At 56.6% G+C, this 56,417-nt stretch carries 55 protein-coding genes and 2 riboswitches; of the genes, 7 read left to right on the top strand and 48 right to left on the bottom strand.

Annotation, left to right across the window (positions count from 1 at the left end; genetic code table 11):
- The 16 genes from DWV16_RS19550 to groES all read right to left on the bottom strand — a co-directional run.
- Positions 1-288: PTS sugar transporter subunit IIC (locus tag DWV16_RS19550; protein WP_243007282.1), on the bottom strand; the 288-nt coding region annotated here is incomplete at its 3' end.
- 105 nt (positions 289-393) lie between these two features.
- A complete protein-coding gene (locus tag DWV16_RS06905; protein WP_118478411.1) occupies positions 394-1,353 on the bottom strand; it encodes a calcium/sodium antiporter in 960 nt (319 codons plus the stop codon).
- Positions 1,354-1,418: 65 nt separating this feature from the next.
- Positions 1,419-2,132, bottom strand: coding sequence for a pyruvate formate-lyase-activating protein (gene pflA, locus DWV16_RS06900; RefSeq protein ID WP_118478409.1), 714 nt, complete (start codon positions 2,130-2,132; stop codon positions 1,419-1,421).
- Positions 2,129-4,354 carry a formate C-acetyltransferase gene (gene pflB, locus DWV16_RS06895; RefSeq protein ID WP_118478407.1) on the bottom strand — a complete coding sequence of 742 codons (2,226 nt, stop codon included), beginning with the start codon at positions 4,352-4,354 and terminating at the stop codon, positions 2,129-2,131. Before pflB ends, pflA begins: the two co-directional genes overlap by 4 nt.
- Before the next feature lie 81 nt (positions 4,355-4,435).
- A riboswitch (ZMP/ZTP riboswitch) is annotated at positions 4,436-4,520 on the bottom strand.
- A 28-nt stretch (positions 4,521-4,548) separates the two neighbouring features.
- The gene (gene purD, locus DWV16_RS06890; protein ID WP_118478405.1) at positions 4,549-5,820 is read right to left on the bottom strand and encodes a phosphoribosylamine--glycine ligase; all 1,272 of its coding nucleotides are present in this window, start codon (positions 5,818-5,820) and stop codon (positions 4,549-4,551) included.
- 49 nt (positions 5,821-5,869) lie between these two features.
- Positions 5,870-7,045 (bottom strand): phosphoribosylaminoimidazolecarboxamide formyltransferase, encoded by a 1,176-nt coding sequence (locus DWV16_RS06885; protein WP_118478403.1) that lies wholly within the window; start codon positions 7,043-7,045, stop codon positions 5,870-5,872.
- Between the two features lie 12 nt (positions 7,046-7,057).
- On the bottom strand, positions 7,058-7,759 hold the full coding sequence (locus DWV16_RS06880; RefSeq protein ID WP_066460514.1) for an IMP cyclohydrolase: 702 nt from the start codon (positions 7,757-7,759) through the stop codon (positions 7,058-7,060).
- Between the two features lie 20 nt (positions 7,760-7,779).
- On the bottom strand, positions 7,780-8,376 hold the full coding sequence (gene purN, locus DWV16_RS06875; RefSeq protein ID WP_066460512.1) for a phosphoribosylglycinamide formyltransferase: 597 nt from the start codon (positions 8,374-8,376) through the stop codon (positions 7,780-7,782).
- A complete protein-coding gene (gene purM, locus DWV16_RS06870) occupies positions 8,373-9,413 on the bottom strand; it encodes a phosphoribosylformylglycinamidine cyclo-ligase (protein ID WP_118478401.1) in 1,041 nt (346 codons plus the stop codon). Before purM ends, purN begins: the two co-directional genes overlap by 4 nt.
- A gap of 16 nt (positions 9,414-9,429) precedes the next feature.
- On the bottom strand, positions 9,430-10,863 hold the full coding sequence (purF, locus tag DWV16_RS06865) for an amidophosphoribosyltransferase (protein ID WP_066459875.1): 1,434 nt from the start codon (positions 10,861-10,863) through the stop codon (positions 9,430-9,432).
- 34 nt (positions 10,864-10,897) lie between these two features.
- A complete protein-coding gene (gene purC / locus DWV16_RS06860) occupies positions 10,898-11,608 on the bottom strand; it encodes a phosphoribosylaminoimidazolesuccinocarboxamide synthase (protein ID WP_066459877.1) in 711 nt (236 codons plus the stop codon).
- Between the two features lie 58 nt (positions 11,609-11,666).
- Positions 11,667-12,164 carry a 5-(carboxyamino)imidazole ribonucleotide mutase gene (purE, locus tag DWV16_RS06855; protein WP_066459879.1) on the bottom strand — a complete coding sequence of 166 codons (498 nt, stop codon included), beginning with the start codon at positions 12,162-12,164 and terminating at the stop codon, positions 11,667-11,669.
- A 476-nt stretch (positions 12,165-12,640) separates the two neighbouring features.
- Positions 12,641-13,573: a cysteine synthase A gene (cysK, locus tag DWV16_RS06850; protein WP_066459882.1), complete on the bottom strand. Its 933-nt coding sequence runs from the start codon at positions 13,571-13,573 to the stop codon at positions 12,641-12,643.
- A 166-nt stretch (positions 13,574-13,739) separates the two neighbouring features.
- The gene (locus tag DWV16_RS06845) at positions 13,740-14,165 is read right to left on the bottom strand and encodes an Rrf2 family transcriptional regulator (protein WP_066459884.1); all 426 of its coding nucleotides are present in this window, start codon (positions 14,163-14,165) and stop codon (positions 13,740-13,742) included.
- A 147-nt stretch (positions 14,166-14,312) separates the two neighbouring features.
- Positions 14,313-15,935 (bottom strand): chaperonin GroEL, encoded by a 1,623-nt coding sequence (gene groL / locus DWV16_RS06840; RefSeq protein ID WP_066459886.1) that lies wholly within the window; start codon positions 15,933-15,935, stop codon positions 14,313-14,315.
- Positions 15,936-15,983: 48 nt separating this feature from the next.
- Positions 15,984-16,268 (bottom strand): co-chaperone GroES, encoded by a 285-nt coding sequence (groES, locus tag DWV16_RS06835; protein ID WP_066459889.1) that lies wholly within the window; start codon positions 16,266-16,268, stop codon positions 15,984-15,986.
- A gap of 248 nt (positions 16,269-16,516) precedes the next feature.
- On the opposite strand from groES, the gene DWV16_RS06830 reads away from it, so the two are divergent.
- Positions 16,517-16,987 carry a GNAT family N-acetyltransferase gene (locus DWV16_RS06830; protein ID WP_243007281.1) on the top strand — a complete coding sequence of 157 codons (471 nt, stop codon included), beginning with the start codon at positions 16,517-16,519 and terminating at the stop codon, positions 16,985-16,987.
- An 85-nt stretch (positions 16,988-17,072) separates the two neighbouring features.
- Here DWV16_RS06830 and DWV16_RS06825 read toward each other — a convergent pair whose 3' ends face one another.
- The 4 genes from DWV16_RS06825 to DWV16_RS06810 all read right to left on the bottom strand — a co-directional run bounded on the left by DWV16_RS06825 (position 17,073) and on the right by DWV16_RS06810 (position 22,537).
- Complete coding sequence (locus DWV16_RS06825) at positions 17,073-17,663, bottom strand: folate family ECF transporter S component (RefSeq protein ID WP_066459893.1); 591 nt, start codon at positions 17,661-17,663, stop codon at positions 17,073-17,075.
- 63 nt (positions 17,664-17,726) lie between these two features.
- A riboswitch (THF riboswitch) is annotated at positions 17,727-17,824 on the bottom strand.
- Between the two features lie 73 nt (positions 17,825-17,897).
- Entirely contained in the window at positions 17,898-19,559 is a 1,662-nt protein-coding gene (ptsP, locus tag DWV16_RS06820; protein ID WP_118478399.1) for a phosphoenolpyruvate--protein phosphotransferase, read from the bottom strand.
- Positions 19,560-19,712: 153 nt separating this feature from the next.
- Positions 19,713-21,734: a hypothetical protein gene (locus tag DWV16_RS06815; protein WP_187116746.1), complete on the bottom strand. Its 2,022-nt coding sequence runs from the start codon at positions 21,732-21,734 to the stop codon at positions 19,713-19,715.
- Between the two features lie 326 nt (positions 21,735-22,060).
- Positions 22,061-22,537 carry a TspO/MBR family protein gene (locus DWV16_RS06810; RefSeq protein WP_118478397.1) on the bottom strand — a complete coding sequence of 159 codons (477 nt, stop codon included), beginning with the start codon at positions 22,535-22,537 and terminating at the stop codon, positions 22,061-22,063.
- A gap of 327 nt (positions 22,538-22,864) precedes the next feature.
- Here DWV16_RS06810 and DWV16_RS06805 point away from each other — a divergent pair, with 327 nt between their 5' ends.
- The 3 genes from DWV16_RS06805 to nth are packed head-to-tail and all read left to right on the top strand — an operon-like array spanning position 22,865 to position 24,745.
- Entirely contained in the window at positions 22,865-23,503 is a 639-nt protein-coding gene (locus tag DWV16_RS06805) for a chromate transporter (protein WP_242863695.1), read from the top strand.
- Complete coding sequence (locus tag DWV16_RS06800; protein WP_118478395.1) at positions 23,500-24,087, top strand: chromate transporter; 588 nt, start codon at positions 23,500-23,502, stop codon at positions 24,085-24,087. Before DWV16_RS06805 ends, DWV16_RS06800 begins: the two co-directional genes overlap by 4 nt.
- Positions 24,088-24,100: 13 nt before the next feature.
- Positions 24,101-24,745: an endonuclease III gene (gene nth / locus DWV16_RS06795; protein WP_066459902.1), complete on the top strand. Its 645-nt coding sequence runs from the start codon at positions 24,101-24,103 to the stop codon at positions 24,743-24,745.
- A 39-nt stretch (positions 24,746-24,784) separates the two neighbouring features.
- Here the strand turns inward: nth and hslO are convergent, their stop codons facing one another.
- The 26 genes from hslO to DWV16_RS06665 form a co-directional block, all read right to left on the bottom strand.
- Positions 24,785-25,657, bottom strand: coding sequence for an Hsp33 family molecular chaperone HslO (gene hslO, locus DWV16_RS06790; protein ID WP_066459904.1), 873 nt, complete (start codon positions 25,655-25,657; stop codon positions 24,785-24,787).
- Positions 25,658-25,660: 3 nt separating this feature from the next.
- Complete coding sequence (locus tag DWV16_RS06785; RefSeq protein ID WP_243007280.1) at positions 25,661-26,413, bottom strand: class I SAM-dependent methyltransferase; 753 nt, start codon at positions 26,411-26,413, stop codon at positions 25,661-25,663.
- Positions 26,413-26,700: a YerC/YecD family TrpR-related protein gene (locus DWV16_RS06780; RefSeq protein ID WP_066459908.1), complete on the bottom strand. Its 288-nt coding sequence runs from the start codon at positions 26,698-26,700 to the stop codon at positions 26,413-26,415. The genes DWV16_RS06785 and DWV16_RS06780 overlap by 1 nt, the downstream gene beginning before the upstream one ends.
- Before the next feature lie 207 nt (positions 26,701-26,907).
- Complete coding sequence (locus DWV16_RS06775; protein ID WP_066459910.1) at positions 26,908-27,672, bottom strand: AAA family ATPase; 765 nt, start codon at positions 27,670-27,672, stop codon at positions 26,908-26,910.
- Positions 27,673-27,737: 65 nt separating this feature from the next.
- Complete coding sequence (gene lysA / locus DWV16_RS06770) at positions 27,738-29,039, bottom strand: diaminopimelate decarboxylase (RefSeq protein ID WP_118478391.1); 1,302 nt, start codon at positions 29,037-29,039, stop codon at positions 27,738-27,740.
- 81 nt (positions 29,040-29,120) lie between these two features.
- Positions 29,121-29,726: a ribosome biogenesis GTP-binding protein YihA/YsxC gene (gene yihA / locus DWV16_RS06765; RefSeq protein ID WP_118478389.1), complete on the bottom strand. Its 606-nt coding sequence runs from the start codon at positions 29,724-29,726 to the stop codon at positions 29,121-29,123.
- 37 nt (positions 29,727-29,763) lie between these two features.
- On the bottom strand, positions 29,764-32,220 hold the full coding sequence (gene lon / locus DWV16_RS06760) for an endopeptidase La (protein ID WP_066459916.1): 2,457 nt from the start codon (positions 32,218-32,220) through the stop codon (positions 29,764-29,766).
- A 254-nt stretch (positions 32,221-32,474) separates the two neighbouring features.
- A complete protein-coding gene (clpX, locus tag DWV16_RS06755) occupies positions 32,475-33,788 on the bottom strand; it encodes an ATP-dependent Clp protease ATP-binding subunit ClpX (RefSeq protein ID WP_066459918.1) in 1,314 nt (437 codons plus the stop codon).
- A gap of 78 nt (positions 33,789-33,866) precedes the next feature.
- Positions 33,867-34,448, bottom strand: a complete 582-nt coding sequence (gene clpP / locus DWV16_RS06750; RefSeq protein ID WP_066460517.1) for an ATP-dependent Clp endopeptidase proteolytic subunit ClpP — start codon at positions 34,446-34,448, stop codon at positions 33,867-33,869.
- A gap of 133 nt (positions 34,449-34,581) precedes the next feature.
- The gene (gene tig, locus DWV16_RS06745) at positions 34,582-35,970 is read right to left on the bottom strand and encodes a trigger factor (RefSeq protein WP_118478387.1); all 1,389 of its coding nucleotides are present in this window, start codon (positions 35,968-35,970) and stop codon (positions 34,582-34,584) included.
- A gap of 156 nt (positions 35,971-36,126) precedes the next feature.
- Entirely contained in the window at positions 36,127-36,819 is a 693-nt protein-coding gene (locus tag DWV16_RS06740; protein WP_079988317.1) for a metallophosphoesterase, read from the bottom strand.
- Positions 36,820-36,855: 36 nt separating this feature from the next.
- A complete protein-coding gene (locus tag DWV16_RS06735) occupies positions 36,856-37,800 on the bottom strand; it encodes a dipeptidase (protein ID WP_158572808.1) in 945 nt (314 codons plus the stop codon).
- Entirely contained in the window at positions 37,787-38,188 is a 402-nt protein-coding gene (locus DWV16_RS06730) for a YraN family protein (protein WP_118478383.1), read from the bottom strand. Before DWV16_RS06730 ends, DWV16_RS06735 begins: the two co-directional genes overlap by 14 nt.
- Before the next feature lie 5 nt (positions 38,189-38,193).
- On the bottom strand, positions 38,194-38,793 hold the full coding sequence (locus DWV16_RS06725; protein WP_118478381.1) for a ribonuclease HII: 600 nt from the start codon (positions 38,791-38,793) through the stop codon (positions 38,194-38,196).
- Positions 38,794-38,819: 26 nt separating this feature from the next.
- Positions 38,820-39,692 (bottom strand): ribosome biogenesis GTPase YlqF, encoded by an 873-nt coding sequence (gene ylqF / locus DWV16_RS06720; RefSeq protein ID WP_066460518.1) that lies wholly within the window; start codon positions 39,690-39,692, stop codon positions 38,820-38,822.
- A 47-nt stretch (positions 39,693-39,739) separates the two neighbouring features.
- Entirely contained in the window at positions 39,740-40,369 is a 630-nt protein-coding gene (lepB, locus tag DWV16_RS06715) for a signal peptidase I (protein WP_243007279.1), read from the bottom strand.
- 143 nt (positions 40,370-40,512) lie between these two features.
- On the bottom strand, positions 40,513-40,857 hold the full coding sequence (gene rplS / locus DWV16_RS06710; protein WP_066459934.1) for a 50S ribosomal protein L19: 345 nt from the start codon (positions 40,855-40,857) through the stop codon (positions 40,513-40,515).
- A gap of 206 nt (positions 40,858-41,063) precedes the next feature.
- Positions 41,064-41,411, bottom strand: coding sequence for a cupin domain-containing protein (locus DWV16_RS06705; protein ID WP_066459936.1), 348 nt, complete (start codon positions 41,409-41,411; stop codon positions 41,064-41,066).
- Between the two features lie 30 nt (positions 41,412-41,441).
- On the bottom strand, positions 41,442-42,119 hold the full coding sequence (locus tag DWV16_RS06700) for a TIGR03936 family radical SAM-associated protein (RefSeq protein ID WP_158572807.1): 678 nt from the start codon (positions 42,117-42,119) through the stop codon (positions 41,442-41,444).
- Complete coding sequence (locus DWV16_RS06695; RefSeq protein ID WP_118478377.1) at positions 42,112-43,956, bottom strand: TIGR03960 family B12-binding radical SAM protein; 1,845 nt, start codon at positions 43,954-43,956, stop codon at positions 42,112-42,114. The genes DWV16_RS06700 and DWV16_RS06695 overlap by 8 nt, the downstream gene beginning before the upstream one ends.
- Before the next feature lie 72 nt (positions 43,957-44,028).
- Positions 44,029-44,595 carry a site-2 protease family protein gene (locus DWV16_RS06690; RefSeq protein WP_158572806.1) on the bottom strand — a complete coding sequence of 189 codons (567 nt, stop codon included), beginning with the start codon at positions 44,593-44,595 and terminating at the stop codon, positions 44,029-44,031.
- Positions 44,585-45,460 carry a M23 family metallopeptidase gene (locus DWV16_RS06685; protein WP_066459943.1) on the bottom strand — a complete coding sequence of 292 codons (876 nt, stop codon included), beginning with the start codon at positions 45,458-45,460 and terminating at the stop codon, positions 44,585-44,587. The genes DWV16_RS06690 and DWV16_RS06685 overlap by 11 nt, the downstream gene beginning before the upstream one ends.
- Positions 45,461-45,646: 186 nt before the next feature.
- On the bottom strand, positions 45,647-47,035 hold the full coding sequence (gene gltA / locus DWV16_RS06680; protein WP_118478373.1) for an NADPH-dependent glutamate synthase: 1,389 nt from the start codon (positions 47,033-47,035) through the stop codon (positions 45,647-45,649).
- The gene (locus DWV16_RS06675; RefSeq protein ID WP_118478371.1) at positions 47,028-47,876 is read right to left on the bottom strand and encodes a sulfide/dihydroorotate dehydrogenase-like FAD/NAD-binding protein; all 849 of its coding nucleotides are present in this window, start codon (positions 47,874-47,876) and stop codon (positions 47,028-47,030) included. The genes gltA and DWV16_RS06675 overlap by 8 nt, the downstream gene beginning before the upstream one ends.
- 211 nt (positions 47,877-48,087) lie before the next feature.
- Positions 48,088-52,209 (bottom strand): N-acetylmuramoyl-L-alanine amidase, encoded by a 4,122-nt coding sequence (locus tag DWV16_RS06670; protein WP_118478369.1) that lies wholly within the window; start codon positions 52,207-52,209, stop codon positions 48,088-48,090.
- Positions 52,210-52,290: 81 nt separating this feature from the next.
- Positions 52,291-53,613: a glycoside hydrolase family 10 protein gene (locus DWV16_RS06665; RefSeq protein ID WP_066459951.1), complete on the bottom strand. Its 1,323-nt coding sequence runs from the start codon at positions 53,611-53,613 to the stop codon at positions 52,291-52,293.
- Between the two features lie 146 nt (positions 53,614-53,759).
- On the opposite strand from DWV16_RS06665, the gene DWV16_RS06660 reads away from it, so the two are divergent.
- Positions 53,760-54,128, top strand: coding sequence for a zinc ribbon domain-containing protein (locus tag DWV16_RS06660; protein WP_066459954.1), 369 nt, complete (start codon positions 53,760-53,762; stop codon positions 54,126-54,128).
- Between the two features lie 59 nt (positions 54,129-54,187).
- Here the strand turns inward: DWV16_RS06660 and DWV16_RS06655 are convergent, their stop codons facing one another.
- Positions 54,188-54,724, bottom strand: a complete 537-nt coding sequence (locus DWV16_RS06655) for a DUF1836 domain-containing protein (protein ID WP_066459956.1) — start codon at positions 54,722-54,724, stop codon at positions 54,188-54,190.
- A gap of 141 nt (positions 54,725-54,865) precedes the next feature.
- Here DWV16_RS06655 and DWV16_RS06650 point away from each other — a divergent pair, with 141 nt between their 5' ends.
- A complete protein-coding gene (locus DWV16_RS06650) occupies positions 54,866-55,519 on the top strand; it encodes a hemolysin III family protein (RefSeq protein WP_066459957.1) in 654 nt (217 codons plus the stop codon).
- A gap of 63 nt (positions 55,520-55,582) precedes the next feature.
- A complete protein-coding gene (locus DWV16_RS06645; RefSeq protein WP_066459958.1) occupies positions 55,583-55,960 on the top strand; it encodes a helix-hairpin-helix domain-containing protein in 378 nt (125 codons plus the stop codon).
- A gap of 60 nt (positions 55,961-56,020) precedes the next feature.
- On the opposite strand, the gene DWV16_RS19305 is transcribed toward DWV16_RS06645, so the two are convergent.
- Positions 56,021-56,197, bottom strand: a complete 177-nt coding sequence (locus DWV16_RS19305) for a hypothetical protein (protein WP_195376549.1) — start codon at positions 56,195-56,197, stop codon at positions 56,021-56,023.
- Between the last annotated feature and the right edge of the window lie 220 nt (positions 56,198-56,417).

Below are 56,417 nucleotides of genomic sequence, written 5' to 3'. Positions count from 1 at the left end.
CCCCCCGGGCCCCCCCGCCGCATAGCCGATCGCACCACAGGCCACGCACGAAAAAGTCACGAGCGGCTTTGATTTGAGTCCCCAAGCCACCGCGGTGCCGATCGCCGCGCCAACCACCGGCGAGGACGCGCCAAGCACTTCGGAAAGCTGCGCCAAAAATGAAAGGCCCGGAATCTTCGCGATCTGAGAGATCACAAGCCCGATGATGAGCGAGGAAAACAGGCCGAGCGCCATCGCGCTCATCGCATCGATAAAATAACGTTTGAAAAATTTCCGCAAAAGATCCATGATGAACATCCCCTCAAACATGTCAATACATCTGTCAATACAGCACTGCATTGCATTATACCGCATCCGTTCAGAAATGTCCATAGAATTTCGGGAAAATCTTTATCACATAGTCAGCGCGATATGGCAGATATATCCGCCGTAAACCGCCAACAGCAAAATCCCCTGCCAACGCGCAAAGCGGCGATGCAAAACCGCCGGTACCACCGCAATCACCATCAGCACCAGTGTCACCGGCACATCGAGTGATGCCGTCTGCGCGCTGACCCGCAGGCGGCCCTCCGAAACAAAGGCACAGGAGGCAAGAATCATCGTGATGTCGATGATATTCGCTCCCACAATGTTGCCAACCGAAAGGGAGGATTCCCGCCGTACAATTGCCGAAATGGTGGTGATGAGCTCGGGCAGCGAAGTTCCGATCGCCACAAAGGTGAGCCCTACGAGCGCTTCCGGCACCCCCATCATGCGTGCAAGCCGTTCCCCATTATCGACCAACAGGTCCGCGCCGAGCAGGATACCTGACAGCCCCAGGATGAACTTCATCAGATGCGCAAAGATTTCCCCAGCGCCCGGCCGTTTCCGCGGCTGGCGCGGGTCTGGGAACATGCTCGCCATCTTCATGGAATTGAGGTTCAAAAAGAGGAAAATGAACAGGAGCGTCAGCAGCACAAGGCTTTCGAGCACCCCGATCGCCCCGTCGATCACAAACGCGCCCAGAAACGCTGTCGAAACGATCATCACCGCGCCCTTGGCCCAGAAGCTCACATCGTCGAGTTTCGCGGGCAGTACCAGCAGCGAGATACCCATGATGAGCCCGATGTTCGCGGAAACCGAACCGATCGCATTGCCCACCGCCATGTCGATTGATCCGTCCAGCGTAGCCATCAGCGAAACGATCAATTCCGGCAGCGTTGTCGCAAAGCTCACCACCGTCGCGCCGATGACAAATTTGGGAATTCCGGTCTTTTCCGCGATCCATGAGGCCGCGCCGACAAAAGTATCCCCTCCCCAGACCAATGCCGCAACTCCAACGGCAAATAACAATACCGGCATCCACAGTTCCAAAACCAGATCCGCTCCCTTTTCGTCATGTCTGTAAAGTGTATGACGAAAAGGGAGCGGTACATGCGTTATTTGAGATGGGTTTGCAGAATTTGGTTGAGCCGCCGCATTTTGGCCGCGTCCGGCTGCGGCGTGCCCGCCAACGGGAACGGCATGCCGAGCCGTTCATATTTTTCGGCGCAGAGGGTCCGAAACGGCAGAAGCTGCACCTTCTTCACGCAGGAATGCGCTTTTGCAATCTCCGCCAGCCGTTTCATGTTTTCTTCCCCGTCGGTGAGACCCGGAATGCTCACCTGCCGCAGCCAGACCGGGATATCCCGCTTTTGCAGATGGGCAAGAAAGCGCAGCGTGTCGGCAAGGCTGCCGCCAGTATGGGCGCGGTAGTCCGCTTCATCGGTGTATTTGAGGTCGAGCAGCACGAGATCGGTTTCGGAAAGAGCTCGCTCCACCTCCCTGTTCAGCAAACATCCGGAGGTGTCGAGGACGGTACCGGCCCCTGCGGCACGGCAGAGTTGGAACGTCTCGGCGGCAAATGCCGCCTGCAAAAGCGGTTCGCCGCCCGAAAGGGTCACCCCGCCATCCCGCCCGAAATACGGCCGGTAACGCAGAAGGCGCGCCGCAAGCGTTTCGGCGTCTATCTCCTCTCCACCAGCCGCGTCCCAGGTTTCCGGATTGTGGCAGCAGGCGCACCGCAGCGGACATCCCTGCAAAAAGGCCACCGCCCGCACACCCGGCCCGTCCACCGCGCCGAGCGTTTCGAGCTTTGCGATCCGCCCGGTCATACCCGCTCGTGGAAGGTGCGGCTGATCACTTCCCTCTGCTGCTCGCGCGTGAGCTTATGGAAGTTGACCGCATAGCCGGACACCCGGATAGCCAGGTTGGGATAGCGGTCGGGATGTTCCATCGCTTCGACCAGCATTTCCCGATTCAATACGTTCACATTGATGTGGTGCGCCATCTGCGCAAAATAGCCGTCCAGGATGCTCGTCAGATTTGCGGCGCGGGTTTTGCTGTCCTCGCCAAGCGCCTGCGGAACGATCGAGAAAGTGTTCGAAATGCCGTCGCGGCAGACCGCATACGGAAGCTTCGCCACCGAATTAAGCGACGCGAGGGCGCCATTCTGCTCCCGGTTGTGCATCGGATTCGCTCCAGGAGCGAAGGGTTCGCCTGCTTTCCGTCCATCCGGGGTGGATCCGGTCTTTTTGCCGTAAACCACGTTCGAGGTGATGGTCAGCACCGAAAGGGTGTGCTTTGCGCCGCGGTAAGCCGGGGTTTTACAGAGTTCGGCGGAGAAATCCGATACAATCTTTTGGGCAATTTCGTCCACGCGGTCATCGTCGTTGCCGTACTTCGGAAAATCCCCTTCGGTTTCAAAGCCGGTGATCAGCCCGTTTTCGCCGCGCAGCACTTTCACCTTCGCATATTTAATGGCGGAGAAAGAGTCGGCCAGCACCGAAAGCCCTGCCACGCCAAACGCCATGAACCGCTCGACTTCGGTGTCATGCAGCGCCATCTGCGTTTTCTCGTAAGCATATTTGTCGTGCATGTAATGGATGACGTTGAGGGTGTTGACATAGAGCCTGCAAAGCCAGGTGCGATATGCCTCAAAGCGGCCCATGACCGCCGTGTAATCGAGGTACTCCTCCTTGTAAGGCGCCATCTGCGGGCCGACACGCGTGCCCTTCATCTCGTCAACGCCGCCGTTCAGGGAGAGCAGCAGGAGTTTCGGAAGGTTGCAGCGCGCGCCAAAAAATTGCATCTGTTTGCCGATTTTCATCGCCGAGACACAGCAGGCGATGCCATAGTCGTCGCCGTAGATGGGCCGCATGAGGTCGTCGTTCTCGTACTGGATCGAATCGGTGTCAATTGAAACCTGCGCGCAGAAGCGCTTGAACGCCTCCGGCAGCGCCAGCGACCACAGGACGGTGAGGTTTGGCTCCGGGGAAGGGCCGAGCGTGTAAAGGGTGTGGAGCATCCGGTAGGAGCTTCTGGTGACAAGGGTCCGGCCATCTTCGCCCATGCCGCCCACGCTTTCGGTGATCCACATCGGGTCGCCGCCGAAGAGCGCGTTATATTCCGGTGTGCGCAGATGGCGCGCCATACGCAGTTTCATCACAAAGTCGTCGAGCAGCTCCTGTGCGCCGCTTTCGTCGAGCAGGCCGCGTGCGATATCCCGTTCGAGATAGATGTCAAAGAAGGTGGATACCCGTCCGAGCGACATCGCCGCGCCGTTTTGCTCCTTGATTGCGCCGAGATATCCAAAATAGGTCCACTGGATCGCTTCGCGCGCGTTTTCCGCGGGGTTTGAGATATCGATGCCGTAAAGCTCCGCCATGCCCTTGAGTTTCTCCAAAAAGCTGATCTGCTGATAGAGCTCCTCGCTCTGGCGGATCGAATCGGTGTCCATCAGGCCCTCTGCGAGCTTCGCCTTGTCCTTCTGTTTTTCCGCAATCAGGCGGTTGACGCCATAAAGCGCAACCCGCCGGTAGTCTCCTATGATCCTGCCGCGGCCGTAGGCGTCCGGCAGGCCGGTGATGAGCCCCGTGTGGCGGGCGGCTTTCATCTCGTCCGAATAGACCCGAAAGACCCCGTCGTTGTGGGTGGTACGGTACTGAAATTCGTCGAGAATGCGCGGCGAAAGCGCATAACCATAGGCCTCGCAGGAGGATTTGACCATCCGGATGCCGCCGAATGGGTTGACCCCGCGCTTGAGCGGAGCGTCGGTCTGTAAACCCACGATCAGCTCGTTTTCCTGGTCGAGGTAGCCCGGCTGGTAATGGAGCAGCGACGAGACGGTCGAAACATCTACATCGAGCACCCCGCCCTTTTCCCGTTCTCTGGCGAACAGCCCGTTTAATTTCTCCATCAGCTTTTTGGTACGTTCGGTCGGCCCGGCAAGAAAATGTTCATCACCATCATATGGCTGGTAGTTGCGCTGGATAAAATCCCGCACATTGATCGCTTCGCACCAGCTGCCCTTTTTGAATCCTTCCCATGCGTTCATGGTAAACCTTCCTTTCTTTTTCACCCGGCGCCCTTTTTGCCCCTTACGGGAAACAAAAAGGGCACCCCTGCAATTTATTCACAGGTGTGCCCAGACGGTCGGCTCGGTTATCCCATTCCGCTCCCCTGTGGTTGCCCACATCGTACCGTCAGTTACGGAAGGGTATTTTTATCTTTTGCGGGTTTCCCTCGCTGTCAAAGCGTGTTTTTCGCGCCGATGTCGCGGCGGTAATGCGCATCCTGAAAATGGATCTTCTCCACGGCCGCGTATGCTTTTTCGAGCGCTTCCTTGGCGGTGTCGCCGGTGCAGGTCACACCCAGAACCCGCCCGCCGGCGGTCTTATAGCCCTCCGCGTCCCGCTTGGTGCCGGCGTGGTAGACGGTCGCGTCCGGACGTTGACCGTTTTCGTCAAGTCCCTCGATCAGGCAGCCGGTCTGGTATTTAACCGGGTAGCCGCCGCTCGCCATGACCACGCAGGCCGCATGGCGGCCTGCGAACCGGACCTCGATCTCATGAAGCCGCCGGTCACGGATGGCGAGCATGATCTCGAGCAGATCTGTCTCCAGAAGCGGCAGGACCACCTGCGTTTCCGGGTCCCCGAACCGGCAGTTATATTCGATCACCTTCGGGCCGTCCGGCGTCAGCATCAGGCCGAAGAAGAGGCAGCCGGAGAACGGGCAGCCCTCCGCCTTCATTGCGTCCATCGTGGGGCGGAAGATCTCCTTCATACATACTTCCGCCATCTCCGCCGTGTAACAGAGGTTCGGCGCGACGGTTCCCATACCGCCGGTGTTGAGGCCCTGATCGCCGTCGAGCGCGCGTTTGTGATCCATCGAGGAAACCATCGGCACGACCGTTTCGCCGTCACAGAACGCGAGCACGCTCACTTCCGGGCCGGTGAGGAATTCCTCGACCACGACCCGGCTTCCGGACGCGCCGAAGATCTTATCCTGCATGATCGAATGGACCGCGTCCTCCGCCTCCTGCAGGTTCTGCGCGATGATGACGCCCTTGCCGAGCGCAAGCCCGTCCGCCTTGATGACCGCCGGGAAGGTGCTCTGCGCCTTGATGTAATCGATCACCTTCGCCGGATCGTCGAAGGTCTCATAACCGGCGGTTGGGATGCCGTATTTCTTCATGAGATCTTTGGAAAAGACCTTGCTGCCTTCGATGCGCGCGGCGGCCCTGGTCGGGCCAAAGGTATCGATCCCCGCGGCATTCATCGCATCGACCATGCCGAGCACAAGCGGATCGTCCGGCGCGACCACCACGAAATCGATTTGATTCTCCTTTGCAAAGGAGACCATCCCGTCCACGTCGGTCGCCTTGATCGGCACACAGACGGCGTCGGCGGAGATGCCGCCGTTTCCGGGTGCGCAGAAGATTTCGGTTGCCTTAGGATTTTCTTTCAGCTTGCGGACGATCGCATGCTCACGCCCGCCGCCGCCGACTACCAATATTTTCATAGATGATTCTCCCTATCGGATTATTCAGCGCGTCTGAACAGCGCACCTATTAATGGTGGAAGAGGCGGATGCCGGTGAAGGCCATTGCGATACCGTATTTGTCGCAGGTTTCGATCACATTGTCGTCGCGGATCGAACCGCCCGGCTGCGCGATGAATTTGACGCCCGAACGATTGGCACGCTCGATATTATCGCCAAACGGGAAGAACGCGTCCGAACCAAGCGCCACGCCGGTCATCCGGTCGAGCCAGGCGCGTTTCTCTTCCCGGGTGAGCGGGGCGGGCTGTTCGGTGAAGAACTGCTGCCACATGCCATCCGCCAGCACGTCCATGTAGTCCTCGGAGATGTACACATCGATCGTATTGTCGCGGTCGGGACGGCGAATATCCGCCTTAAACGGCAGGGAGAGCACCTTTTCGTGCTGGCGCAGCCACCAGATGTCCGCCTTGTTGCCTGCGAGCCGGGTGCAATGGATACGGGACTGCTGTCCCGCGCCGATGCCGATGCACTGGCCGTCCTTCGCGTAGCAGACCGAGTTCGACTGGGTGTATTTGAGGGCGATCAGCGCAATCACCAGGTCGCGCTGCGCGCCTTCCGGGATTTCTTTGGTATTGGTGACAACGTTTTCCAGCATTTTTGCATCAATCTTGAGATCATTGCGGCCCTGCTCAAAGGTCACGCCGAAAACATCCTTGTGCTCTACCGCAGCCGGGAGATAATCCGGATCGATCTGCACGACGTTGTAACCGCCTTTGCGCTTGGTTTTCAGGATGGCAAGCGCTTCGTCGGTGTAGCCCGGCGCGATGACGCCGTCCGAAACCTCCACCTTGAGCAGGTTCGCGGTGTCCGCGTCGCAGACATCCGAAAGCGCGACCCAGTCGCCGTAGGAGGACATGCGGTCCGCGCCGCGCGCGCGCGCGTAAGCACAGGCGATCGGGGAAAGCTCCCCGTCCCCGGTGAAGTAGATCTTTTTGAGGGTGTCGGAAAGCGGCAGACCGACCGCCGCGCCCGCCGGGCTCACATGCTTAAAGGATGCCGCGCTCGGCAGTCCCGTGGCCGCTTTCAGCTCCTTCACAAGCTGCCAGGAGTTGAACGCGTCAAGGAAGTTTATGAAGCCCGGTTTGCCGTTTAAAACGGTAACTGGCAGATCGCCCTCCCGCATGAAGATGCGCGCGGGCTTCTGATTGGGGTTGCAGCCATATTTCAGTTCGAGTTCCTTTGCCATTTCCCTGCCTCCTTAAACGTTCTTATTGACGATCCGGGTATCATATTCACCGGTCTCCTGATTGATGAAGCGCACAAAGAGCGAGACCTTGTTGTCCGGGTTGAGGCTTTCCCACAGCAGATTGGTGTATTCCTCGATATCGCCCTCGACCGTCACATATTCCGGCTCGCCTTCAAACGACGGGATCGGATCGCCGTCGCCTTTGTAGGTATGGATGAAATGTCCGGTTCCGGCGGGAGTATCCGTGTATTCAAAGAACTGGCGTTCGGTGACCGCAGGGTCGCCGTTCCCGCTTTTAAGAATCGAAAGGCGGTAATCGAAGCCGTTCACCACGCCGGAGATGCGCGGGGTGAAGTTCGGCGCGTCCGGCTCAAAGGTACGGGTACGCAGCGCCTTGACAAAGGATTTGCCCTCGGTCATAAAGTCATAGACCGTATCGGTCTGGTCACCGTTTGTGACAATGGTGGTGGTGTCCAATACCCGCACCGGCGAATAGATGATAAGGGACGGGTCACGAAGCTTCGCGGGATCGAACGCCTCTGTACGGATACCCTCTCCGTCCGCCACAAAGACACGGTTGCGGCTGTTCTCGCTGCGGCCCATGATAAAGTACGCAATCACGGCCGAACGCCCGTCCGCGCTCTTTCCCAGGATGATGCCGCGGCCGGGGTACGCATTGTTTCTGAGCAGTCCGCCAATCGGTAACGCTTTCATCTTCTTTCCTTCCCTTCCTGTCATTGAATCTTTCCTTCGCAGAAAAGGGAAACCGCCTCGGGCAGCAGCTTCCACTCCGCTTCTTCCATGACCCGCTTCTGCAGGACTTCGGGCGTGTCGCCTTCGCGCACATCAACCGCTTTTTGCAGGATGATCTGGCCCCCGTCAGTCACTTCGTTCACAAAATGCACCGTCGCGCCGGTGACTTTTACGCCGTAGGCGAGCGCCGCCTCATGGACACGCAGCCCATAAAAGCCGTCCCCACAGAAAGACGGGATCAGCGAGGGATGTACGTTGATGATCCGGCGCTCATACGCCTGTACCAAATCGGGCCCCAGCACATACATGAATCCCGCCAGTACAATGAGATCGGCCTGCGCCCGTTCCAAGGCCGCCATCAGCGCGGAATCGTAGTCCTCGCGCGACTGATACTGCCTGCGCGCGAGCACCTCCGTAAGGATGCCAGCCTTCTTCGCCCGTTCCAGCGCGTAGGCTTGCGGGTTCGAGGAGATGACGCGGGAAATTTTTCCGCCGCGGATCTCCCCGCGCTGTTCAGCATCGATCAGGGCCTGCAGGTTGGTACCGCCGCCTGACACGAGCACGACGACATTTTTCAGCATAGCTCGATCCCCTTCTCGCCGTCCTCGATGTAACCGAGCACTTTTGCCTGCTCACCTTGCACGTTGAGGAGTTCAACCGCGCGCTGTGCGTCGTCTTTGCCGACGATGAGCATCATTCCGGTGCCCATATTGAAGGTGTTGTACATATCGCGTTCGGGAATCTTCCCGGTCTTTTGGATAACATCGAAGATCGGAAGAGGCTCTACCGCCTTCTGGCTGATCACCGCGCGTTTGCCTTCCGGAAGCGCGCGCGGGATATTCTCATAAAAGCCGCCGCCGGTGATGTGGGAGATCGATTTGACCTTGACCGCGTCCATCACGGCGAGCACTGGCTTGACATAGATCCTGGTCGGTGCAAGCAGCGCTTCACCCAGCGTCATGCCCAGCTCCCCGTAATATTTGTTGAGGCAGTTTGAATTTTCGACATCGAACACCTTGCGCACAAGCGAGAAACCGTTCGAATGCACGCCGCTCGAGCGAAGGCCAATCAGCACATCGCCGTTTTCGACCTTTGCGGGGTCAAGGATTTTATCCCGGTCCACCGCGCCGACCGAGAAGCCTGCGAGGTCGTACTCGTCCTCCGGATAAAAACCGGGCATCTCGGCGGTTTCGCCGCCGGTGAGCGCACAGCCGGCCTGGACGCAGCCCTCCGCCACGCCGGAAACGATCGAAGCGATCTTCTCCGGAAAATTCTTTCCGCAGGCGATGTAATCGAGAAAGACGAGCGGCTTTGCCCCGCAGCAAACGATATCGTTGACGCACATCGCCACGCAGTCGATGCCCACCGTGTCGTGCTTATCCATCAAAAACGCCAGCTTCAGCTTGGTTCCCACGCCATCGGTCCCCGCACAGAGCACCGGGTGCGGCATCCCGGTGAGATCCAGTTCAAAAAGCCCGCCAAAACCGCCGATCGCGCCCATCACGCCACCGGTCATGGTACGCGCGACATGGGCTTTCATCAATTCGACCGCCTTATATCCGGCGGTTACGTCGACGCCAGCGGCTTTATAGGATTCGGAAAAGCTGTTTTTCATGCCTGCTTCCTCCTGCTTATTTACGATTCTGTTTTTCACTGATCTTGTATTCAAATTTGTCCTTCGGCATCTCGCCCGGGACCTGCACCGGATATTCCCCGGTGAAACAGCCGACGCAGAAGTCGCAGTTGGCTCCCTTTGCAATCTTCTGCACGCCGTCAACGCTCAGATAATGGAGCGAATCGACCCCGATCTGCTTTTCAATCTCCGGGATGCTCATCCGGCAGGCAATCAGCTTGTCGCGGCTGTCGATATCGGTGCCAAAATAGCACGGATTCACAAACGGCGGCGCGGAAACCACGAAATGTACTTCCTTCGCGCCTGCTTCCCGCAGAAGTTTTACGATACGCGCACAGGTGGTCCCGCGGACGATCGAATCGTCGATAAGCACGACCCGTTTGTCCTTCACCGTTTCCGCGATGACATTGAGCTTGATGCGCACCGAATTTTCCCGCTGGCCCTGGGTGGGCTGGATAAAGGTGCGGCCGATGTATCTGTTCTTGATGAAACCAACCCCATAGGGGATTCCGGACTCCTTCGAAAAACCGAGCGCCGCATCAAGGCCGGAATCCGGCACGCCGATGACGACATCCGCCTCGACCGGATGCTCCCGATAAAGGATACGGCCGGCATTCTGGCGCGCCTCATGCACGCTGACCCCTTCAATCACCGAATCGGGGCGTGCGAAGTAGACGTATTCAAAGACGCAGAAGCTCGACTTCCCACCGCAGTGGGTGCGGATGCTGCGCAGCTCACCATTTTCAATCACGATGATCTCGCCCGGCTCCACGTCGCGGACCAGGTGCGCGCCGATCGAATCGAGCGCGCAGCTCTCCGAAGCGATCACATAGCCGCCGTCGGTCCTGCCTAGGCAGAGCGGCCTAAAGCCGTTCGGATCGCGCGCCGCAATCAGTTTTTTGGGGCTCATCACAATCAGCGAATAGGCCCCTTTGATGGTGAGCATCGCCTTTTCGACCGCTTCCTCAATGCTGCCGGCCATCAGGCGCTCCCGCGTAATGATATAGCTGATGACTTCGGTGTCGTTGGTTGTGTGGAAGATAGCGCCGTTTAATTCCAGCTGGTGGCGCAGCTGCTGGGCGTTGACCAGGTTGCCGTTGTGGGCGAGCGCCATCGCACCCTTGCAGTGGCGCACCACCAGCGGCTGTGCGTTGATTGCGCTCGAATTGCCGGTGGTGGAATAGCGGCAGTGGCCAACCGCCATGCTGCCTTTCCCAAGCTTTTCAAGCGTGTCGCGGTCAAAAACCTCGGGAACCAGCCCGACATCCTTGTGGCAGGTAATCACGCCGTCGTCGTTGACCGCGATGCCGCAGCTCTCCTGTCCGCGGTGCTGCAGGGCATAGAGCGCGAAATAAGCACTGGATGCGACATCGGTGGGTTTGTCCTCATAGATACCAAAAACGCCGCATTCTTCATGCAGTTGATCGAACAAATTTTTTCACTCCCAACGGGTAAAATAGGGCTGCTTATTCGCCGAGCAGGCGTTTCATGACCTCGTGGTAGGCATCCTCCACACCGCCCATATCGCGGCGAAAACGGTCTTTGTCAAGCTTCTCACCGGTGGTGCTGTCCCAGAAGCGGCAGGTATCGGGCGAAATTTCATCCGCGAGGATGATCTGGCCGTCCGGAGTCTTGCCGTATTCGAGTTTGAAGTCGATCAGCTCGATGTTCAGGTCTTTGAGATAAGCCGCGAGCAGGTCGTTGATCCTGAAGGAGTAATCAGCGATGAGCTTGAGCTCCTCCGGGGTGGCGAGCTCCATGGCAAAGACATGGTAGTCGTTGATCATCGGGTCGCCAAGCGCGTCGTCCTTGTAGCTGTACTCAAGCACTGTCTTGGCCAGCTTTTGCCCCTCGGGAAGGCCCAGCCGTTTCGAAAGCGAACCGGCCGCAATATTGCGGACAATCACTTCGATCGGGACGATTGTGACCTTTTTGACCAGCGTCTCACGCTCGGAGAGTTCTTCGATCAGGTGGGTCGGGATACCGTTTTTCTCAAGCATCTTCATCAGGTGATTGGAAACGCGGTTGTTGATGGCGCCCTTTCCCGCGATGGTGCCCTTTTTCAGGCCGTTAAAAGCGGTCGCGTCGTCTTTGTATTCCACAATATAGGCGTTCGGATCGTCTGTTTTGAAAACTTTTTTCGCTTTGCCTTCATAGAGTTGTTCAAGCTTTTTCATTTCTGTTCTGTCTCCTTCTTCATTTTTATCTCAATGTGTTTTTTACTGGCTGTAACGCTCAGAGTTCCTCTTCCTGCAGCTTCGCATCCTTTTCGAGAACCGCCTGCTTCATCTCAAGCTTCTTCTTGGAAAGCTTGAAGGCAACCTCAGCGTCAAAGATACCGATCATCTGCGCGGCAAGGATGCCCGCATTGCGCGCGCCGTCAATCGCGACTGTCGCGACCGGGATACCCGAAGGCATCTGCACGGTGGAAAGCAAAGAATCGAGGCCGTCCAGCGTGGAAGATTTGACCGGGATTCCAATGACCGGCAGGGTGGTATGCGCCGCGAGCACACCTGCCAGGTGCGCCGCTTTGCCGGCCGCCGCGATAATCACGGCAAAGCCGTTGTCGCGGGCATTCGCCGCGAAATCACAGGCCGCCTCCGGTGTGCGGTGAGCGCTCATCACATGAACTTCCACTGCGATGCCAAACTCCTTGAGTGCGCTGATTGCGCCTTTCACAATGGGTAAATCGCTGTCGCTGCCCATGATGACAGCCACTTTTCTTTCTGCCATGTCGACACTTCCTTTTCTATCTTTCAATTCTTATTTCTTATGGAAAAACGAAAACAGGCTGCGACCGTCCGCAACCTGCAAAAACCCCTCTATTTGATTCCAGGTACACCAATTCCAGAGCAGTTCCCCTGCCCTGAGATCCGGCTATTCGGAGCGCCAAGGCCGCCCTGCGCCCGTGAAAAGATCAAGAACAACGCCATTCCTGCCGCACTCCTTTGTGATTACTTACTTAAAGTTTACAGGATTTTTTGTCATTTTTCAATCGGTAAACATTGTTTTCAAAAAGATTGGATGGATGATTGAAAAGGTACGAAACCCTCACCTGCTTTTTGTCGATTCCTCCGAATGGTATGACTAAGCGCGCTGCCGCCGCGCAGGAAAAGCTGCGAAAAATGCAGCTTTCCGACAAAAAAACTGCAGGGGACACGGCTGGACAACAGTCGTGTCCCCTGCGGCGCGTTTCGCACAAGCAGGATTTATTCGGAAAAAAGCGGCGTGGAGAGATATCTGTCCCCAGTGTCTGGCAGAAGCGCCACGATCACCTTTCCGGCATTTTCAGGCCGTTTTGCAAGCTCGGCCGCCGCATAAACCGCCGCGCCGGAGGAGATGCCAACCAGCACGCCCTCCCTCCGCGCGATTGCCCGGCCAGTCTCAAACGCCTGATCGTCGGTCACGCGGATGACCTCGTCGTAAATCCCGGTATCGAGCACGTCCGGGACAAAACCCGCGCCGATACCCTGGATCTTGTGCGGCCCGGCCTTGCCTTCCGAGAGAAGCGGCGAACCGGCCGGCTCAACCGCGACCACCCGGATGTTGGGATTTTTTCCTTTCAAATAGCTGCCGACTCCTGTGACCGTTCCGCCGGTGCCAACGCCCGCAACAAAGAAATCCACCTTCCCGTCGGTGTCGTTCCAAATCTCCGGCCCAGTGGTTGCCCGATGCACCGCCGGGTTTGCCATGTTTTCAAACTGCCCTGGAAGAAAGCCGCCTTCGGTTTCCTCAGCAAGCTCCCGCGCCTTCGCAATCGCGCCCTTCATGCCAAGCGCGCCGTCGGTAAGGATCAATTCGGCACCATACGCTTTCAGCAGATTGCGCCGTTCGACGCTCATCGTCTCCGGCATGGTGAGGATCACCCGATATCCACGCGCCGCAGCCACCGACGCAAGCCCGATGCCGGTATTCCCGGAAGTCGGTTCGATGATCACCGAGCCGGGCTTCAAAAACCCTTTTTGCTCCGCGTCATCGATCATTGCCTTTGCAATACGGTCCTTGACGCTCCCAGCGGGATTGAAATATTCCAGCTTTGCGAGGATCGTGGCTTTCAAGCCGTTTGTTTTTTCATAATTCGCAAGTTCCAGCAGCGGTGTACCGCCGATCAGTTCTGTTGCGCTGTGATAGATTCTGGACATCACACTCTTCCTTTCAGGTCAGCTATTGTGAATCGCTTCGTTTTTAATCATTATATTTCATATATGTTTAATATGATTTACATTATAACGTGGACTGTAGAATTTGTCAACCCGTTTTCTATAAAAAATGGAAGCGGCAAAAACGCCGCTCCCATCATATTCGCATTCAGATCATATAGTTATCCTGGCTGCTCGGTACGAGATCCTGCAGGGTAATGCCGTCCACATAATTGTTAACAACCTTCGCAAGCCCCTGCCAAAACGCTATCGTCGGGCATTCTCCATAGCGCGCGCATTCATTCGGTTCATGTTCCAGGCAGGCGACCGGCGCAAGACTTCCTTCCGTGAGACGCAGGATATCCCCCACTTTGTATTCCTGCGGCGGCTTAGCCAGCTTATATCCACCCTGCGGTCCGCGCACACTGCGTAAAAAACCGGCCTTTGCCAGCAGAATTACAATCTGCTCCAAATATTTGACCGAAATCTCCTGCCGGCCGGAAATTTCTTTCAAAGAAATATATTCCCCCGCATCATGCTGGGCAAGATCGATCATCAGCCGCAGTGCGTAGCGTCCTTTTGTTGAAATCTTCATGCGCCCGCCTCCTTTTCTATAATATACCATGGGAAAAATAGGGGTTCAAGCATCTTTTCTAAAATTCCACTCAAATCGAACATAGAAAAGGAGCCGCAGCATCTGCATGCAGCGGCTCCCAAGCCATTACGTGGATATGATTGGGGATTAGTACATTCCGCCCTGCGGCATCGGGGGCGCCGGAGGAGTCTCTTCCTTCTCGTCCGCGACCAGGCTCTCGGTTGTCAGTACCATCGCCGCAACCGAAGCCGCGTTCTGGATAGCGCTTCTGGTGACCTTGGTCGGGTCGACAATGCCGAGCTCGATCATATCGCCATAGGCCTCCTTGCGGAAATCAAAGCCGTAGCCGACCTTGCGGGAACGTTTGATCTTGTCAATGATGACCGAACCTTCCAGTCCGGCATTGGTCGCAATCTGGCGGATCGGCTCCTCCAGTGCGCGCAGGACAATCTTCGCACCGGTGCGCTCGTCGCCTTCGAGCGACGGAAGCAGCTTCTCAACAGCCGGAATCGCATTGAGAGGAGCCACGCCGCCGCCGGCGACGATGCCTTCCTCGACCGCGGCTTTGGTCGCGGAGAGCGCGTCTTCAATGCGCAGTTTCTTTTCTTTCATTTCGACTTCGGTCGCAGCGCCAACCTTGATGACCGCTACGCCGCCGGAAAGTTTCGCCAGGCGTTCCTGGAGTTTCTCTTTGTCATATTCGCTGGTGGTGGTTTCAATCTGGGCGCGGATCTGGGCGATACGATCCTTGATCGCTTTGCTCTCACCCGCACCGTCGACGATGATGGTGTTTTCCTTCTGGACAACAACCTGGCGCGCACGGCCAAGCTGCGGAACCTGGGTTTCTTTCAGCTCGAGGCCGATCTCTTCACTGATGACTTCGCCGCCGGTCAGGGTCGCGATGTCACGCAGCATCTCTTTGCGGCGGTCGCCGAAGCCCGGTGCTTTGACCGCGACGCAGGTGAAGGTACCGCGCAGGCGGTTGACAATCAGGGTCGAGAGCGCTTCGCCTTCGACATCCTCCGCGATGATCAGCAGCTTTTTGCCGGACTGGACAATCTGCTCGAGCAGCGGGAGAATTTCCTGGATGGAGGAGATCTTCTTATCGGTGATGAGGATGTAAGGATCGTCGAGGATCGCTTCCATCTTCTCGGTGTCTGTGACCATATACGGGGTGATGTAGCCGCGGTCGAACTGCATGCCTTCCACGACATCGATATAGGTCTCGGCGGTTTTGGATTCTTCAATGGTGATGACGCCGTCAGCGGTGACCTTTTCCATGGCTTCGGAAATCAGGCTGCCGATAAACTCGTCGCCGGAAGAAACCGAAGCGACGCGGGCGATGTCCTCGCTGCCCTTGATCTTCTTGGAATTGTCCTTGATCGCGTCAACGGCGGTGTCGACAGCCTTCTGGATGCCCTTTTTGATCGCCATCGGGTTTGCGCCGGAGGTGACGTTCTTCATGCCCTCGCGCACCAGCGCCTGCGCCAGCAGGGTCGCGGTGGTGGTGCCGTCGCCCGCAGCGTCGTTGGTCTTGGTAGCGACCTCTTTGACGAGCTGCGCGCCCATGTTCTCGTAAGCGTCGGAAAGCTCGATCTCCTTGGCGATGGTCACGCCGTCGTTAGTGATGAGCGGAGCGCCGAACTTCTTGTCGAGCACGACGTTGCGGCCCTTCGGGCCGAGGGTGATCTTAACGGTATCCGCAAGTTTATCGATACCGGTCTGAAGCGATTTTCTGGCTTCCTCGCCGTAACAAATTACCTTTGCCATGATGTATCTCTCCTATCAATTTTCTTTCTGGATCAATGGGTTTGGAACTTATTCAACGATTGCAAGGATATCGCCCTGGCGCAGGATGGTATATTCGGTGCCGTCCACCTTGACCTGAGTTCCGCTATACTTGCTCATCAGGACCTTGTCGCCAACCTTTACGGTCATCTTGACCTCTTTTCCGTCAACCAGCCCGCCCGGGCCAACCGCGAGCACTTCCGCGATTTCAGGTTTCTCTTTCGCGGAGCCGGCCAGGATGATGCCGCTCTTGGTGGTTTCTTCCGCTTCCACCATCTTTGTGACAACTCTGTCTGCCAATGGTTTAATCGTCATGATTCAATTCCTCCCGTGTTATAATAATTAATATTGACAAATGAAGAATTCTTAGCACTCTTTATCTTTGAGTGCTAAGACTATTGTAATACATTATTTTCAAAAATCAAGCCCTTTTTTTAATATTAACATTTTGGTCACAAAGTTTACGAAAACTTTTCTGTTGCATTTGTCCTGCCAATTTGCTAGAGTATAGGTATCTGCCGGTCCATTCAAGAATCCCCGGCGCAAAAGGAAGCGGTTTTATTATGCCTCCCATCCAAATTATCCCCGCGTCGGAAACCGATATTGATACAGTCTGCGGGCTTTATAAGGAACTTTTTTCGGCCATGGCTGACCTGCAGCCTGACAGTTTCCGGCACGCGCAGCAGGATCCGGCCTTCCTGCGGGCAGTGATCACCGGGAGCCTTTCCGACCTATTGGTCGCGCGCGACGGCAAAATGGCCGTCGGCTTCGCGCTCCTGCAGGAACAGTCCACCCCGTCTTACGGCTGCCTGGTTCCGCATCGGTACGCCTACCTCATGGACCTGGCCGTCCATACCGCGCGGCGCGGCGAAGGGATCGGCTCCGCGCTCATCGCCGCGTCGGAAAGCTGGGCGCGGCAGCGCGGGCTCGACTATCTCGAACTCAACGTCCTGGAAGAAAATATTCGGGCTGCCAGCCTGTACGAATCCTATGGATTTTCCCCCACCATGCGCGTCATGCGAAAAAAGCTCTGAAAATGGAAAAAAACCGGCGGCAAAAAAGCCGCCGGTTTTTTTGTTTTTCCTCTGTGCCCGGCAGGAACGCATACCCAGAGCGTCCTCAGGCGGAATAATTGCGGCTGGGCAGCCGCAGGGCGCTGACCTGTTTGAGAATCACGTAGAGCAGCGCCGTCTCGATGGGGAGCATGATGATATTTTTCACAATACGCGCCGCAACCAGCGCCACAAACGCGTCGCCATACAGCATCGAAAGCCACAGCGGGGTCAAAAACAGATTGTTGACCACCGTGACCGTCAGCCTGGCCATAAATACCCGGGGAAGGGTGACCCGTTTGCGGTAAAGGAACAGCCCATACAGAAATCCAACGATGAATTCGCTGATCGTAAAGCCAGGGAAAAAGGCTCCGCCGTCATTTCGGGTGAAATATTTGAGGATGTCAACCACCGCGCCGAGCGAGCCGGTCAACACCGGGCCGTAAAGCATCCCGGAAAGCGCAATCGGCAGGAAGGTGAAACTCACCCGCAGGACCTGGCTGAAAAAGATGGTGAACTGGTTCAAGATCACGCTCAGGGCGGACAGCAGCCCGGAGCCAGTGAGCGACCGCAGATTTTTGAGCTCCGCCGCGGAATCACTCACCAGCCGCGGCAGGCCAATGAATTCCGCGGCAAGGTATTTGGATTTTTCCAGCATAAAAAAACCTCCTTTCATGTAACATCGTTTGCTACATGAAAAGAGGGAGATCTCTTTGGATGCAGCAGCGGGATGCGAAGCCAATACCGCAAGGAACCCTTTTCGTCCACCCGGCAACTCCCCGTCCGGGCGGCACTTAACGCACTGGCTTCTACTCTGCTTTGGGTATGCAACCATAATATCATATTTTTTTCAAAATGCAACCCCCGCCAGTAAAATTCACAGACCAGCGGTTCAATGCGCAGCGTGGACCCGCCTTCGCGCTTCGGAAAGGTCGACCGACTGAAGCTTTTCGCGGATCTCCAGGATCGCCTGCGGGGTGACCGAAAGCTCGGTGACGCCAAGGGCCAAAAAGGTCTCAGTCATCCCCGGGTCCGCGGCTGCTTCGCCGCAAATCCCACACCAGATCCCATTTTCGGCCGCAGCTGCGGCTGCCATTTCAACCAGATGCAATACCGCCGGATGACTTGGATCATAAAGCTCCCGCAGGCTGTTGTCCTGCCGGCCCACAGCCAGTGTATACTGGATGAGATCGTTCGTCCCAATGGAAAAGAAATCCGCTTCTCTGGCCAGCTGCCCGCTCAAAAGCGCCGCGGCCGGCGTTTCGATCAGCACACCGACTTCCAGCTTGTCCGAAAAAGGAATCTGCTTTCCGGCAAGTTCCCGCCTGCACGCAGCGAGCATTTCCTTCACCTGCCGCACCTGCGCCACCGACGAAACCATCGGCAGCAGAACCGCAAGGTTCCCATAGGCCGAGGCGCGCAGCAGCGCCCGCAGCTGTGGATACAGCAGGTCGGTCCTCCGCAGCAGGAAACGGATTCCCCTGCATCCAAGCGCGGGGTTTTCCTCCTTTGGCAGACCGAGCATCTCCCCCATTTTTCCAGGGTCCGGGTCAAAGGTGCGTACCACCACCCGGCCGCCGTCCATCCCTTCCGCGACAGCGCGGTAGGCCGCAAACTGCGTCTGCTCGTCCGCGTATCCGGTTTCCTCCCGAAACAGGAATTCGGTGCGCAGAAGGCCAACGCCGTCCGCGTCGTTTTCGAGCGCGGCGCCGAGATCGGCGGTGTGGCCGAGGTTCGCGTCGACTTGGATGGTGATCCCATCCGCAGTCCGGTTGGGTGTGCCCTTATAAAGCTTCAAACGTTCACGCCGCGCCCGGTATTCCGCCTGTTTCTTCGTGTATTCCGCAAGGGTCGTATCATCCGGCGAAAGCACCACCGTCCCGGTGAAACCGTCCACAATGGCAAGCTCCTGTTCACGCACATCGGCGATCTGTTCCCCAAGGCCCACCACCGCTGGGATTTCCATCGTGCGCGCAAGGATCGCGGAATGCGAAATTCCCGATCCGCCGCTTGTCAGATAGGCCAGCGTCCCGGTGTGACCAAGGCGGATGGTTTCACTCGGCAGAAGGTCTCGCGCGGCCACAACCGCCGGGTGCGCGCTGTCCGGGAGCGCGCAGTCACTCTCCCCAGTCAGGGTACGCACAATCCGAACAGTGACATCCTCCATATCCGCGCCGCGGGCCTGCATATACGGATCGTCAAGGCCTTTGAACAGCTCTTCCAGCTGTTCGCCGGCCACCTGTACGGCATATTCCGCCGTATAACCTTCTGTACGAATCAGGCTGGTCACCCGTTCGGTATAGTCACAGTCCTCTATCAGCATCTGATGGATTCCAAAAATCGCGGATTCCTCCGGGCCCACCTGCCCGAGCGCCTTTTTTTCCAGCAGCGCGAGCATCCGCACCGCTTCGCGGCGCGCGGATTCAAACCGGGCGAGCTGTTCCTCCGTATCGGTCACGGTGCGGCGCTGTACCCGATGATTCGCATTGTCAAAAAAGAAGATTCGGCCGATCGCGATTCCGCGCGACGCACCGACGCCTTTTAAAATCCGCATGTCGTTCCTCCTTTTCCCGCCCCAGGAACCCTTGGAATACGTTCCGTCAGAAATTAATCCCTATTATAGACTGCCCTTCACGCCACGTCAACCTCGGACAGGCAGGAATCGGCCCGGAAATCATTTCAATTTCCGGGCCGATTTGTTTTTCCTTTATTCCGCGGGGACAAACCCAGTCAAAACCCAACCCGCGGTACGTTTCTCCAGATCGAGAATCATTTCCCCCGGCCCCGCGATCCGTTCCAGCGCCTCCGCGGAATCCGCAGTCGGCGTGAGAATCAACCGGTAGGCGGCATGAGTATCGCTCGAAAGCTGTGGCTGATACTGCGCTGTAACCGCATCAAACCGCATTCCGGCCCAATTTGCAAAGGCTTCCGCCGCGGACCCATCCCCAACTTCAGCCATTCCGGCCGCATCGCCATCTTTAAGTGCTGTCACAAACGCGTCGCAAGCCTGCTGCGCGGTGGCATAGACCGGTCCCGATACAGGCTTTTCAGTCTCAGGCGCACCGCCCGCCGGGAACATCAGGTTGTCAAAGGCGGCGGCAGTCACGATCTGCCCGCTCACATCGGCATATTCGATCCATACGCGATCCCCTTCCTGGGTCAGGGCAAGTTCATCGCTGAGCACCGCAGGCAGCAGGAAAATACGGTCGGGCGCTTCGGAAAGGATCAGCTTATAGAGCGTCTGTCCTTCGGTAAGCTCCGACGCAAACCGCAGAACCGTCCCGGTCAGCTCCTCTTCCCCGTCGGCTGGAACGACAGCCGTCCCGACGCCCGCGTTCTTAAGCCCCTGCCGGTAGTCGCGCATCGCAAGTTCCATCGTTTCACCGGTACCGACGATCGAATAGTTCTCGACCGAAACAAACGCGTATTGTTTGATGAGACGGCTCGCGTCCTTGAGCGGCATAAAATAGGTCGGCTGCCCGTCAATATTGAGGATCAGCGGGAAATCCGCCCGGTATCCGAGATGCTGCACTTTGCCTTCGGCGGAACCCTGCGCGGCCAGCTCGGTGGCGCCGGGCATCTGGTAGACCAGCGTATCCTTGGTGACCATATCCACCATAAAGAAACCGATAGCGCTGTTGTCCCCGCCCACGCTGGTGAAACCGGTAAACAGATAGCATCGATCGTTGTTATATACGATCATATGCCCCTGCGAAGCGCGGAATTTGTCTTTATCCGCGAAATTGAGCCAGCCGCGTACAAATTCACCCTTATTGTTGATCTGCTGCAGGATAAAGTTTTCCGGCTGCACCCGGTCGACCCATTCCGGGATGTCCGCGATGCTGTATTTGTTCATCTCGCCGGTGGTTGCATTGACGATCCACGCGCCGGTCGCTTCCGGAAGGTTGAAGAACCGTTTATTCCGGTAAGTGGTATAGACCCAATAGGGCTGTCCTTCATCATCCACTTCAAAGGAAGGGTCGGTGATGCCGTCAAACCATGCGCCGCCAAATCGGGTATGCCGTTTGAGGTCATGCAGCAGGTAGTTGTTCGGCTGATATTTGAGCTTATGGGTTTCGATATACTGCACATCGTTGACATCGGTCGCGGATACGAGGATATAACCCGGCGTACCGGAAAGATTGGTCAGCCACTTGAAAACACCCGAATGATAGAGCGGCACCGCCCAGACAAGCTTGCCGTTGATCTTCTGGATGGTCGCGTCATTCGCGCCGATGACCACCTGGCTGCCAAGTCCCGCTCGTTCGCCCAGTTTTTTGTCCGCGAGGATATTTGCAAGTTCCTGATCGACGATCGGCACTTGCGACATATCCACCGCCTGCATTTCGCTGGAAAATTCGACTGGCCGCTCGGTGCCGAGCTGGTCGCGATAGGCTTTCCAGTTGAAAATGAAAGAGGATGCGATGAGCATCACCACAAAGAATATCCACGGCAGCGCCAGCAGGACCTTGGTCCATTTGGGAAATTTGCGGTTCGGCACATAGTTGAACGGACGTGCTTCTTCCCCGTTGCCGGAAAACTGAATGGTGATCTCTCCAAAACGGAACAGCGCCCAGACTCCGATAAAGATCGTGATGACGACCGCCCAGAAAAACGCGCCCTCCGAATAAAAGAACGGGTTCAGGTTCGGCGCCTCCACAAAGATATACACGCCAATCAGCAGGATGATCCCCAGGAAGGTAAACAGCTTGTACTTTTTGAGATTCACTTTGCCACACTCCTAAACCGATCTTAAAATGATAAAAAACGCACTGTGGTATCATTGAGCATCGAGCCGGCAGCGCCGGCGCATCTGCCTGGCCATAAATCGACATAATAACTGCCCTGCGGTTATTATGCCACAAGCGCGAAACGCGCGGTGGGATAATTGGCCATCGGGCAAGGAGCCGGCAGCGCCGGCGCATCTGCCTGGCCATAAATCGATATAATAACCGCCCTGCGGTTATTATATCACAGATTTCTCACATGGAGAAAGTTTTGGCAGAAATTAATAAAAGCTTTACACCTGTTCACAGTTCCGTCATAGAAAACATATCAGTTGAGTGCGACAACCGCACGGTTCAGCGCCGCCGCATAGGCCAGCCATAAGAGATAGGGCGCCATCAGCCATGCGGCGCTTTTCCGGATCATGCCGAAACAGGCTGTTGTAATGACCGTCAACACCAATATGGCGCAAAGCTCCCAAAACGCAATCTGAAAAAGCCCAAATCGGAAAAACAGCGGACTCCACAGGAAATTGAGCGCCAGCTGCACACCATAAAAGGTGAGCGCCTGTATGCGGTTCGCTTCTGGGGCGTCCGATGTCCATATCAGGTAAGCGGCGATCCCAATGAGCAGGTAAAGCACCGGCCAGGCTACGCCGAATACCCAGGACGGCGGCGCAAAGGACGGCAGCGTCAGAGACTGGTAGACGCTTTTCATGTCTTTGGAAAGCAGGCTGCTGAGAAAGCCGCCCAACAACGGAATTGCAATCGAAACCATCAATGGTTTTAAACGGATTGTTGCATTCATATTGGCCACCCTTTCATTCTGAACGGATCTTGTTTAGCTTATGAAAAAAAGCCCTGCGCTATGCGTGAATTTATTGACGCAGGCAGATCCTTCGCGGTATAATAGCCGCAGAGCGGCTATTATACCTTTTTATGCGCAGGACGATCCGCGCCCTTGGCGTTTCCGTCCCGATGCGCAATTATCCCACCGCGCGCTTCGCGCTTGTGGTATAATAGCCCCAGTACGGCTATTATACCCTCTTTATGGACAGGCAGATTCGTCGGCGCGGCCGGTTCCCTGCCCGATGGCCAATTCCATCACCATGTGCTTGTAACAGAATCGCCGTATATGTTAAAAAGACAATCAGAAGCCGGCGTGGACGCGCTGGTTCGGAAGGAGCATCCATCCCCAGCTATGAAAGACCTTTCACAATTACCCAAGCTGTTCGTGTCGTTTTTCAAGATCGGCGCGTTTACCTTCGGCGGCGGCTACGCCATGATCCCACTCATCCAGAGAGAAACTGTGGAAAACCATCACTGGATCACCGACGACGATATCCTTGATATGCTCGCCATCGCGGAATCCACCCCCGGCGTTGTCGCAGTCAACTCAGCCACTTTCGTCGGCTACCGGGTCGCGGGTTTCTGGGGTGCTCTGATCGCCACCTTCGGCGTGGCGCTCCCATCGTTTATTGTCATCTCGATCCTTTCCCTCTTCATCATGGAGTATAAAAAAATCCAATGGCTCAACTGGGTGTTCGATGGCATCCGGGCCGGCGTGGTGGTGCTCATCTTCAACGCTGCCATCAAACTTGGTAAACAGTGCCCGAAAAATGTCTTTGTGGGCGTGGTTATAATGCTTGCCTTTATCGGTGCGGCGGTGTTTAATCTGCCGGTCATCGGTATGCTCATTCTGGCCGCGATCGCGGGCATCGTCCGTGAGGTCCTCCTCTCTAAAAAAGGCGCCGCAAAGGAGGGTGAACAATGAGCATTTTCCCCGCCCTCTTTCTGACCTTTTTTAAAATTGGCCTCTTTACCATCGGTGGCGGCTATGCCATGATCCCGATGATCCAGCAGGACATCCTCTCCCACGGCTGGCTCGCACAGGATCAGCTGATCGATTTTATCGCCATCAGCGAATCCACGCCCGGTCCCTTCGCGGTCAATATCGCAACTTTTGTCGGCATGGAAAAAGGCGGGCTGCTGGGCGCGGCCTACGCAACACTTGGCGTGATTCTGCCGTCTTTCCTCATCCTCCTGCTCATTGCCAAATGGTTCACAAGCTTCCAGGACAACTCCTGTGTCAAAGCCGCTCTCTACGGCCTGCGCCCCGCAGTGGTCGGGCTCATCGGCGCGGCCGCGTTTTCGATCTTCCTCGCGAACGTCATGGGGGTCTCCTCGCTTACCGCCGTCTTTGGACATATGCCCGCGGTGAGCTGGCGGGCGATCCTCATCGTCGTCTTGGTGTTCCTTTTCAGCCGCTGGAAAAAGAAGCTCCACCCCATCTGGCTCATCCTGTTTTCCGGCGCGCTCGGTTTTCTGTTCCATACGCTGCTGCCCATGATTCCTTAGGAGGTTTCGTATTATGAAGAAAAAAGACATCGCGCTAAAAGCAATCGAACTGTTGAAGCAGGAATATCCCGACGCGATCTGTTCGCTTGAATACCGCAAGCCACATGAGCTGCTCATCGCAACCCGGCTGGCGGCCCAATGCACCGACGCACGGGTCAACATCGTCTGCAAAGACCTGTTCGCCAAATATCAGACCATTGAGGATTTTGCAGACGCACAGCTTTCCGATATTGAAAATATGATCCGTTCCTGCGGGTTTTACAAGATCAAGGCCAAAGATATCATCAATATGTGCATCATGCTCCGCGACGTTTACGGCGGTGTGATGCCGGATACGGTCGAGGAGCTCGTAAAGCTCCCCGGTATCGGCCGCAAGACCGCCAACCTCATGGTCGGCGACATCTTCGGGAAGCCCGCCATTGTGGTAGATACCCACTGTATCCGGCTGACCAACCTGCTCGGCCTCACCGAAGGCAAAGATCCGGTGAAAATTGAGGATCAGCTGCGCAAAATCCTCCCGCCGGAGGAATCGAACGACTTTTGCCACCGGCTGGTGCTGCATGGCCGCGCGGTCTGCGTGGCGCGGCGGCCGCAGTGCGACAAATGCGTTCTGAACGTCTGTTGCAAGCACTACAAGGATACCTATAAGCTCAAATAAGAAAGAGGCCCGCGCGCGGGCCTCTTTCTTATTTTCTGATCAGCGCTTTAACAGCATCTGCAAATCCTCACGTGTGAAAGAATACTTTTTGTCACAGAAATGGCATTCCACCTCGGTTACATCCTGTTCGTCCGCGAGCTTTTCCAGCTCCTCGCGGCCGATACTCAGAAGCGCCCGTTCCACCCGCTGCTTCGAGCAGTTACAGCGGTAAACCGGCTCGGCCTCGTCGAGCACCTGTGGTTCAAACCCCGCGAACACCGTTTGGATAACGTCCCAAGGCGTCATCCCGGAATCGATCATCGCAGTGATCGGCTGGACATTTTGCAGGTTCTCTTCAACGCGGCCAATCACCGCGTCGTCCGCGCCGGGCAGCAGCTGGATCAGGTATCCGCCCGCCGCCCGCACCGAAAGATCCGGGTTCACCAGAACGCCAAGCGCGCAGACGGTCGGCGTCTGTTCGCTTACGGCAAAGTAGCTGGTGATATCCTCCGCGATCTCGCCCGAAACCAGCGGAACCGAGCCGATCGACGGTTCCGGCAGGCCCACGTCCTTGATGACCGAAAGGGTTCCGTCAGTGCCGACCGCGCCCGCCACGTCAAGCTTTCCGTAACGGTTGAGCGGGATCTCGACAATCGGATTGGCGACATAGCCGCGCGGGTTCCCCAGACTGTCCGAAACAGCGATGAGCGACCCGGCGGGGCCGCTGCCCGCCACCCGGATGGTGACGCTGTCGGTTTCGTTTTTCAGCATCTGCCCCATGATCGAAGCAGCTGTGACCAGCCGTCCGAGCGCCGCCGTAACGGTCGCGCTCGGACGATGGATTCGTTCGAGTTCCGCCACGATATCGGTGGAATCGATCGCGGTGCAGACTGCCGAGCCGTCCGCCGCGATCGTACGTATCAGTTTTCCCATAGCTTAAATTCCTTCTGTTTCTTTTTTGCGCGCCACATAGACCGCGCGCTGAGTCGTTTCTCCCACCGGGCCGGTGGTATCTCCCGCGTACACCGCAAGCAGCTCATATCCGGTGCGGGACAGCACGTCCAGAATCTGCGCATGCGTAAAAGCCCGTTCGCAGAAGCTTTCGCTCTGCCGGGTATAGGTTTTCCCCTCACGCACGAAAAAGTCAAGCGAGATCCGGGTGCGAAGCGCCTTGTCGGTGGTGTTCTGCCACACGCAGTAAAGATCGTCCAAATCATAGACAAAGGTGTTCTGGCCCAGCACCTCCCGGTGCTTATATTCGGTATTCACATCGAACAGGAAGAGCCCTCCCGGCGCAGTAAAGAGGGACACCCTGGCAAATGCCCGTTCAAGCGCTGCCGTATCCGGCAGGTGGTTGAGGCTGTCGAGCGCGCAGACCGCAACGTCGATTGTTCCAAACAGGTCAAGCGCATCGAACTTCTGGCAAAGATAAAGGACCGGCCTGTCCCCCTGCTTGGACACAGCTTCAGACAGCATATCCGCGCTGCCGTCCACACCGATCACATCGTAACCCAAAGCGGCAAGCTCGACCGTAAGGCTGCCTGTCCCGCACCCAAGGTCGAGCAGGATCGTCTCGCCGGTCACCTCGATATGCTGCCTGATCAAGCGGTCAAAATATTCCGCGCGCCGTTTATAATCGATCTCCCCGGTGAGGCGGTCGTAATAAGCGGCAAAAACGCTGTAGGGCATCAGTCACGCACCCGTTCAAATACAACCTTGTAACCGTCACTGCCGTAGTTGAGCGAACGGTTTACACGGCTGATGGTCGCGGTGGACGCACCGGTTTTCGCCACAATATCGCTGTAAACGCGGCCTTCCGAAAGCATCCGGGCCACTTCGAGCCGCTGAGAGAGCGCTTTGAGTTCCGGAACGGTGCACAGATCCTCAAAAAAGTTATAGCATTCCTCCATCGTTTCCAGCGAAAGGATTGCTTTAAACAGGTAATCCACGTTCATGTCTTTCAGTTTTGTGTTCATGAAAAACCGCCTCCAAAAATGAAATGTTCATTGTATTTGATTTTATCATTTTAGAGCGCGAAAGTAAAGGCTTTTGTGTGCGAAAGCGCAACATTTTTTATTGCTTAGCAATCAAAAATTGGCCATGCGGCTCTGCCGCGGCCATTTTAAATTTTTATGCGCCAGCCAAAGGCCGATATGTAAAAAAGCAGCCGCAAAACGGCTATTTTATTGCTTCGCGGGATCATCCTCCAAAAGGTAGCGGAGCATCCGCTCGGGATTGTTAAGGAAGGCTTTTGTGAGCTGATAATGTTCTGTTTGTTCGTACGGCATAGTGGTGATGCCTTCCGCGCTGAGTTCCAGGATCTGCGCCTTTGGGCAGGCAAGCAGGATCGGTGAATGGGTCGCGATAAGAAGCTGCGAACCGTCCTCCGCGAGCGAAACGATCCGCGCGAGCAGAGCCATCTGCCGTGACGGCGAAAGAGCGGCTTCCGGTTCATCGAGAATATAGAGCCCGTTCCCGCCGAAGCGGTTCATCACCAGAGACAGGAAGCTCTCCCCGTGGCTCTGTCCGTGCAGCGATCTGCCGCCGTAGCTGTCGATAAGTTTGGGGGAAAGGCCCGGCGCGCGGTCAAGTTCATCGATGTAGCTCGCGACATTGTAGAAACTCTCGGCCCGCAGAAAGAACCCGTCCCTCGGACGCACCGGCCCGCGCCAGATACGCAAATTTTTGCAGAGCGCCGAATGCGAATCCGCTGTGGAAAACGCAAAATTGCGGCTGCCACCCTCGGGGTTAAAACCCCAGACGACCGCCAGCGCTTCGAGCAAAGTCGATTTTCCCGTTCCATTCTCCCCGACAAAAAAAGTCACCCGCTGTGTAAAATCAATCCCACCCTGCCGGAGAAGGTTTTTCACCAGCGGGAGCTTTTCGAGATAGCCGCTCTCTGAAAGCGGCCCGTCCAGAAAAATCCTGCGGATATAAAGGTCGTTCATCCCGGCCCCTCCCAAAAGCGGGCCGGACGCATCCGCGTCCGGCCCGCCGAAGCGTTTCAGCCTGTTTACAGCATATCGTTGCGGACAATATCCTCCAGCGTCTCACGCTTTACCACAACCCGCGCCTCACCGTCTTTGAGCATAACGACCGGCGGCTTGGGAATGCGATTATAATTTGACGCCATCGAATAGTTATAAGCGCCGGTCGCGAGCACCGCGATGATATCCCCGACCCGCACATCCTGCAGCGGCATGTTCTCTCCAATCAGGTCGCCGCTCTCACAGCACTTGCCCGCAATGGTAACCGTATGGGTCTTTGGCTGGGAAGCCTTGTTCGCGACGAGTGCTTCATATTCGGACTTATAAAGGGCATAGCGCGGATTGTCCCCCATGCCGCCGTCGATCGAAACATAGGTGCGGACGTTTGGAATCTCCTTGATTGCGCCGACCGTGTAAAGAGTGATGCCTGCCGGGCCGGCGATCGAACGGCCTGGTTCGATGACGATGAACGGGGTTTTAAACGAACGCGCCGCGCAGGCTTTTTTGACGGTTTCGGAAACACGCTGCATGTATTGGTCGTAGGCGACCGGATCATGCTCCGGCAGATATTTGATGCCGAATCCCCCGCCCAGGTCGAGCATCTCCAGCTCCAGCCCTGTTTCGGCCTTCACATCGGCCATGAAGCTGATCATCACCTCAGCGGCATGTTCAAACGGCTCGATATCGAAAATCTGCGAACCAATATGGCAGTGCATCCCCAGAAGATGCACGCCCTTCATCCCAGCAGCCTCTTTGACAGCCTGCATTGCCTCGCCTGTTTCCAGAGCGAAGCCAAACTTGCTGTCGATCTGCCCGGTGCGGACAAAATCGTGGGTATGCGCATCAATGCCGGGCTTAATGCGGAAAAGGATCTTTGCCATTTTTCCCTGGCTGACAGCCAGCTGGTTCAAAAGCTCCAGCTCGGTCAGGTTATCCACCACGATCTGGCCCACGCCGTATTCGATCGCAGCCTGCAGTTCCTGCACCGTCTTATTATTTCCGTGGAAAAAAATCCGTTCGGCGGGGAATCCCACGCTTTGCGCGGTATAAAGCTCCCCAATGGAAACGACGTCCAAGCCGAGCTGCTCCTCCATTGCGACTTTGCAGACCGCTTTGCAGCAGAATGCCTTGCTCGCGTAGGTCACAAGCCCACGGCCGCCGTAATATTTGTTGATCGACTCGCGATAGCTCTCGCAGGCACGGCGGATCTCATTTTCATCCATCACGTAGAGCGGCGTCCCATAGGTCTGCGCAAGCTCAACTGTGTCGCGCCCGCCGATGGTCAGGTGTCCAAGGGAATTGACTCCCAGGCAGTCAGAAACAAACATTGTCATCCATCCTTTTGTGTGTATATCTAACCGGCTGCTCGAATGACTCCTTTGGCATCCGCGCATCGCGTTATACTGTGGTCATTCGGGGAAGTCTCCGGCGCAGTCCGCTTCAATCTCCGCGATGATCGCTTTGACCTCTGTGACGCCGTCTCCCTTTTCCGCTGAAAACGGGATCATCGTAATCTGATCGGCGTACGGCAATTCTTCCCGTAAAGCGTTTAAGCGTTCCTGCTGCTGCTTCGCACTGAGTTTATCCTTCTTGGTCAGGATCACCACAAACGGGATCTCACGGTCAATCAGGAAGTTGACCATCGTAAGGTCGTCCGCCGTCGGCGGATGGCGCATATCGACCAGTTGGAACACCAGCTGGAGGTTGCGCTCCTGCGCAAAGTAGCCCTCAATCAGTTCGCTCCAGCGGCGCTTCTCCCCTTTGGAAACCTTCGCGTAGCCATAGCCGGGCAGATCCGCGAATCGGATACCGTCCGCGTGGAAAAAATTGATGGTTGCCGTTTTGCCCGGCACCGCCGAGACCCGCGCAAGCTGCTTACGGTTGAAAAGCTTGTTGATCATCGAGCTTTTCCCCACGTTTGACCTGCCCGCGAATGCAATCTCAGGCAGGTCGGACGGCGGCAGCTGGTCGGAGGTCCCGAAACTGCGTTCAAATTGTACGTTATGATAATTCATGGCTGTTTCCTTTCAAATCCGCGCGCCGGAAATCACCTCACTGCGGTATCGGGGTCTGCGCCTTCGGGATCTCCTGCGCGGATTCGACCGGCAGCGCGTCGAGCACCGGCGCGTTTGCCACCTTGTGCGGTTTTTTCACCAGCGCCGCGTCGAGCACGGTGTCAATCCGTTCCGCGGTGATAAACTTGAGGCTGTCGCGCACCATCGGATCGATCTCAGCGAGATCCGGCTCATTGTCGGCCGGGATAGCCACTGTCTTGATGCCCGCGCGATAGGCGGCCATTGTCTTTTCCTTGAGACCGCCGATCGGCAGTACGCGGCCGCGCAGAGTGATCTCTCCGGTCATCGCGACGTCACGGTGCACCGGCGTATCCGACAGCGCTGAGATGAGCGCCGTGCAGATGGTTACGCCCGCGGACGGTCCGTCCTTCGGGACGGCGCCTTCCGGCACATGGATGTGGATATCCTTCGTCTTGTAGAAATCGTGCTCCACTCCGTATTTGTCGCTGTGGGCACGGATATAGCTGATCGCGGCGTGAGCGGATTCTTTCATCACGTCACCGAGCGAGCCGGTGAGTTCCACCTTGCCGGCGCCATCGAGGATCGCAACCTCCACCTGCAGCATTTCACCGCCGACAGAAGTCCAGGCGAGCCCGTTGACCAGGCCGACCTCATTATAAGGCTGAATCAATTCCGGCTTAAATTTACGCGGACCCAGATATTCGACGATGTTATCGTTTGTAATAACTACCTTTTTCCGCTCGCCCGCGACGATCTGTCTGGCCGCTTTGCGCAAAAGCGACGCCAGCTCGCGCTCGAGGTTGCGCACGCCTGCTTCACGGGTATAGTTATCGATCAGCGCATAGATCGCGTCGTCCGCGATCTTCGCCTTCGAAGCGGTCAGCCCATGGCGCTTCATCTGCTTTTGCAGCAGATGACTTTTTGCAATATGGAATTTCTCTTCCCGGGTATAACTCGAAAGCTCGATGACCTCCATGCGGTCGAGAAGCGGTGTCGGGACGGTGTCGAGCGTGTTGGCCGTTGCGATAAACAGCACGTCCGAAAGATCGAACGGCACCTCGATGAAGTGGTCGCGGAAGGCGTGGTTCTGTTCGGAATCGAGCACCTCCAGCAGCGCCGCGGAGGGGTCGCCGCGGTAGTCGTTTCCGAGCTTATCCACCTCGTCGAGCAGCATCAGCGGGTTCTGGCTGCCCGCGAGCTTCATCGCGTTCATGATACGGCCGGGCATCGATCCGATATAGGTTTTGCGATGGCCGCGGATGTCGCTCTCATCGCGCACACCGCCGAGCGAGATGCGCACGTATTTACGCCCCATCGCCTTGGCAATCGAGCGCGCGATCGAAGTCTTTCCGACGCCCGGAGGGCCCACGAGGCAGATGATCTGTCCCTTGATCTCCGGAGCAAGCTTGCGCACGGCAAGCAGCTCGAGGATGCGTTCCTTGACCTTCTGCAAGCCGTAATGCTCGCGGTCGAGCAGCGCACGCGCCTTTTTGATATCTATTTTGTCGGCGGTCCGTTTATTCCATGGAAGCTCCAGAACCGTGTCGAGATAACCGCGGATAACACCCGCCTCATTCGAGTTGGACGGCATCTTCGAGAGCCGGTCAACCTCCTTATTGAGCTTTTCGGTGGTCTCCGCGTCAAGTTTGAGCTTCTCGATCTTTGCGTAGTATTCGTTCTGTTCCTCCTGCGGGTCCTCCTCGCCCAGCTCGCCCGAAATCGCCTTGAGCTGCTCACGCAGGTAATATTCCCGCTGGTTTTTGTCGATCTGGCCCTTGACCTTCTCCTGGATATCCGCCTCAAGCGAGAGGATATCGTTTTCCTCTTCGAGGATGCGCGCAAGGATTTCCAGCCGTTTGAGCGGGTCGGACTGGGAGAGGATGGTCTGCTTGTCCTCCACCTCCATCGACATGTTCCCGGCTATGTATTCCGCCAGGTGCACCGGATCTTCGCTCACAAGCGCGTTGATCACCAGCTCCTTCGGCATGCGCGGCGTGAGAAAGCAATATTCCTCGAACAGATCCTTGACGGTACGCATCAGTGCGTCGCACATCGCGGATTTTACGCTGCGGGTGATTTTCAGCGGGAACGGTTCGACCATCCCCTCAAAATAAGGGGCCTCGCTCACGATCTCCATGCATTTTGCACGGTACATCCCTTCCACCAGCACCCGCCAGGTGCCGCCCTGGGATTTGATAATCTGTTTGACCTGCGCCACGACGCCGACCTTGTAAATGCCGTCGGCATGAGGCTCATCCTCCCGGATGTTCTTCTGGGCAACGAGGAAAATCTTGCGGTCCCCGCTCATCACCTTATTGAGCGCAAGGATCGATTTCTCCCGTCCCACGTCGAAATGCAGCACCATCTGCGGATAGAGCACCAGCCCTCGCAGCACCAGCACCGGCATCTGTACAGGTTCTTTTTTCTCCTGTGCCAATACTTCTGCTTTCTTTTTATCGTTAAGTTCGCTCATTTCGCGACCTCCATTTCTAAGGGATCTATCTAAAACCCCATTGCGGGGCAAAATGCAAATTGCCCGGGATTCAGCGCCGACTTGGGCGGCACTCCCGCGCAAAACGCGGAAGAAAACGGGCCGCGCCCGTTTTGCGTTTATTATAACATAAGATAAAGCGGGTGTAAACCTTGTGAATCTTTCCGCTATCTTTCCCATATACAAGCAAAACCGCCCGGACGGGCGGTTTTGACCAGAAATAATCCAAGATAAAATCAGCCTGCCGCTTCCCTGCGAGGACGGACCTGCGCCCGACGGGCAGTGTTGATCTGCAGCCGCTGCGGCTTGCGTTCGGGATTGAGCACCAGTTCCGGCTTGCCGGTCTTATCCACGCAATCCTTGGTGATCGTAACCTTCTCGATCGTACAGTCGGATGGCGCTTCAAACATCAATTCTCCGAGCACCTCTTCCATGATCGCACGCAGGCCGCGCGCACCGGTTTTGCGGTTGATCGCCTTGTCCGCAATTGCGGTCAGGGCTTCCGGCGTGAAGGAAAGTTCAATCCCATCCAGATTGAAAAGCTGCTGATACTGTTTCACCAGCGAGTTTTTCGGTTCGGTGAGAATGGTGACCAGCGCGTCGCGGTCAAGCTGTTCAAGCACGGTGACCACCGGCACACGGCCGATGAGCTCCGGGATCAGCCCAAACCGGATGAGATCCTGCGGGATAACCTGCTCAATCAGCTTGTCTTTCGCCTTCGCGTCCTTGAGCGTCGAACCGAATCCAAGCGAGCTTTTGTCGACGCGCCGTTCAATGATCTTGTCGATGCCCTCAAACGCGCCGCCGCAGATAAACAGGATGTCCTTTGTGTCGATCTGAATGAACTCCTGCTGCGGATGCTTGCGCCCCCCCTGCGGCGGGACGTTCGCAACAGTACCTTCGAGGATTTTCAGAAGCGCCTGCTGCACACCCTCGCCCGAAACGTCGCGGGTGATCGACGGGTTCTCGCTCTTGCGGGTGATCTTGTCAATCTCATCGATGTAGATGATGCCCTTCTGGGCGCGCTCCACGTCATAATCTGCCGCCTGCAGAAGCCGCAGCAAAATGTTCTCGACATCCTCGCCCACATAGCCCGCCTCGGTCAGCGTCGTGGCGTCCGCGATGGCAAACGGGACATTGAGCATTTTGGCCAGCGTCTGTGCGAGCAGCGTCTTGCCGACGCCGGTTGGCCCGAGCATCAAGATATTGGTTTTGTTGAGGTCCACATCCCCCGCATCGCCAAAATAGATCCGTTTATAGTGGTTATAGACCGCGACAGCCAGCGACTGCTTGGCACGATCCTGCCCGATCACATATTCATCCAGATGTTCCTTGATTTCGCGGGGTTTCAACACGTTGATCTGCTGCTCCTGCCGCTGCGGCCGGGAGGAACGCGAAGCGGGCATGTCGTCCTCCAACACGCTCTGACAGAGCTCGACGCACTCGTTGCAGATGCATACCCCCGGCCCGGCGATCAGCCGCTGGACCTGGTTTTGCATCTTTCCGCAGAAGGAACAGCGCAATTCCCTTTGATCTTCCATCTTTGCCATGTGGGAAACCTCCTACCTGGTATCTGACTTTAAACAGCACAAATGTGCAGCGCCCCAAACGGGCGTTGCACATCTTCTTTACCGGTGTGCAATGACCTTGTCGACCAGGCCGTAATCACAGGCCTGCTGCGCGGTCATGAAATTGTCGCGCTCAGTGTCCCGCTCGATCACTTCAAGCGGCTGACCGGTCTGTTCCGAAAGGATTTTATTTAGTTTCTCGCGGGTGCGGATGATCCAATCGGTGTGGATCTTCATGTCGCTTGCCTGCCCGCGCGCGCCGCCCGACGGCTGATGGATCATGACCTCCGCGTTCGGCAACGCCAGACGCTTGCCCTTTGCGCCGGAGGAAAGCAGAAACGCTCCCATCGAGGCGGCAAGCCCCATACAGATGGTGGACACGTCGCATTTGATATAGTTCATGGTGTCATAGATCGCCATGCCGGCGGTCACCGAACCGCCCGGGCTGTTGATGTAAAGGTGGATATCCTTATCGGGGTCCTGCCCTTCCAGATAGAGCAGCTGCGCGACCACCAGGCTCGCGGAAGTGTCATTGACCTCCTCGCAGAGCATCACAATACGGTCGTTGAGCAGGCGGGAAAAGATGTCATACGACCGCTCACCGCGGTTCGTCTGTTCCACTACCATTGGCACAAGGCTCATCGCCGTGCGTCCGATCTCCAGGCTCATAGAAATTACCTCCTGTTGGTTGGTTTTGCCGCAAACCAATCGCTCTATCTCCAAGATACCGATGCGGCAGGCCCTCCGCCTGCCGCGCCGGTATGTAAAATGCTGATTATTCCGCCTCGGCAGGAGCTTCCGCCGCTTTTGCTTTTTTTGCTCTGGGTTTCGAGGCCTTTTTCGGCTTCTCCTCCGCCGCTTCCTTCACGGGTTCGTCTTTGACTTCCTTGATCACGGCCGCGTCACGCACCAGGTCGATCGCCTTGTTGAGCGCGAGCTCCAGCTTGATCTCCTTTTCCGGGATGTACTGCTTGACTTCATCGGCCTTCATGTTATAATTTTTCGCGATCTTTTCAATCTGCGCGTCGTACTCCTCGGCGGTCGGCTCAATGCCCTCAATCGCGACAATTTTCTCCAGCGCGAGACGGGTCTTGACCTGCGCCTCAGCCTGTTCCGCAAAGGTCTTGCGGAAGGAGGCAAGCTCCATTCCGGTGTACTGCAGGTAGGTCTGCAGGTTCATGCCCTGCGACTGCAGACGGTAATCGAAATCGCGGATCATCTCATCCACACGGTGGTCATACATGCACTGCGGGATATCGGCCTGCATCTTGGCGACGACCGCTTCCATCAGCTTATTTTCCACCTCGGCCTTGCTCTGCTCGTCCTTGCGTTCCTGGGCTTTGGCGCGCAGATCGCCCTTCAGCTCATCGAGGGTATCGAACTCGCTGACATCCTTTGCAAACTCGTCATCCAGCGCGGGCAGTTCTTTGGTCTTGAGCTCTTTGAGCGTGCATTTGAACACGGCCGGTTTGCCCTTGAGCTCTTCAGCATGGTAATTCTCCGGGAAGGAAACATTCACTTCGAATTCCTCGCCGGCGTTGTGGCCCGCGACCTGATCCTCAAAACCGGGAATGAAGCTGTTCGAGCCGAGCTCGAGCGGGTAATCGGTGCCCTTGCCGCCCTCAAACGCGGCGCCATCCACAAAGCCTTCAAAATCGATGGTCGCAATGTCGCCGTTTGCAGCGGCGCGGCCCTCGACCGCAATCACGCGGGCGTTCTGCTCACGCATCCGGTCGATTTCCTTACCGATTTCCTCGTCGGAAACCTCATAGAGTTTCTTCTCAACTTCGAGGCCCTTGTATCCGTCGAGTGCAACTTCCGGCTTGACAGTCACGGTCGCCTTGAAGGTGTAGCCGCTTTCTTTGGTGGCTTCCATCACTTCAATGTCAGCGCGGTCGACCGGCTCGATGCCCTTTTCCTCAACGGCTGCTTCATAAGCTGCCGGATAGGTGGCGTTGATCGCATCCTCAAAGAAGATGCCTTCCCCATACATCTTTTCGATCATCTTGCGGGGCGCATGTCCACGGCGGAAACCAGGGACCTGCATTTTTTTGGAATTTTTCTTAAACGCTTCATCGAGCGCCTTGCCGAAATCCTCCGCACTCACGGCGATTTCAAGCTCCACGCGTTTGTCTTCATTGGTCTTGACGGAATTGACTGTCATTTCTACTTCCTCCTGAAAAAGTTACTTTACATTTTGCTCCTGCCACTTCTCATGGAGGAACGGTTGGTCATAAGCCCGCTATCATGATATTATAGCAAATATCTTTCCGATTGCCAATAGATAAATTGTGAATGAAAACCAGATTTTTAGAAGTTTTTACGTCTTTTCCACCAAAAGCGGATCGAAACGCAGATAGTCGCTGCTGCAAAGGAAGAACCGGATTCCCAGATAGGTCCCGTCGATCGCATAACGGCAGCCGGACGCATGGATATGACCGTAGTAGCACCGTTTGATCTTATGACGGACCAGCACATCCAAAATCTGCGGCGACTCGTTCTCTCCATAAACCGGCGGATAGTGCAGAAACACCACCGGCGTGAACCCGGTCTTTTCGGCTTCGCGGATCGAAGCCTCCAGCCGCATCGCCTCCCGGTTGATGACCTTCTGGTCAGAAGCCTGCCCTGTCTCAAAAAGCCACCCGCGCGAGCCGCACAGCGCGAGCTCCTCGGACACGACGCAGTTATTATGGAGAATCCGCAGCGAATTTAATCCGTGCGCGGTAAAAAAGTCCTCCATCTTTTTCATGGTGCACCACCAGTAGTCATGGTTCCCTTTGAGCAGGATCTTTTTTCCCGGCAGCGCCTCCAGAAACTGAAAATCCGCGAGCGCCTCTTCCAACGAAAGCCCCCATGACGTGTCGCCCGGCAGTACCACCGTATCCTTTTCCGTCACCTTCGCGCGCCAGTTTTCCTCGATGCGGGCAACATAGCCGCGCCATCCTTCAAAGACATCCATCGCGTGATCCCCCGAAAGGGACAGGTGCAGATCGCCCATTGTATAGACCGCTATATTGGCCCCCTCGCTTTCCCTATGGTTTGAACGCCCCTACCAGCAAATCCCCATTTGCTCGTAACGCGCAAAAAACCGCATCGCATTGCGGTAGAACAGCTTTTCAGTGATCCCGTTTCCGAAACGGCGGCAGAGCCTTTCATATAGCTGGGGAATCCATCCCACCGACGCGAGCCATAAAGGCATATCCGCCCCGTCGAAATCGCTGCCGAGCGCGACGGCGTCCTCCCCGCCGAGCAGGAGCATCCGTTCGATATGCGCGGCAAGGCCGTCAAAAGACGGCTCCCCCTCCGGCGCCAGGAACCGGATGTAAAAATTCACCCCAACCAGCCCGCCAAGCTCCACAATCCGCCGGAACTGGTCATCGGTCAGGTTGCGCGGGTGGTCGCAGACGCTGCGCAGGTTCGAATGCGACGCCACAAACGACCGCCGGGCAAAGTCGGAAAGCTCCCAGAAAGCTTTGTCGCTCAGATGGGAAACGTCCACGATGATTCCCGCGTCCTCCAGCGCCGCCACAGCTTTCCTGCCGAACGGGGTAAACCCCTGCGCCATCGGATCGGCCGCTGTGCCGCCCGCGAGCTCGTTCGCGCCGTTCCAGGTCAGCGTCAGCATCCGCACGCCGCATTCCCGCAGCCGACGCACCCGGGACAGTTCCCCGGCCAGCGCCGATCCGCCCTCGACGGTCAGCACCGCCGCGAGCCTGCCCGCCGCATTCGCCGCAGAAATTTCCCGCACAGTGCGGGCCTGCGCCATCCGATCCGCATACTTTTGCAGCTGCCGGCAGAAAAAATGAAAGTTGTCCTCATAGTAGTCCACGGCGGCCCGGCCCCGCAGATGGTCGGGCATGAAAATCGCAAAGCACTGGGTCCAGACGGCGCCGGGAAGCCGGTCGACGGAAAGCTGCAGTTCCGCGTTTGCAAGGCCCCTGCCCTGCTGGTTCGCTTCGGTCACTGTATCGCAGTGCAGGTCAAAGAAATACATCCAAATCCCCCGTATCGTATGCGGCAGGCAGGTGCGCGTACCGTACAATCTCAGGCGAATCCGGCCGGCCGGTGACCACTTCAAAGAGGTCGAACCGCGGCAAGACTGCCCCTGTATTGTATATGCCATGGCTTTTCAGATATGCCACCGCGGCCAGCACGATCCGCCGCCGCTGCGCTTTTGTGACGCTTTCGGCGGGCGTTGCAAAGCTACCCTCCGCACGGGTCTTAACCTCCACGAAAGCAACCACGTCCCCGCGTTTCACGATCAGGTCGATTTCGTGATGTCCATTTCGCCAGTTGCGTTCGAGGATTTCATAGCCGTCCTTTTGCAGGCACGCGCAGGCAAAGTCCTCTCCCAGCGTCCCACGGGCCCGTGTTGTCGCCATTTGCGTCACCCGCTTTGCAGGATTTTCTTGAGGAAGGTTTTCCGGTGCACCGGCGAAATGCCGTACTGTTCGAGCATCTCATAGTGCAGCTTGGTCCCGTAGCCTTTATGTTTCGCGAAACAGTACTGCGGATACTGCTCGTCCAGTTTTTTCATATACCGGTCCCGCGCCACCTTTGCGAGGATCGAAGCGGCCGCGATCGAGGCGCTTTTGCCGTCCCCTTTGACGATCGTCTGGGTGGGAATCTCCAGATGAGGGTCCTGATTTCCGTCCACCAGCGCCAGATCCGGCCGCACCGAAAGGCCCCCAACCGCCCGCCGCATCGCCAGAAGCGACGCCTGCAGGATGTTGAGGGAATCGATTTCGGCCACCGTGGCGGCCGAAATACAGTATGCGGCCGCTTTTTCCCGAATTAGGTCGAAAAGCGCTTCACGCTTTTTTTCGGTGAGCTTTTTGGAATCGTTGACGCCCGCAATCTCCACACCGCGCGGCAGGATCACCGCCGCCGCGTAAACGTCCCCGGCGAGCGGCCCGCGGCCAGCCTCGTCCACACCGCAAACAGCGGTGAAGCCCTGGTCGTATGCGATCAGCTCATATTCGTACATCTGTCGGACTCCCTTCTTGGAAAGCTTCAGCCTTCCGGGGGCTGTTCCAGGGTGATACGGCCGATCCTGCCGCTGCGAAATTCGTCCAAAACAGTGATTGCGGCGCGTTCGGTGTTGACTTCCCCGCCGGAAATAAGCATCCCGCGTTTGCGGCCAACCAGTTCAAGCAGGCCATATGCGTCAGGCCCGTCCAATTCGCCGTCCTTCAGATTGTAGCGCTGCGAAAGCATCTGCGGGTATTCCTCCCGCAAAAGCCAAAGCAGCCGCATTGCAAGCAGCTCGATATCAAGCACGTCGTCCTTGACCGCGCCGGTGAACGCGAGGCGTTCGCCCACCAGCGGGTCGTCGAATTTCGGCCAGAGCACGCCCGGCATGTCGAGCAGTTCGATGCCGCCCTCGAGCGACACCCACTGCCGGCCACGCGTCACGCCCGGACGGTCCTCCACCTTGGCGCGGCGGGAACCCGCCATCCGGTTGATAAACGAGGACTTTCCCGCGTTCGGCACGCCGACGATCATCATGCGAATCGGCTGGCCAGCCATCCCTTTGGCGGCGCGGCGCTCAAGCAGCTCCGAAAGCGTTTTGCGCACGAGCGGCAGAAAAGCGCCAAGTCCTTTTCCGCTGCGGCAGTCGGCCGCGAGCGCCGGGACGCCCTCGCGCGCATAATATTCGATCCAACGTTTGGTCGCCGCTTCATCCGCGGAATCGCATTTGTTGAGCAGGATGACGCGCGGCTTTTTGCCGACGAGCTTATCGATCTCCGGGTTGCGGCTCGAAGCCGGGATCCGCGCGTCTACCAGTTCCACCACAAGATCGACCAGCTTCAGATCCTTTTCCATCATCCGGCGGGTCTTGGTCATGTGGCCCGGGAACCACTGGATCGAGGGCACCGGGGCCATCGGCTGCATCATCTGGCTATCTTCTTCAAAAGGCATATTCTCCTCCGTTACTGATGGGTGATCGCGCCCGCGTTTCCAAGCGGGAAGAACCGGAATACGGCCTTGCCCATCACCCGGTGCAGATCGATCATTCCGATGTCTTGCGTGCGGCTGTCCGCCGAATGGTTGCGGTTGTCCCCCAGGACGAACAGGGTCCCCTCCGGCACCTCCACCGGGAATTCCACATCCCGTTCGGTGAGGGTCGGCTCGTTGACATAAGGCTCGTCCAAGACCTTGCCGTTTCGCGCCACAACCCCATTTTCAAAGTCGATGTCGATGAGGTCGCCCTCTTTGCCGATCACCCGCTTGATGATCGGCGGCTCGTCGCTCTGCGTGCGGTCGATGACGATGATATCCCCGTACTGCGGATCGGTATATCCGATCTGCTGCAAAATCAGCCGTTCTCCGTCATGCAGCGTGGGCACCATCGACGACCCGGAGACAAACGCGGTTCGCACAAAAAAGGTGAATACAAGCAGGATCAAAATCACCGCGAAAACGCTTGATTCAATCCATTCATAAAGCTCATTCATCGCATTTTTGCGTTTTTCGGAAGCATTGAGCGAATTCTGGATGTCGTAACGGAAATCGTCGGACCCCTCCTGCCGCTCCTGTTCCATATCATTGTCGAGATTCATTCTATTATCACCCTATCTAACGGTTTTTTTCCATACAAAAACAAGATATAGTATATCATATCTTTGCCGGCGATACAACCGAGAACCTGTGAACAAACGAAAAACAGGCCGCCCTCTGGCGGCCTGCAAATCTGAGCAATCTATTACCGGATCGACTCTCTGACCTTGGCGGCTTTACCGACGCGGTCACGCAGATAGTAGAGCTTGCTGCGGCGGACACGACCGTTGCGAACCAGCTCAACCTTGTCAATATTGGGGGAATGAACCGGGAAAACCCTCTCCACACCGCAGCCATGGGCCACGCGGCGGACGGTGAAGGTTTCGGAGATGCCGCCGTGTTTTTTGGCGATAACCGTTCCCTCAAAAATCTGAATTCTCTTCTTCTCGCCCTCTTTGACCCAGACGTGAACCTTGACGGTGTCACCGATCTCGACCTTGGGCGGCTCTGCTTTGATGCAGTCGCTGGCAATGTGCTTTAAAGCATCCATCGTGCTTCCTCCTTATTTTTTCAGACATTCATTCCCATAAACTGTATGGCAGAGGACTGTCCGCTTTAATGTTCAACCCGGACCTCCGGATTGGGCACAAAGACCGTTGTGGATATACAACGTTCTTCACATGCTAAAATAGGATACCACAATCGCCTGAAAATTGCAAGCACTTTTTTACATTATTTGCAGATTTCAGCCGTTTCTCAGGCTTTCACGATCAGCGCGGCCAGACTGAGGGTGTCCGTGCCGGTGTTTTCGATGCTGTGCCCCTCCCCAGAGGCGGTGTAGGAGCAGTCTCCCGGGGAAAGGGTCTTTTCCACGCCGTTGTCATTGAGTTTCGCAGTCCCCTGCATAATATAAAAGGTTTCGCTCTCGCCGGTATGCACGTGCCACCCGATCGAACAGCCCGGTTCGAGGGTGATGACACTGAAAAGCCGGCCATGTCCGCAGAATTGCTCCGGTGTGATGAGCTGCCGCAGCTTCACAGAGCCTTTGCCGTCCCGCATATGTTCATTCACGGTGATCTTCTGGTCGTTTGCCTTTGTAACCATTTAAAATCCTCCTTCCATGCCTGTCCATCCCTATACGAAATTCATTCCGTCCCCATCAAGGATTGCGGTCCGTACCACCTGCATCCAATCCGCCTGGTAACCGCCCGCCTGCGCGAACGCATCGAGCACGAGCGACGGATTGATGTTGAGCGTCTCGCCCGCGGCTGTACGCATGGTCATGCGCACAGCGTTTTCCCCCGCCTGCAAACCGCGCACCAAAAAGTGCGGTTTCACGTCAAGGGAACGCTCCCCCTTCTTGGTGCGCTTCACCACCGGGATTTCCGGCCGCGCGCAGAAAGCTTCAAACGCCGTTTTTACGGTTTCGCCGTCCACATGGTCAAACTCCATCGTGATCTCATAGTCCGCCGAGGCGATCACGCCGGGCAGATTCACCGGCGGCTGCGCCCTGCTGGCGCGCAGCCCTTCGGGAAAGACGCCGTTGAGCCTGCTGACGACCTCCTCCATCGGCAGGCACTCGGTCAGACGGAAATCCATCGTTTCACAGACCCCTTCGTAACCAAGCGAAAGCGGCAGCGCGAAGGTCACATAGATGTGCGGATGAAAACCCTGCGTATGCCAGACCGGCAACCTGGAACGCCCCAGCGCGCGGGTGATGCACCGGGTGAGGTCAAGATGGGAAATATATTTGATCCGCCCGCGCTTTTCGAAAAAGACGCGCACCGGATAGAAAGTCCCTCCGTTACCCAAAGCAGGCACCTCCCAGCAGTTTATTCGCGCCGCATCCCGAGCAGTGATTGCGACAGTGCGGCGTGGTCGTATCGCAGTGGGCCAGCTTGTTCTCCCGGACGAGGTATGCCTTACTCACCCCATAATCGAGATGGTCCCACGGCATCACCTCGTCGTAGGAACGGGTCCGGTTCGCATAGAACGCATAGTCCACGCCGCAGACTTCGGCAGCGTCCTCCCAGCGTTCCATCGAGAAGTAATCGGTCCAGCCGTCAAGCTTCGAGCCGCTTCGCCAGGCGTATTCCACCACCGGGCCAAGCCGCCGGTCGCCGCGTGCGAGCGCGGCCTCGAGAAAACTGGTCGGGCTGTCGTGGTACTTGACCGATATCTTTTTGCTCTTCACCGTTTCGAGCAGGATCTTCTGCTTACGGCGGAGCATTTCGGTCGTATCCTGCGGCTCGAATTCAAATGGCGTGAAAGGTTTCGGCACAAAACAGGCGACCGAAACGGTCACATTCACGCCCTTGCCTTTTGGCTTTTCCGGCATATGGTAGAATTCGTCCACCACCTTCTGTGCCAGATGGATGATCCCCGCGACATCTTCGTCGGTCTCGGTCGGCAGCCCCAGCATGAAGTAGAGCTTCACATTCGTGTAACCGCCCAAAAACGCCGTCCGGCAGGTGCGCAGGACCTCTTCCTCGGTGACATTTTTGTTGATGACGTCCCGCAGCCGCTGGGTACCGGCCTCAGGCGCAAAAGTCAGCGACGACTTGCGCACGCCGGCGATCCGGTCCATCAGCTCCTTCGAGAAGTTGTCGACCCGCAGCGACGGCAGCGCGATGTTCACCGCATCCGGCTCGGTCCAGGTAAGCATCTTATTGAGCAGCGGCTCGAGCGTCGAAAGGTCGCTTGTCGAAAGCGAGGTGAGCGAAACTTCATCGTAGCCGGTGTTATTGCAGAGATCGTGGGCGTTTTTATCGAGCGTTTCCGGGCTTTTTTCCCGGAACGGCCGGTAAATAAATCCCGCCTGGCAAAACCGGCAGCCGCGGATGCAGCCGCGCAGCACTTCCACCATCGCGCGGTCGTGCACCGCTTCCGTGAACGGCACAACAAAATTTTCCGGATAATAGACCTTGTCCAGGTCCTTGATGATCCGCTTGTGCACGACGGCGGGCGCACCGTCCTTTGGCGTGACCGCTTCAATCGTACCGTCGGCATGATAGGAAACGTCGTAGAGCGACGGGACGTAGATGCCCTCCACCTGCGCCGCGCGGCGCAAAAATTCCGTCTTGGTGCAGTCTTCGGCCTTGCAGGCCTTATAGAGATCGATCAGTTCCAGATTGACCTCCTCGCCTTCGCCGAGGATAAACAGATCGATGAAGTCCGCGATCGGTTCCGGATTGCAGGCACAAGGGCCGCCCGCGACCACCACCGGCCAAAGATTTTTCCGATCCTTTGCGCGCACCTCCAGTCCCGCGAGGTCGAGCATGTTGAGGATCGCGGTGAAACTCAGCTCATATTGCAGGGTAAAGCCAATAAGATCGAACTCGGTGATCGCATCAAGGCTTTCCAAGCCGAAAAGCGGGATTTCATTCTCCCGCATGATCTTTTCAAAATCCGCGTCCGGCGCAAATACCCGCTCGCACCAGCAGTCCTCCCGCTCGTTCTGCAAGGCGTAGAGGATTTTCATCCCGAGGTGCGACATGCCGACCTCGTAAAGATCCGGAAAGCAGAAAGCAAACCGCACATCCACCTTGGTCGGGTCTTTCACAATGCTTCCAAGCTCTCCGCCAATGTAGCGCGCCGGTTTCTGCACCTGCAAAAGTACCCGTTCGAGCGCCTTTTTCACATTCTTCAAATTCTTTACTTCCTCCCATGCGTCCAATAACGAATCTATTCTACAATAGAATAACCCGTTTTGCAAGGAAGTTTATTCCCGCAACAGGGTGAGCGCAAGATATCCCGCTGTAAACAGCAGCGTATAGTTTCCAGCGGGCAGCAACAGGAACGCCGCCCCAAAAAGCGGTGTCAGCAGCAAAAAACCGATCCATTTTCGGACAAGGTCGGCATGATCGGGTGAAAGGCGGCGCAAAAGCAGCAGCCGCAGCAGCTGGCCTCCGTCAAGCCTGCCGACCGGAAGAAGATTAAAGATGATGAGCGCCAGATTGGAAAGCGCAAACAGGTTCCAGCCGCCCCACGGCAACGCCAACAGCAGAGCGAGGGCATTTGTCAGCACACCGCCCAGATAGACGGCGGCCTCGCTCCCGTAGCCGAGCATCCCGCGCTTTTGCAGCCGCACGCCGAACGGGCAGAATTCCATCGCATCGATTTTCGCGCCGGTCAGCTTCATCATGAGGATATGCCCGCCCTCGTGCAGCATCACAGCCGCGATTGCTGGGACGCCGATTCCGGTGCGGTCAAAGAGCATATAGAGCGCGACCACCGCAAAAAAACCAAAAGAAAATGAAAAGCGGGCGCCGCCGAACTTAAATTCCATCGGCCCGCATCCCGTCAAGTACCCATGCCGGATCATAATAGGTGCCGTCCTTACTGATTTCAAAGTGAACGTGCGGCCCGGTCGAGATACCGGTGCTGCCAACTGTCGCCACCAGTTCGCCCTGCCGCAGGTTTGCGTCCTGCGGCGCGATGATCAATTCGCAGTGACAGTAGGTAGTGGTAAGCCCGTCCCCGTGATCAAGCGTGATGAAGTTCCCGTAAATCTGTGATGACCCAATCTCCGCCACACGCCCCGGCAACGCCGCACGGATCGCCGTTCCCTGTGCAGCCGCGATGTCCACGCCGCGATGAAAATCGTCCGAATCGGTGATCGGGTGCGTCCGGTAACCAAAAGCGGAGGTCACTTTCCCGCCCGCCGGCGGGTCGACCCGCGCGGAAACCAGAATCGGTTCATCCGCACAGCTTTCGGGAGGCTGACGCGTCCCGGTTTCTTCCGGCACACCCATCCAGCCGCCCATCCCCTCCAGTTCTGCTCCAGGCTGCATCGACTCAGTTTCCTCCTGCTGCGGGCGCTTTGCAAGCAGGCCGCTGATCATCTTCCCCGCCGCATCGGCTGCGGCGTCGCGCAGCTGACCGTATTCATACGGGATTGCCGGCAGCGTCACATTGGTGGGGATCTCCACCTCCTGCGCGGTAATCAGCTGCTGGTACTGGCGTGTGAGTTCCGCCAGAAACGGCGGATTCGCGTCCACCGTCACATAGGAAAGCAGTACCAGCAGTGCGCAAAACGCAAGCTGTGCCGTCAGGACGAAAAGATTCGGATCGCGCTGTTCTTCCCTGCGCGTACTATGCAGGTCCGGATACCTGCGCGCAGATGCTTTATTGGCCCGCCGCCTTGTCATCATTTTTCCCGCTCCTTTGCAGATAGACTTCTTAAGACAAGTCTATGCGGCAGCGGGTGAGGAATATGCGGGCGGTTTTGGGGGCAAGTTAGAGCCGTCCGCAGCGCCAGCATCCCTAAAGGATCTTCCGTAAAATAGAACGAAGCGGCTGGGAACAAAGGTTCCCGGCCGCTTCGTCCTATTGTATGATCAGTTCTTCGATTTGATGTAAGCGTCGATCGACTCAGCCGCGGTTTTGCCCGCGCCCATCGCCAGGATGACTGTCGCCGCGCCGGTGACCGCGTCTCCGCCGGCGAAAACACCTTCCTTGGTGGTCGCTCCGGCATCGTCCGCCACAAGGCAGCCATGCCGGTTTGCTTCCAGGCCGGTAGTGGTCGAACGGATCAGCGGATTCGGGCTGGTTCCGATCGCCATGATCACCGTGTCAACATCGAGTACGAAATTGCTGCCCTCAACCGGCAGCGGACGGCGGCGTCCGGAGGCGTCCGGCTCGCCGAGCTGCATCTCCAGGCATTCGATGCCGTTCACGCGTCCGTCCTCCCCGCCCAGAATTTTGACCGGGTTATTGAGGAGCTTGAAGATAATGCCTTCCTCTTTCGCATGATGGACCTCTTCGGCACGAGCCGGGAGTTCCTCCATCGAGCGGCGGTAGACGATATAGACCGTTTCGGCGCCCATACGTTTGGCGCAGCGGGCCGCGTCCATTGCAACGTTTCCGCCGCCGACAACCGCGACTGCCTTCGACTTGGCAATCGGGGTGTCGTAGCCTTCCCGGTAAGCTTTCATCAGGTTGATGCGGGTGAGGTATTCGTTCGCGGAATAGACGCCCAGCAGATCCTCGCCCGGGATATTCATAAAGCTCGGCAGGCCCGCGCCGGAGCCGATAAAGACCGCCTCATAGCCCGCTTCGAACAGCTCGTCGACCGAGTCGACCTTGCCAATGACCATGTCCGGTTCGATGTCGACGCCCATCTGCACAAGTTTGCCGACTTCCTTGGCCACAATTTCCTTCGGGAGACGGAACTGCGGGATACCGTAAACAAGCACGCCGCCAGGGGTCTGCAGCGCCTCAAAAATTGAGACCTGATACCCCATCTTCGCGAGGTCGCCCGCACAGGTAAGTCCCGCCGGGCCCGCGCCGACCACAGCCACCCTATGGCTGTTCGACACCGGCTTTTCCACCTTATCGGAACCGTTTTCCATCTGCCAGTCAGCGACAAATCGCTCCAGCCGGCCGATCGCAACCGGTTCTCCCTTGATACCGCGCACACATTTTCCTTCGCACTGGTTCTCCTGCGGGCAGACACGTCCGCAGATCGCGGGCAGGGCGTTTGTCAGCGCAATCTCATCGTAAGCGCCCTGGAAATCGCCCGCGGCGACCTTGGCAATGAATTCCGGGATATGTACGTTGACCGGGCAGCCGGACACGCACGGCTGGTTTTTGCAGTGCAGGCAGCGGGCAGCCTCCTCCATCGCCATCTCAGCGGTATAGCCAAGCGCGACCTCTTCAAAGTTTTTATTGCGGACATTCGGTTCCTGCTCCGGCATTGGAACCTTTTTCAAAGACATATTAGGCATTGCGTTTTCCTCCCGTTAAGCGGCATACATGCTCTCGATCCTGCGCTTCCCGCTCTTTATAGAACGCGTTGCGCTTCATCAGTTCATCGAAGTCGACCTGGTGCCCGTCAAAGTCCGGCCCATCCACGCAGGCGAACTTCATCTGGCCACCGACCTTGACGCGGCAGCCGCCGCACATACCGGTTCCATCGACCATGATCGGATTTAAGGATACGAGCGTTTTGACGCCGTACGGTTTGGTGGTCGCCGCCACAAACTTCATCATGATAATCGGCCCGATGGCGATGACCTCATCGTATTTGTTGCCCGCGTCGAGCAGTTCCTTCAGCTTGTTGGTGACAAGCCCTTTTTCCCCATAGGTGCCGTCATCGGTCATCATATAGAGATTGTCGCTGACCGCGTTCATCTCCTCCTCGAGGATGACGATGTCCTTGGAACGGAAACCGGCGATCATATCGACCTGGATGCCCGCGTTGTGCAGCGCCTTCGCCTGCGGATAGGCAATTGCGTTGCCCACGCCGCCGCCGATAACGCAGACGCGCTTGGCCTGGGGATCAATGTGAGTTGGGACGCCGAGCGGTCCGACGAAATCGAGGATGCTGTCGCCTTCTTCCAGGTTGTCAAGCAGCCTGGTGGAAGCGCCGACGATCTGGAAGATGATCGTCACGGTGCCTTCCTCACGGTCGTAGTCAGCAATGGTCAGCGGAACCCGCTCCCCCTGCTCGTCCACGCGGAAGATGATGAACTGGCCCGCCTTTGCTTTCTTCGCAATGTGCGGCGCCTGCACCTTCATGAGCGTCACCGAGTCGTTCAGCCTTCGCTTTTGCACAATTTTATACATGCTCTCACTCCTATTTCAGGCCACGGATTGCGCGGCGCTTCTGTATAAAAACTAAATAAAAATTTATTACCAATTAATAAATTTTTATTACCGCTAACAATTATATCAATTTTTCACGCAACATGCAACTCAAAAATATAACAAACCTTTCAAAGATTTTTCGAAAGGTTTGTTAATTTTGCGTCAATCATTTGTTATTGGGAAATTTTTTTTATTTTGTTACAGTAATCTTGAATTTATAGTAAACATCTTTGTCCAAATACGACCGTCCGATCAGGTAAGCGGTTCCCGCCTTCTTGCCGTAAACCTTCACAATATTCTCATCGTCGGTTTCGTAGAGTTCCAGAATACTGCTGCTGCTGACCTCCCACTTGACGCCTGGGTCTTCGCAGTTGAGCGGATAGACGGTGCCCTTATATTCCTTCCGGTTCCCGACCTTGAGGTTCGAATCGCCCTCAATCTTCACCGACCTGGGCATCACACCGTCTTTCGGATCCGGCTCGTCCTCATCGTCGTCCTTGCTGCTGGAACCGGAATTTTTGCCGTTTCCGACCGTAATCTTAAAGCTCGCGCTCTTTTTCCCGTCGTCGTAGGCTGTCGCAGTGATGGTGGCGGTGCCGTTTTTTCTGCCCTCGACCTTACAGGACGAATCGGTTGTCGTGTTTGAGCCGATGTACGCCACATCCGGGTTGCTCGACTTCCACTTGACGCCGGTGTCCTCCGCGTTCCACGGGGTGACCGTCGCGGTGAGTTCGATGCGGGAACCAACCGCGACATGGTCGTCTCCATCGATCACAATCTTGGTGATCAGCCCGCCGGAGGTGTTCGCCTTGCCGACCGTAACTTCGCATTCGGCTGTGTAATCGCCGTCCTTGGTGGTGACGGTGATGTAAGCGGTACCTTTTGAAACGCCAGTCACCTTTCCATTTGAATCGACCTTTGCAGTATCCTTGTCATCCGATTCCCATTTGAGGTTCTTGTTGGAGGCATTGGAGGGCCTGACCGTCGCGGAAAGCTGGTAAGTCTGTCCCACGCCGATTTCGATCTCCTCCTTGTTGAGTTTCACGCCGGTCACGTCTCCGCCGCCGGAGGCTTCCCCGACGTTCACTTCGCACTCAACCGATTCACCGTCTCTGGTTTCCGCGGTGATATAGGCGATACCGCCGCCCACCGCAGTCACCTTACCAGACGAAGACACCGTCGCGACGTCCTCGTCGTCCGATTCCCAGCTCACACTAGCAGTTTTTCCGCCGATCGTGGCTTTGAGGGTATAGGTATCATCCACTTCGAGGTCGAGCGATTTCCTATTGAGGGTCAGCTCATCAGCATCCTCATCTTCGTCTTCGTCGTCCTCTTCATCTTCCTCATCTTCGTCGCCATTGTCGGTGCCTCCGCCTGAGTTGGTGCCGCCGAGGTAACTGTTGATCCCATTGGCAATTCCCTGTGCGATACGGTTTTGATACTTCGAGGCGATCATCTTGGTGTACTCGCTCTCGTTCGAAAGGAACCCGAGCTCGGCCAGCACACAGGCAAACTGCGACTGCCTGGTCATGTAGTAAAGCCCCGACTTTGCGCCGCGGTTCTCGGTCGAAAGCGCCGAAGCGACATTGGAAGAGATATTCGCTGCAAGCTGTTTCTGGAACGGGTAAAAATAGTAGACCTCGGTGCCCTTGGCCTTTGAATTGGCAGAAGTATTGCAGTGAACGCTCACCAGCACCTGCGGGTTAAACGCGGCGGCCGAAGCCATCCGGGAAGCCATCGTCGTGCCCGGCGTGAGCTGCAGGACGTTCGCGCCGCGGCTCTTGAGCTCAGCTGTGAGCTTCTTGGCAACCTCAAGGTTGATATCCGCTTCATCCTTGTCCGGATAGAATCCGAGCGCGCCCGGATCGTTGCCGCCGTGTCCGGGATCGACCACGATGCGCGCGCCGGAGAGCGCACCGGGAGAATTGTTGAAGCGCAGGACCAGTTTGTTCTGATCGTCATAGTAGGCCTTGTAGCCCAGGAAACCGCCGGTTTTCTTGAGATTCAGGGTCAGCTTCGAGCCGGACCAGTCGGCTGATGTGAACAGCGCGTTCGATTTGCCGAAGGTTTCCGACTGCGGGACAGTGGCGGTGTATTGGAAGTCGAACACCAGCTTGTTCCCATCGTACGCGACGGTAAACGGCATCTTACTGGCAGTCGTGAGGGTGACGGTCGTGTAGTCGCCCGACGATTTGACGCTCATGTTCGAGATGGAATTGTTGTCCGGCATCTGGCCGCCGGTCGTGATGTCCTTCGAATAGACCCGCACGCCGCTCTCGAGCTTCCAATAACTGTAGGTATTTTTGCCGTTTTTATAGATGACCTCGTCTCCGTAGGTCTTATCCACCGTGCCTTTGGGCAGCGGGAAATAGTTCGCGCTGGAGTTGTCGTTCAGGGTGTTGGTTGGGAAGGTCTCGGCCTGATCTGCCACCACCTGCACCACGACGCCGTCGCCCATCTTCGCCTTTTTATTGACCGTGACCGCAGCGCCTTCGAGCGTCTTTTTATGCCCGTCCGCACTTACCGCCGTGAACGAAATGGTGCCCATTTTCGTCGCGGATTCGGAAGCGTTGGGCGCGGTGAACACACCGGTGTAGAGCTTGTAGCCGGAATCCCGGTCGGTCTCGTCGTCCTCGGTGTCCGAAACAGACAAAGTCACGTTCTGTCCGCCGATCGAGGCTGTGACGGTCGAACCCTCGTACGCAAGCGCGCTGACCGTGACCGCCATGCCGCCGTCCACATTCAGGCTGCCAACCGGCTGCACCTCCTTGAGGACGATGATCTCGCGGGTGATATTGTAGGTGAAGGTCTTGTTCTTGTGCGAAATGGCAAAGGTATTTAGCCCTTCCTTCAAATCCTCCCGGATAGTGAAGTAGCCGCTCTCATTGCGCGGAACGTCCTCCCCGTTGATCGTGACCGGCTCGCGCGGGTCGCTCGCGCCCTGGAAGGTCACAGTCGGCTCCTGCGTCTTATAGGTGAGCTGCGCGGGCTTGCTGATCGACAGCTGCTGCAAAACGTAAGTCTCGTCGATCTGGTTATTCATGTACTGAATCATCTGGGTGGTGGTGCCGCCGCTGTCGGCGCGCAGCGCTTTGAGGGAATTGAATACGCTGCCCTGCCCAACACCCATGTTCTCAAGGTCGATAAGCTGTTTTGAAAGCTGCTCCATGACCTGCCAGCCGTAGGATTCCACGCCGAGCTTTTCGTTCGCGTGCAGCGTGTACAGGGTGGTGCCGGACGTTCCGGCCACATTCGACCACCATTGCGCAACCGTGCGGAACGGTGCTTTGGGGTCGGTAGTGGAATCGAGGTTCCTGAGCAGCACAAAATCGAACATACCGCTTTCCACCCAGGCTTTGGTATCCGCGTTCCCGCTGCCGAGCGCGGTGAAATCCGCCGATGTTTCGGAGCCGTCCGCATTTGCGGTATTGTTTTCCCACACCGCGTCGGCCAGAAGCCCCACCTGGGTACCCGGCGCATGCTCCCGGACCGAAGCGGCTGCCGCCGCGACCATGGCGCGCGGGACCTGGCGGAGATAGTTATAATAACCGATGCCGCCGCCTGCCCGCAGGTACTGGGCGTAACTGTCCGCGGCGGCGGTGTTGTAGTAGTTGCTCAGCAGGATGCCGTCAAATTTGTACTTCTCGGCGAACTCCCCGATGTTGTCGATAATCTCGTCGAGCGTGTCGCCGTCCGCGCTGGCCGCGCGGCGGTAGCTGCCATCCTCATTGGCAAGGTCGCTCACATCGTAGGTCGCGTAGACATAAAAGCCCATGTCTTTGGCTTTGGTTGTTATGTAATCGGTGCAGTCGAGTTCGGATTCCTTCATCTGCAGGGCGGAGGAATCAAACAGCACGCTGTTTTCATACTTGGTGTCGATGATGATGCTGTTCATCGTCAGGTCCTTCGCAGCGGCGAGCGCCTGGTCGATCTGCGACGCCAGCGTCGCCTTCGAAACGTCGTCGCCGGTCAGGTAGTCCCGTCCCGCCACCAGCATAACGCCTTTCATCTCATCCGGAACGTTGAAGTAAACCGGCTCATCCGTGGGTTCTTCTTCCGGTTCTTCTTCCTCTTTTGGCTCGGAGGATTCGTCGCCAAAGCTGCTGTCCGGCTCTGAGGACTCGTCCTGAGGTTCGCTTTCGTCCTCGTCCGCCGAAGCCATCGCTTCCACATCCGAGGAGGACGGCTTGTCCGCGCCGGAAAAATAATCTTTCCCAACAAAAGCCAAAACGCCCGTCAGCAGCGTCACCACAAGAAACGCGGCCACCAGGACGATCGTGATTTTATTCGGGTTTGGGGCTTTTTTTGCCACGCGGTTTCCTCCCCGGCGCCGGAAAACCCGACGCGTTCATTTTGTCAGGGAGCGCGGAGAATTTTCCGCGCGCCCGCCGGATCAAAACAGGTTTTGCAGGTTCTGGCATTCAGCTTCGATCTGTGCGCCGCCCTGCCCGAACAGCGAATCGTAGCTATAGACCGCGATCCCGCCGTAATGCGAATTCTGACGCGCGGTTTTGACCATCCGCGCGAGCAGGTCGGTGGTGCCGATCCACTCATTTTTGCCGGCTCCGGCCCATTCGTCAACCACGCCGACCTTATAGCCCGCCAAACCGACATAAAGCCGGACCCCGTCCGTCTTGATCATCCCGTTCCATTTGGCGACCGTTTCTTCATATGGACAGGTATCATTCTGGTAGCCGTAGTAAACCTGCGGCAGGATATAATCGACATAACCGGGATTCGCGAGCCATTTGCCCACGTCGGCAAACTGGCTTTCGTAATTGATCTTGGTGTTGCCCTGCGGGCTGATGCCGAAAATGCAGTCCGGGTCAAGCTCCTTGACCGCCGCGTAGACCTCCCGCACCAGGGTGTTGACGTTTTCCCTTCTCCAGTCGGCATGGCCCAGCTTACTGCCCGATTTCTGATAGGAGGCCCGGTCGAAGGAAAGATCGCTGGTCGGATAGAAATAGTCGTCGAAGTGGATGCCATCCACATCGTAATTTTTCACAATTTCCTTTACACCGTTTACAATCAGCTTGCGCGCGTCGGCGCTTCCGGGATTGTAGTAGACCCCGCCGTTCCAGGAAAGCGCCGCGTCATTACCCGCGTTCAGCCATTTCTTCGCCTGGTTGGAGGAAGCCATCTCAGGCGTCGCCGAAACCCGCACCCGGTAAGGATTGAGCCACGCCTCGATACGCAGGTCATATTTGTCCGCCGCCGCGCACATCACCGCGAGCGGATCGTAACCCGGATTCTTCCCCTCGGTGCCAGTGATGCGGGCCGACCAAGGGAAATAATCAGAATCATAATAAGCGTCACCAAATGGACGCACCTGCGCGAACACAGTGTTGAATCCGAAGTCCGCGATCTTTTGGAAAGCGGCGTCGATATTCGCGGTGAACTGCGCCTCATTTTGGCCCTTGATCATCGCGTCGAGGTTCAGATAGGAAAGCCATACCCCACGCATTTCATCCGGTTGGTTGTCGGGAGTCTGCTGCGCCGCATCCGCGGAGGCGGAAAGCTGCACCAGCTCACCCGGCAGCCGCTCGTCCAAAGCGGACGGGACCTCCACGCCATAGACGGTCTTGGAGTTTGTCCGGGTCAGATAGACGTCCTCCCGCGTGTCATTTCTATCGGACGGTTCCCCGCTTGTCCGCTGGCAGCCCGCCGCGCCGGCAAGCAGGAATACCGACAGTATAACAGATAAAATCCTCTTCATAAAATTTTCCCTTTCTGCGTGAAAACTCATCTTCATATTACACGTTTCGACGATTTTAGTCAATCGTTTTGGACAATCTTATCCGCCGGGAATTGACTTTTTCAACTTTTGGTATAAACTAAAGAAAAAGGCCTTCGGAGGTTTCCATGTTCTTTATAGGTATATTCGGTTCCGATTCCAAAGTAGTACCGGTCGGGCAGATTTCCGGCGTGGTTTGTCCCGTCTGCGGCAAGACCGTCTCAATGAGCGTCTGCCGCAGTTACAGTTACATCCATTTTTTCTTCATCCCGGTTATCAAATACCATTCGGTCTACATTGCCACCTGCCCGCAATGCGCGAGCGTTTTCGAGCTGTCTGCCGAAACCGGCAAGCAGATCCAGCACGGCGGCCTTGCAGAGGCCCGGCCCGGCGACTTGAAACTGCTGCGCAGCAACCTCGTTCCGCGCTGCCCGGCCTGTGGCGCGGCCCAGTCGGAGGACAGCCTCTTTTGCAATAAGTGCGGCGCAAAGCTCTGATTGCTGCCGGAAAACGACAAAAACCGCCCTGCCAAAGATTGGCAGGGCGGTTTTCCTTTTTATTTTTTCGTTTCCGCCTGTCCGTCCACAATTCCCTCGCAGACCCGGCGCAGATAGTTAGAGCCGCTCGAAAGCGCCAGCACAACCGCCAGCGAGTGCGATGCGCTGGAAAAGTCCCCATCCGCGCCGATCCAGCCCAGCAGAAGCGCCGGAAGCTGCTCACGCAGCTTTTCCTTGAGCCGCAGCGATTCGCTGTAGGCCGCCTCGAAATCCGCAGGTTCCGACACATTTTGCATCAGCACGCGGATGTCCGCAAGCGAAAGGTTCTGTTTGAGGTTCAGGATACAGAGCAGCTGCATGAGCTGCGCGCGGGAATACTTTTTACCTTTGACGGGTAAAATAAGGCGTTCCTTGCTGTAGTTATTCACCATTGTTTTTGTCAGCAGCTTGTCGTCCGGACGACGCTTGTTTGCAGCAAGCCCCTCATCGAACAGGGTAAGGATCTGATCCATATAGAGATCAAGTCCCGGCAGGCGGGCGGGCGTCAAATCCGCGTCGTCCAACGCTTTTTCCAGATAATTTTCCAGCTTTTTCATGCGAACACCTCTTTTTCCAGATAGGTCTATTCTATAACAGATTGTGAACTTTTGCAAGATACGGTTGTATTTTCTTTTTATGTGATATTATAATTATATAAAGTAGTTTTTAACTCTATATTATAGACTGGAAGTGATCTTATGCCGCGTATTTTCCTGCGTGCCCGCGATCCGATCAGCAGCTATTCGCATTTTATTGGCGCGGGGCTTTCGCTCGTCGGGCTGATTGTGATGGCTGTCCATCTCGCGCTGAAACCAGCCCCCACCCCGCAGCTCGTCATATCCTGCCTGCTTTTCTGCCTTTCGCTGATCGCGCTTTACTGTGCCAGCGGAATCTATCATTTTTCGATGGCCTCTGAAAAGGTGCTCCTCGTCCTGCGCAAGCTGGACCATGCCATGATCTATGTTCTGATCGCCGGAACCTATACCCCGCTGCTGCTCAACCTGCTGCCTAAACCCGGCAATGTGATCTTCACCACGGTGATGTGGGGGATCGCCGCCGCGGGCATTGGGATGAAACTATTGTGGATGAATGCTCCGCGCTGGCTTGGCACCACGCTCTACATCCTCATGGGATGGGCAATTGTCGTCGACCTGCCCGCCCTTGGACAACTCCCCGTTTTCGGGATTGTCCTGCTGGTTGCCGGCGGCCTTTCCTATACAGCCGGCGGGATTATCTACATGGTGAAACATCCAAATTTTTCCGACCGCTTCGGGTTTCATGAGTTCTTCCATCTGTTTGTCATTCTAGGCAGCCTCTGCCACTATTTTATGGTGCTGCTTTACATCGCATAGTTGCGCAAAACATCCGGTTATGATATCCTTTTCCTGTAACTTTCGCGGAAAGGGGCGGATTGTTTGGATTGGAAGCTGAGTTTCGGTTCGGTAGGGCTGATTGCGCTGATCCTTACGGGAGGGCTCGTCTGGTACAATATTCAGAACGCCCCACGGGAGGTGCCGCCAAGCATTTCCTTTTCCGAACCCGCTGTGATCAATCCATATCCGGAATTGGAAGGCGTCCACATCAATATCAACCGCGCCACTGTCGAGGAGCTGCAGCAGCTTCCCGGAATCGGCGAAACAAAGGCGCAGGCGATTTACGATTATGTACAGGCCTGCGGCGGGATCAAAAGTTTCCGTCAGCTGCTCGATGTCGAGGGTATCGGCGAAAAGACGCTGCGGAATATCCAACCGTATCTGACCATTTCCCCTCCCGATAAAAAAGGGCAGCCATAAAATATGGCTGCCCTTTTTTATCGGATTTTCGCCTATTCGCCGGAAACTTTGCCGCTTCCTTCATTTTTTGAGGTCGTCCTTTAACTTCTTAACCCCCCGCCTCACCGTTTCCATTTTTGAAACATGCTCCTGTCCGCTGTAGCTGTCGATAATGCTTTTGCATTCGTCATCGAACTTTATCGTCATCTGGTGCGGTTTGGGGTTGTCGGTTGGACGGCCCATTTTTTTCGTTCCCAATTTATCACCCCACTTTGGAACTTCCAAAGTATATCACATAAGAAATTCTAAAGTCAAGTGTATTTTGAATAAATTAAGATAACAAAAACGGACGCTTCGTCAGAAGCGTCCGTTTTTGTTGGAGCGGGTTACGAGGTTCGAACTCGCTTCCCCACCCCACAAAAGCTGCGCTTTCGCGGGGACCCCGAACCTCCGAATAAAAAATCGGTGGAGGCAGCGA

The sequence above is a fragment of the Anaerotruncus sp. AF02-27 genome (assembly GCF_003465835.1).
Lineage (GTDB): Bacteria > Bacillota > Clostridia > Oscillospirales > Ruminococcaceae > Anaerotruncus > Anaerotruncus rubiinfantis.
Note: the sequence above shows the minus strand (reverse complement) of the source record. Positions and strands in the feature narration are given on the sequence as shown.

Bases quoted from the DNA above. Each gene is read 5' to 3' on its own strand.
- pflA (WP_118478409.1), bottom strand. From the start codon at position 2,132: ATGACCGGGCGGATCGCAAAGCTCGAAACGCTCGGCGCGGTGGACGGG.
- pflB (WP_118478407.1), bottom strand. From the start codon at position 4,354: ATGAACGCATGGGAAGGATTCAAAAAGGGCAGCTGGTGCGAAGCGATC.
- purD (WP_118478405.1), bottom strand. From the start codon at position 5,820: ATGAAAATATTGGTAGTCGGCGGCGGCGGGCGTGAGCATGCGATCGTC.
- DWV16_RS06885 (WP_118478403.1), bottom strand. From the start codon at position 7,045: ATGGCAAAGGAACTCGAACTGAAATATGGCTGCAACCCCAATCAGAAG.
- DWV16_RS06880 (WP_066460514.1), bottom strand. From the start codon at position 7,759: ATGAAAGCGTTACCGATTGGCGGACTGCTCAGAAACAATGCGTACCCC.
- purM (WP_118478401.1), bottom strand. From the start codon at position 9,413: ATGAAAAACAGCTTTTCCGAATCCTATAAAGCCGCTGGCGTCGACGTA.
- purC (WP_066459877.1), bottom strand. From the start codon at position 11,608: ATGAAAAAGCTTGAACAACTCTATGAAGGCAAAGCGAAAAAAGTTTTC.
- purE (WP_066459879.1), bottom strand. From the start codon at position 12,164: ATGGCAGAAAGAAAAGTGGCTGTCATCATGGGCAGCGACAGCGATTTA.
- cysK (WP_066459882.1), bottom strand. From the start codon at position 13,573: ATGTCCAGAATCTATCACAGCGCAACAGAACTGATCGGCGGTACACCG.
- DWV16_RS06845 (WP_066459884.1), bottom strand. From the start codon at position 14,165: ATGAAGATTTCAACAAAAGGACGCTACGCACTGCGGCTGATGATCGAT.
- groL (WP_066459886.1), bottom strand. From the start codon at position 15,935: ATGGCAAAGGTAATTTGTTACGGCGAGGAAGCCAGAAAATCGCTTCAG.
- groES (WP_066459889.1), bottom strand. From the start codon at position 16,268: ATGACGATTAAACCATTGGCAGACAGAGTTGTCACAAAGATGGTGGAA.
- DWV16_RS06830 (WP_243007281.1), top strand. From the start codon at position 16,517: ATGCCTCCCATCCAAATTATCCCCGCGTCGGAAACCGATATTGATACA.
- DWV16_RS06825 (WP_066459893.1), bottom strand. From the start codon at position 17,663: ATGCTGGAAAAATCCAAATACCTTGCCGCGGAATTCATTGGCCTGCCG.
- ptsP (WP_118478399.1), bottom strand. From the start codon at position 19,559: ATGCGGATTTTAAAAGGCGTCGGTGCGTCGCGCGGAATCGCGATCGGC.
- DWV16_RS06810 (WP_118478397.1), bottom strand. From the start codon at position 22,537: ATGAATGCAACAATCCGTTTAAAACCATTGATGGTTTCGATTGCAATT.
- DWV16_RS06805 (WP_242863695.1), top strand. From the start codon at position 22,865: ATGTTAAAAAGACAATCAGAAGCCGGCGTGGACGCGCTGGTTCGGAAG.
- DWV16_RS06800 (WP_118478395.1), top strand. From the start codon at position 23,500: ATGAGCATTTTCCCCGCCCTCTTTCTGACCTTTTTTAAAATTGGCCTC.
- nth (WP_066459902.1), top strand. From the start codon at position 24,101: ATGAAGAAAAAAGACATCGCGCTAAAAGCAATCGAACTGTTGAAGCAG.
- hslO (WP_066459904.1), bottom strand. From the start codon at position 25,657: ATGGGAAAACTGATACGTACGATCGCGGCGGACGGCTCGGCAGTCTGC.
- DWV16_RS06785 (WP_243007280.1), bottom strand. From the start codon at position 26,413: ATGCCCTACAGCGTTTTTGCCGCTTATTACGACCGCCTCACCGGGGAG.
- DWV16_RS06780 (WP_066459908.1), bottom strand. From the start codon at position 26,700: ATGAACACAAAACTGAAAGACATGAACGTGGATTACCTGTTTAAAGCA.
- DWV16_RS06775 (WP_066459910.1), bottom strand. From the start codon at position 27,672: ATGAACGACCTTTATATCCGCAGGATTTTTCTGGACGGGCCGCTTTCA.
- lysA (WP_118478391.1), bottom strand. From the start codon at position 29,039: ATGTTTGTTTCTGACTGCCTGGGAGTCAATTCCCTTGGACACCTGACC.
- yihA (WP_118478389.1), bottom strand. From the start codon at position 29,726: ATGAATTATCATAACGTACAATTTGAACGCAGTTTCGGGACCTCCGAC.
- lon (WP_066459916.1), bottom strand. From the start codon at position 32,220: ATGAGCGAACTTAACGATAAAAAGAAAGCAGAAGTATTGGCACAGGAG.
- clpX (WP_066459918.1), bottom strand. From the start codon at position 33,788: ATGGCAAAGATGGAAGATCAAAGGGAATTGCGCTGTTCCTTCTGCGGA.
- clpP (WP_066460517.1), bottom strand. From the start codon at position 34,448: ATGAGCCTTGTGCCAATGGTAGTGGAACAGACGAACCGCGGTGAGCGG.
- tig (WP_118478387.1), bottom strand. From the start codon at position 35,970: ATGACAGTCAATTCCGTCAAGACCAATGAAGACAAACGCGTGGAGCTT.
- DWV16_RS06735 (WP_158572808.1), bottom strand. From the start codon at position 37,800: ATGTATTTCTTTGACCTGCACTGCGATACAGTGACCGAAGCGAACCAG.
- DWV16_RS06730 (WP_118478383.1), bottom strand. From the start codon at position 38,188: ATGGCGACAACACGGGCCCGTGGGACGCTGGGAGAGGACTTTGCCTGC.
- DWV16_RS06725 (WP_118478381.1), bottom strand. From the start codon at position 38,793: ATGTACGAATATGAGCTGATCGCATACGACCAGGGCTTCACCGCTGTT.
- ylqF (WP_066460518.1), bottom strand. From the start codon at position 39,692: ATGGCCCCGGTGCCCTCGATCCAGTGGTTCCCGGGCCACATGACCAAG.
- lepB (WP_243007279.1), bottom strand. From the start codon at position 40,369: ATGAATCTCGACAATGATATGGAACAGGAGCGGCAGGAGGGGTCCGAC.
- rplS (WP_066459934.1), bottom strand. From the start codon at position 40,857: ATGGATGCTTTAAAGCACATTGCCAGCGACTGCATCAAAGCAGAGCCG.
- DWV16_RS06705 (WP_066459936.1), bottom strand. From the start codon at position 41,411: ATGGTTACAAAGGCAAACGACCAGAAGATCACCGTGAATGAACATATG.
- DWV16_RS06690 (WP_158572806.1), bottom strand. From the start codon at position 44,595: ATGGAATTTAAGTTCGGCGGCGCCCGCTTTTCATTTTCTTTTGGTTTT.
- DWV16_RS06685 (WP_066459943.1), bottom strand. From the start codon at position 45,460: ATGATGACAAGGCGGCGGGCCAATAAAGCATCTGCGCGCAGGTATCCG.
- gltA (WP_118478373.1), bottom strand. From the start codon at position 47,035: ATGCCTAATATGTCTTTGAAAAAGGTTCCAATGCCGGAGCAGGAACCG.
- DWV16_RS06675 (WP_118478371.1), bottom strand. From the start codon at position 47,876: ATGTATAAAATTGTGCAAAAGCGAAGGCTGAACGACTCGGTGACGCTC.
- DWV16_RS06665 (WP_066459951.1), bottom strand. From the start codon at position 53,613: ATGAAGAGGATTTTATCTGTTATACTGTCGGTATTCCTGCTTGCCGGC.
- DWV16_RS06660 (WP_066459954.1), top strand. From the start codon at position 53,760: ATGTTCTTTATAGGTATATTCGGTTCCGATTCCAAAGTAGTACCGGTC.
- DWV16_RS06655 (WP_066459956.1), bottom strand. From the start codon at position 54,724: ATGAAAAAGCTGGAAAATTATCTGGAAAAAGCGTTGGACGACGCGGAT.
- DWV16_RS06650 (WP_066459957.1), top strand. From the start codon at position 54,866: ATGCCGCGTATTTTCCTGCGTGCCCGCGATCCGATCAGCAGCTATTCG.